Origin of the sequence: Plantibacter sp. ME-Dv--P-095, from assembly GCF_030209365.1 — a bacterium.
GTDB lineage: Bacteria > Actinomycetota > Actinomycetes > Actinomycetales > Microbacteriaceae > Plantibacter.
The window spans coordinates 285,211-341,703 of sequence record NZ_JARVSB010000009.1 but is presented as its reverse complement, the minus strand read 5'-3'; the positions used below and the strand labels follow the sequence as shown (position 1 = coordinate 341,703).

General features: G+C 70.4%; 52 protein-coding genes (2 of these 52 cut by a window edge). 28 read left to right on the top strand and 24 right to left on the bottom strand.

What is annotated here, in order from left to right:
- Positions 1 to 1,064: the 5' portion of a DUF2142 domain-containing protein gene (locus tag QRN26_RS13735; protein ID WP_285037221.1), read on the bottom strand. Its footprint begins 598 nt before the window's first position; the window shows 1,064 of its 1,662 coding nt (coding positions 1-1,064); its start codon is at positions 1,062 to 1,064; its stop codon lies beyond the left edge, outside the window.
- Between the two features lie 208 nt (positions 1,065 to 1,272).
- Here QRN26_RS13735 and QRN26_RS13730 point away from each other — a divergent pair, with 208 nt between their 5' ends.
- From QRN26_RS13730 to QRN26_RS13720, 3 genes are read left to right on the top strand one after another with little or no spacing between them, the layout of a single operon-like run.
- The gene (locus tag QRN26_RS13730; RefSeq protein ID WP_285037220.1) at positions 1,273 to 2,541 is read left to right on the top strand and encodes an acyltransferase family protein; all 1,269 of its coding nucleotides are present in this window, start codon (positions 1,273 to 1,275) and stop codon (positions 2,539 to 2,541) included.
- A complete protein-coding gene (locus QRN26_RS13725) occupies positions 2,538 to 3,623 on the top strand; it encodes an NAD-dependent epimerase/dehydratase family protein (protein WP_056012771.1) in 1,086 nt (361 codons plus the stop codon). The genes QRN26_RS13730 and QRN26_RS13725 overlap by 4 nt, the downstream gene beginning before the upstream one ends.
- A gap of 4 nt (positions 3,624 to 3,627) precedes the next feature.
- Positions 3,628 to 4,908, top strand: coding sequence for a hypothetical protein (locus QRN26_RS13720; protein WP_285037219.1), 1,281 nt, complete (start codon positions 3,628 to 3,630; stop codon positions 4,906 to 4,908).
- 24 nt (positions 4,909 to 4,932) lie between these two features.
- Here QRN26_RS13720 and QRN26_RS13715 read toward each other — a convergent pair whose 3' ends face one another.
- From QRN26_RS13715 to QRN26_RS13705, 3 genes are read right to left on the bottom strand one after another with little or no spacing between them, the layout of a single operon-like run.
- The gene (locus QRN26_RS13715; RefSeq protein WP_285037218.1) at positions 4,933 to 5,331 is read right to left on the bottom strand and encodes a DUF2304 domain-containing protein; all 399 of its coding nucleotides are present in this window, start codon (positions 5,329 to 5,331) and stop codon (positions 4,933 to 4,935) included.
- Complete coding sequence (locus QRN26_RS13710; RefSeq protein ID WP_056012766.1) at positions 5,328 to 6,065, bottom strand: glycosyltransferase family 2 protein; 738 nt, start codon at positions 6,063 to 6,065, stop codon at positions 5,328 to 5,330. The genes QRN26_RS13715 and QRN26_RS13710 overlap by 4 nt, the downstream gene beginning before the upstream one ends.
- Before the next feature lie 51 nt (positions 6,066 to 6,116).
- The gene (locus QRN26_RS13705) at positions 6,117 to 7,004 is read right to left on the bottom strand and encodes a glycosyltransferase family 2 protein (RefSeq protein ID WP_285037217.1); all 888 of its coding nucleotides are present in this window, start codon (positions 7,002 to 7,004) and stop codon (positions 6,117 to 6,119) included.
- A 90-nt stretch (positions 7,005 to 7,094) separates the two neighbouring features.
- On the opposite strand from QRN26_RS13705, the gene gmd reads away from it, so the two are divergent.
- From gmd to QRN26_RS13680, 5 genes are all read left to right on the top strand, one after another.
- Positions 7,095 to 8,126 (top strand): GDP-mannose 4,6-dehydratase, encoded by a 1,032-nt coding sequence (gene gmd / locus QRN26_RS13700; protein ID WP_056781665.1) that lies wholly within the window; start codon positions 7,095 to 7,097, stop codon positions 8,124 to 8,126.
- Positions 8,127 to 8,131: 5 nt separating this feature from the next.
- Complete coding sequence (locus tag QRN26_RS13695; protein ID WP_285037216.1) at positions 8,132 to 9,067, top strand: NAD-dependent epimerase/dehydratase family protein; 936 nt, start codon at positions 8,132 to 8,134, stop codon at positions 9,065 to 9,067.
- Positions 9,064 to 10,251, top strand: a complete 1,188-nt coding sequence (locus tag QRN26_RS13690) for a DegT/DnrJ/EryC1/StrS family aminotransferase (protein WP_285037214.1) — start codon at positions 9,064 to 9,066, stop codon at positions 10,249 to 10,251. The genes QRN26_RS13695 and QRN26_RS13690 overlap by 4 nt, the downstream gene beginning before the upstream one ends.
- 87 nt (positions 10,252 to 10,338) lie before the next feature.
- Positions 10,339 to 11,181 carry an HAD family hydrolase gene (locus QRN26_RS13685; RefSeq protein ID WP_502927551.1) on the top strand — a complete coding sequence of 281 codons (843 nt, stop codon included), beginning with the start codon at positions 10,339 to 10,341 and terminating at the stop codon, positions 11,179 to 11,181.
- On the top strand, positions 11,178 to 13,697 hold the full coding sequence (locus QRN26_RS13680; protein WP_285037213.1) for a glycoside hydrolase family 65 protein: 2,520 nt from the start codon (positions 11,178 to 11,180) through the stop codon (positions 13,695 to 13,697). The genes QRN26_RS13685 and QRN26_RS13680 overlap by 4 nt, the downstream gene beginning before the upstream one ends.
- A 61-nt stretch (positions 13,698 to 13,758) precedes the next feature.
- On the opposite strand, the gene QRN26_RS13675 is transcribed toward QRN26_RS13680, so the two are convergent.
- Positions 13,759 to 14,853: a glycosyltransferase family 4 protein gene (locus tag QRN26_RS13675; protein ID WP_285037212.1), complete on the bottom strand. Its 1,095-nt coding sequence runs from the start codon at positions 14,851 to 14,853 to the stop codon at positions 13,759 to 13,761.
- A 73-nt stretch (positions 14,854 to 14,926) separates the two neighbouring features.
- Here QRN26_RS13675 and QRN26_RS13670 point away from each other — a divergent pair, with 73 nt between their 5' ends.
- Entirely contained in the window at positions 14,927 to 15,916 is a 990-nt protein-coding gene (locus tag QRN26_RS13670; protein WP_285037211.1) for a glycosyltransferase family 2 protein, read from the top strand.
- Between the two features lie 34 nt (positions 15,917 to 15,950).
- On the opposite strand, the gene QRN26_RS13665 is transcribed toward QRN26_RS13670, so the two are convergent.
- Together QRN26_RS13665 and QRN26_RS13660 are read right to left on the bottom strand one after the other, a co-directional pair.
- Complete coding sequence (locus QRN26_RS13665) at positions 15,951 to 17,231, bottom strand: lipopolysaccharide biosynthesis protein (protein ID WP_285037210.1); 1,281 nt, start codon at positions 17,229 to 17,231, stop codon at positions 15,951 to 15,953.
- Positions 17,232 to 17,238: 7 nt separating this feature from the next.
- Positions 17,239 to 18,084, bottom strand: coding sequence for a glycosyltransferase family 2 protein (locus QRN26_RS13660; RefSeq protein ID WP_285037209.1), 846 nt, complete (start codon positions 18,082 to 18,084; stop codon positions 17,239 to 17,241).
- A 77-nt stretch (positions 18,085 to 18,161) separates the two neighbouring features.
- Between QRN26_RS13660 and QRN26_RS13655 the strand changes: the two genes are divergently transcribed.
- On the top strand, positions 18,162 to 18,713 hold the full coding sequence (locus QRN26_RS13655; protein ID WP_285037208.1) for an acyltransferase: 552 nt from the start codon (positions 18,162 to 18,164) through the stop codon (positions 18,711 to 18,713).
- Positions 18,714 to 18,755: 42 nt separating this feature from the next.
- On the opposite strand, the gene QRN26_RS13650 is transcribed toward QRN26_RS13655, so the two are convergent.
- Entirely contained in the window at positions 18,756 to 19,601 is an 846-nt protein-coding gene (locus tag QRN26_RS13650; RefSeq protein ID WP_285037207.1) for a glycosyltransferase family 2 protein, read from the bottom strand.
- 73 nt (positions 19,602 to 19,674) lie between these two features.
- The gene (locus QRN26_RS13645; RefSeq protein WP_285037206.1) at positions 19,675 to 20,277 is read right to left on the bottom strand and encodes an acyltransferase; all 603 of its coding nucleotides are present in this window, start codon (positions 20,275 to 20,277) and stop codon (positions 19,675 to 19,677) included.
- A 133-nt stretch (positions 20,278 to 20,410) separates the two neighbouring features.
- Between QRN26_RS13645 and QRN26_RS13640 the strand changes: the two genes are divergently transcribed.
- Both QRN26_RS13640 and QRN26_RS13635 read left to right on the top strand, forming a co-directional pair.
- Positions 20,411 to 21,478: a glycosyltransferase gene (locus QRN26_RS13640; protein WP_285037205.1), complete on the top strand. Its 1,068-nt coding sequence runs from the start codon at positions 20,411 to 20,413 to the stop codon at positions 21,476 to 21,478.
- On the top strand, positions 21,478 to 22,581 hold the full coding sequence (locus QRN26_RS13635) for a glycosyltransferase family 4 protein (RefSeq protein WP_285037204.1): 1,104 nt from the start codon (positions 21,478 to 21,480) through the stop codon (positions 22,579 to 22,581). Before QRN26_RS13640 ends, QRN26_RS13635 begins: the two co-directional genes overlap by 1 nt.
- An 87-nt stretch (positions 22,582 to 22,668) precedes the next feature.
- Here the strand turns inward: QRN26_RS13635 and QRN26_RS13630 are convergent, their stop codons facing one another.
- Both QRN26_RS13630 and QRN26_RS13625 read right to left on the bottom strand, forming a co-directional pair.
- Positions 22,669 to 23,805: a hypothetical protein gene (locus QRN26_RS13630; protein ID WP_056781685.1), complete on the bottom strand. Its 1,137-nt coding sequence runs from the start codon at positions 23,803 to 23,805 to the stop codon at positions 22,669 to 22,671.
- Positions 23,806 to 23,808: 3 nt separating this feature from the next.
- Positions 23,809 to 24,729: a polysaccharide pyruvyl transferase family protein gene (locus QRN26_RS13625; RefSeq protein ID WP_056781687.1), complete on the bottom strand. Its 921-nt coding sequence runs from the start codon at positions 24,727 to 24,729 to the stop codon at positions 23,809 to 23,811.
- A 192-nt stretch (positions 24,730 to 24,921) separates the two neighbouring features.
- On the opposite strand from QRN26_RS13625, the gene QRN26_RS13620 reads away from it, so the two are divergent.
- On the top strand, positions 24,922 to 26,367 hold the full coding sequence (locus tag QRN26_RS13620) for a sugar transferase (protein WP_056781688.1): 1,446 nt from the start codon (positions 24,922 to 24,924) through the stop codon (positions 26,365 to 26,367).
- 10 nt (positions 26,368 to 26,377) lie between these two features.
- Here the strand turns inward: QRN26_RS13620 and QRN26_RS13615 are convergent, their stop codons facing one another.
- The 3 genes from QRN26_RS13615 to QRN26_RS13605 are packed head-to-tail and all read right to left on the bottom strand — an operon-like array spanning position 26,378 to position 30,325.
- On the bottom strand, positions 26,378 to 27,655 hold the full coding sequence (locus QRN26_RS13615) for an O-antigen ligase family protein (protein WP_157580020.1): 1,278 nt from the start codon (positions 27,653 to 27,655) through the stop codon (positions 26,378 to 26,380).
- Positions 27,656 to 27,662: 7 nt separating this feature from the next.
- Positions 27,663 to 29,090, bottom strand: coding sequence for an O-antigen ligase family protein (locus QRN26_RS13610; RefSeq protein ID WP_285037203.1), 1,428 nt, complete (start codon positions 29,088 to 29,090; stop codon positions 27,663 to 27,665).
- Between the two features lie 56 nt (positions 29,091 to 29,146).
- Positions 29,147 to 30,325, bottom strand: coding sequence for an acyl-CoA dehydrogenase family protein (locus QRN26_RS13605; protein WP_056781692.1), 1,179 nt, complete (start codon positions 30,323 to 30,325; stop codon positions 29,147 to 29,149).
- Positions 30,326 to 30,520: 195 nt separating this feature from the next.
- Here QRN26_RS13605 and manA point away from each other — a divergent pair, with 195 nt between their 5' ends.
- A complete protein-coding gene (gene manA, locus QRN26_RS13600; protein ID WP_285037202.1) occupies positions 30,521 to 31,720 on the top strand; it encodes a mannose-6-phosphate isomerase, class I in 1,200 nt (399 codons plus the stop codon).
- Between the two features lie 31 nt (positions 31,721 to 31,751).
- Here manA and QRN26_RS13595 read toward each other — a convergent pair whose 3' ends face one another.
- Entirely contained in the window at positions 31,752 to 32,732 is a 981-nt protein-coding gene (locus QRN26_RS13595; RefSeq protein ID WP_285037201.1) for a GlxA family transcriptional regulator, read from the bottom strand.
- A gap of 93 nt (positions 32,733 to 32,825) precedes the next feature.
- Here QRN26_RS13595 and QRN26_RS13590 point away from each other — a divergent pair, with 93 nt between their 5' ends.
- The 5 genes from QRN26_RS13590 (at position 32,826) to QRN26_RS13570 (ending at position 39,341) form a co-directional block, all read left to right on the top strand.
- The gene (locus tag QRN26_RS13590; RefSeq protein ID WP_285037200.1) at positions 32,826 to 32,969 is read left to right on the top strand and encodes a hypothetical protein; all 144 of its coding nucleotides are present in this window, start codon (positions 32,826 to 32,828) and stop codon (positions 32,967 to 32,969) included.
- A 54-nt stretch (positions 32,970 to 33,023) separates the two neighbouring features.
- Positions 33,024 to 33,986 carry a UDP-glucose 4-epimerase GalE gene (gene galE / locus QRN26_RS13585; protein WP_056781695.1) on the top strand — a complete coding sequence of 321 codons (963 nt, stop codon included), beginning with the start codon at positions 33,024 to 33,026 and terminating at the stop codon, positions 33,984 to 33,986.
- A 176-nt stretch (positions 33,987 to 34,162) separates the two neighbouring features.
- Entirely contained in the window at positions 34,163 to 34,492 is a 330-nt protein-coding gene (locus QRN26_RS13580; protein WP_082456139.1) for a WhiB family transcriptional regulator, read from the top strand.
- A 111-nt stretch (positions 34,493 to 34,603) separates the two neighbouring features.
- Positions 34,604 to 37,918, top strand: coding sequence for a glycosyltransferase (locus tag QRN26_RS13575; protein WP_285037199.1), 3,315 nt, complete (start codon positions 34,604 to 34,606; stop codon positions 37,916 to 37,918).
- Positions 37,908 to 39,341, top strand: coding sequence for a DUF5719 family protein (locus QRN26_RS13570; protein WP_056781699.1), 1,434 nt, complete (start codon positions 37,908 to 37,910; stop codon positions 39,339 to 39,341). Before QRN26_RS13575 ends, QRN26_RS13570 begins: the two co-directional genes overlap by 11 nt.
- 14 nt (positions 39,342 to 39,355) lie before the next feature.
- Here the strand turns inward: QRN26_RS13570 and QRN26_RS13565 are convergent, their stop codons facing one another.
- Positions 39,356 to 39,793 carry a metallopeptidase family protein gene (locus QRN26_RS13565; protein ID WP_056781701.1) on the bottom strand — a complete coding sequence of 146 codons (438 nt, stop codon included), beginning with the start codon at positions 39,791 to 39,793 and terminating at the stop codon, positions 39,356 to 39,358.
- 107 nt (positions 39,794 to 39,900) lie between these two features.
- On the opposite strand from QRN26_RS13565, the gene QRN26_RS13560 reads away from it, so the two are divergent.
- On the top strand, positions 39,901 to 40,110 hold the full coding sequence (locus tag QRN26_RS13560; RefSeq protein WP_369796492.1) for a DUF3499 family protein: 210 nt from the start codon (positions 39,901 to 39,903) through the stop codon (positions 40,108 to 40,110).
- 59 nt (positions 40,111 to 40,169) lie between these two features.
- Entirely contained in the window at positions 40,170 to 41,660 is a 1,491-nt protein-coding gene (ahcY, locus tag QRN26_RS13555) for an adenosylhomocysteinase (protein ID WP_056012687.1), read from the top strand.
- A gap of 22 nt (positions 41,661 to 41,682) precedes the next feature.
- Here the strand turns inward: ahcY and QRN26_RS13550 are convergent, their stop codons facing one another.
- Positions 41,683 to 42,543 (bottom strand): RDD family protein, encoded by an 861-nt coding sequence (locus QRN26_RS13550; protein ID WP_056012684.1) that lies wholly within the window; start codon positions 42,541 to 42,543, stop codon positions 41,683 to 41,685.
- Positions 42,544 to 42,610: 67 nt separating this feature from the next.
- On the opposite strand from QRN26_RS13550, the gene QRN26_RS13545 reads away from it, so the two are divergent.
- On the top strand, positions 42,611 to 43,606 hold the full coding sequence (locus QRN26_RS13545) for a stage II sporulation protein M (protein ID WP_056013428.1): 996 nt from the start codon (positions 42,611 to 42,613) through the stop codon (positions 43,604 to 43,606).
- Positions 43,607 to 43,609: 3 nt separating this feature from the next.
- Here QRN26_RS13545 and QRN26_RS13540 read toward each other — a convergent pair whose 3' ends face one another.
- On the bottom strand, positions 43,610 to 44,005 hold the full coding sequence (locus tag QRN26_RS13540) for a DUF5997 family protein (RefSeq protein ID WP_285037198.1): 396 nt from the start codon (positions 44,003 to 44,005) through the stop codon (positions 43,610 to 43,612).
- A gap of 99 nt (positions 44,006 to 44,104) precedes the next feature.
- Between QRN26_RS13540 and QRN26_RS13535 the strand changes: the two genes are divergently transcribed.
- Positions 44,105 to 44,971, top strand: coding sequence for a LysR family substrate-binding domain-containing protein (locus QRN26_RS13535; RefSeq protein ID WP_056012679.1), 867 nt, complete (start codon positions 44,105 to 44,107; stop codon positions 44,969 to 44,971).
- Positions 44,972 to 45,021: 50 nt separating this feature from the next.
- Here QRN26_RS13535 and QRN26_RS13530 read toward each other — a convergent pair whose 3' ends face one another.
- The 5 genes from QRN26_RS13530 to QRN26_RS13510 are packed head-to-tail and all read right to left on the bottom strand — an operon-like array spanning position 45,022 to position 50,607.
- Complete coding sequence (locus QRN26_RS13530; protein WP_285037197.1) at positions 45,022 to 46,329, bottom strand: DUF58 domain-containing protein; 1,308 nt, start codon at positions 46,327 to 46,329, stop codon at positions 45,022 to 45,024.
- On the bottom strand, positions 46,330 to 47,319 hold the full coding sequence (locus QRN26_RS13525; protein ID WP_056781708.1) for an AAA family ATPase: 990 nt from the start codon (positions 47,317 to 47,319) through the stop codon (positions 46,330 to 46,332).
- Complete coding sequence (locus tag QRN26_RS13520; RefSeq protein ID WP_285037196.1) at positions 47,316 to 48,533, bottom strand: DUF4350 domain-containing protein; 1,218 nt, start codon at positions 48,531 to 48,533, stop codon at positions 47,316 to 47,318. Before QRN26_RS13520 ends, QRN26_RS13525 begins: the two co-directional genes overlap by 4 nt.
- Complete coding sequence (locus QRN26_RS13515; RefSeq protein ID WP_056012667.1) at positions 48,530 to 49,198, bottom strand: DUF4129 domain-containing protein; 669 nt, start codon at positions 49,196 to 49,198, stop codon at positions 48,530 to 48,532. The genes QRN26_RS13520 and QRN26_RS13515 overlap by 4 nt, the downstream gene beginning before the upstream one ends.
- Entirely contained in the window at positions 49,195 to 50,607 is a 1,413-nt protein-coding gene (locus tag QRN26_RS13510; protein ID WP_285037195.1) for a DUF7847 domain-containing protein, read from the bottom strand. The genes QRN26_RS13515 and QRN26_RS13510 overlap by 4 nt, the downstream gene beginning before the upstream one ends.
- A 193-nt stretch (positions 50,608 to 50,800) precedes the next feature.
- Between QRN26_RS13510 and mtrA the strand changes: the two genes are divergently transcribed.
- The 5 genes from mtrA to hpf all read left to right on the top strand — a co-directional run bounded on the left by mtrA (position 50,801) and on the right by hpf (position 56,487).
- Complete coding sequence (mtrA, locus tag QRN26_RS13505; RefSeq protein ID WP_056012662.1) at positions 50,801 to 51,484, top strand: MtrAB system response regulator MtrA; 684 nt, start codon at positions 50,801 to 50,803, stop codon at positions 51,482 to 51,484.
- Positions 51,485 to 51,490: 6 nt separating this feature from the next.
- Positions 51,491 to 53,182 carry an MtrAB system histidine kinase MtrB gene (gene mtrB / locus QRN26_RS13500; RefSeq protein ID WP_056012659.1) on the top strand — a complete coding sequence of 564 codons (1,692 nt, stop codon included), beginning with the start codon at positions 51,491 to 51,493 and terminating at the stop codon, positions 53,180 to 53,182.
- On the top strand, positions 53,175 to 54,908 hold the full coding sequence (locus tag QRN26_RS13495; protein WP_285037194.1) for an LpqB family beta-propeller domain-containing protein: 1,734 nt from the start codon (positions 53,175 to 53,177) through the stop codon (positions 54,906 to 54,908). Before mtrB ends, QRN26_RS13495 begins: the two co-directional genes overlap by 8 nt.
- A gap of 95 nt (positions 54,909 to 55,003) precedes the next feature.
- Positions 55,004 to 55,702: a ComF family protein gene (locus tag QRN26_RS13490; RefSeq protein WP_285037193.1), complete on the top strand. Its 699-nt coding sequence runs from the start codon at positions 55,004 to 55,006 to the stop codon at positions 55,700 to 55,702.
- 140 nt (positions 55,703 to 55,842) lie between these two features.
- Entirely contained in the window at positions 55,843 to 56,487 is a 645-nt protein-coding gene (gene hpf, locus QRN26_RS13485; protein ID WP_056012652.1) for a ribosome hibernation-promoting factor, HPF/YfiA family, read from the top strand.
- Here hpf and QRN26_RS13480 read toward each other — a convergent pair.
- On the bottom strand, positions 56,462 to 56,493 hold the 3' end of the coding sequence (locus QRN26_RS13480; protein ID WP_285037192.1) for a PadR family transcriptional regulator. The gene runs 589 nt beyond the window's last position; only the last 32 of its 621 coding nucleotides appear in the window; its start codon lies off the right edge, out of view — the gene reads right to left on this strand; it ends in the stop codon at positions 56,462 to 56,464. The genes hpf and QRN26_RS13480 overlap by 26 nt on opposite strands.

Here is a 56,493-nt window from a genome sequence, read left to right as displayed (position 1 = left end):
GTCGTCCAAGCGGCCAGGGTGAGCGACGGTGAGCTCGTGTCGACCCATCCGAAGAAGCCGATCATCCCGAACATGAAGTCGAACGTCTGCAGTTCGGTGAAGAAGAACACGAACGCGAGACTGACGGGGCTCACGGCGCTGGCCGGTGACGGAGCAGCGAGCGTCGGCGGGGTGAGGTACCAGAGGACCGTCACGCCGCCGACGAGGGCGATGGCCACGATGAGCACCCAGGCGGTCGGAGACCGGAGGACCCGGAGCACCTGTTCGCGCCGGCCGAGGAGCAGGGCGACGACCGCGATAACCAACAGCCAGAGCAGGGAGATGCTCCGCGTCGTCAGGAGTGCCGACGCGGCGACCAGGGCGAGTCCCGCCTGCTCCACCAGTCGACGCCCACGCAGCGATCCCCGGAAGGTGGCGAGCAGGGTGGCGAAGAGGGCACCGGCCGACGCCACCTCGAGACCGTTCGGATTGATCGATCCGGCGAGGTACACGACCATCGGCGTGATGCCGACGACAGCCCCGACGACAGCCCACCGGAAGCGGGGGAGCAGGGTCAGCTGCATGAACATGACGGCGAGCGAGGCGGCACAGAGCAGGGCGCTCACCATCCGCATGCCGTAGAACGCGGCGTCGCCGTCGAGCAACAGCGACGGCCATCCCACGAGGGCGTAGAAGGCGGGACTGTTGAGGCCGGCGGACGACCCGGTCTGCACGAGGGTCTGATCGGTGTCCCGGAGCGGGGTCTGGCAGTCCGCGGTCACCTCGGCGTCGAACGCGAAGCACAGGAGGTCGTGGGCGTTGGCGATGTTCTCGGGCACCGTCGCAGCGGTGAGGGTCGGGTTCTTCGACCACGGGACGGCGACGACCTCGCCCCTGGCGACCGCGGCGGCGCGGATGGCGTGCGAGGGCTCGTCCGGGACCGAGCCGATGGGGGAGGCGAGAGCCCACAGCGCCATCGGCAGCAGGAGGGCGACGAAGGCGACGAGGAAGGTCAGCCAGCGCCGACGTTGCCACGAGGTCTCGGTCGACTCGAGATCGGTCGGGGCCTGGAAGGTCGGGGCCATTGCGGTCGTTCCTATCGGTGGCGTGTGAGCATGCTGCGACTCATCGGGCCGAGTCGAGACCGCTCGCAATCCTACCGGGGGCGCCGCCCGGACCCGCTGACGACGGGCCGTTGTTCGCCGCAGCAGGAGGGCTGCCGGGGTATTCTGGCCTGCAGGCCGCGGATCGTGCGCCCGCGCCCGCCTGGGCGGCTCCGACCGAATGGATGGCATGACTTCGACGACGAACGTCCCGTTCGATCAGCCGGGGCGCCGCAGCGACCGCCGTGGCTTCCTGCGCGGCGACCGCGTCTCCCTCTCGGAAGGGCTGAACGGGCATCGGAACGCCCTGGGCGTCCTCCGCCTGATCCTCGCGTCGATGGTCATCTTCTCCCACGCGTTCCCCACCGGCGGATGGGGAGAGGACCCGTCGAAGGGATGGACCAACGGGCAGGAGACCATCGGCGGATTCGCCGTCATCGGCTTCTTCGCGATCAGCGGTTACCTCATCGCGAAGAGCGGTGCTTCGGCGGACATCCTGCAGTTCCTCTGGCGCCGGGGCCTGAGGATCTTCCCCGCGTTCTGGGCGGTCCTCTGCGTCGGCGCATTGATCGTCGGACCCATCGCGTGGCGGATGTCCGGCAACGGCCTCCGCGACTACATCGGCTCTGGTCCGATCATGTACATCTTCCAGAACGCCGACCTCAGCATCCGCCAGTGGGGTGTGTACGACGTGTTCCAGACGACGACCCCGTACGGCCGGACGGTCGGGTACAGCGTCTTCAACGGCTCGCTGTGGACGCTCGCGCTCGAATGGGGCTGCTACCTGCTCGTCGCCGCACTCCTCGTCCTCGGTGTGCTCCGACACCGGCGGTGGGTCGTGCCCGCGCTCGCCGGTGCGTTCTGGGTCCTGTCGATCGTCAACAGTCTGGCACCGCAGATCGTCGGGATGGTCGCCCCGGCGCTCGCCGATCCGAACAAGATCAAGCTGACGCTCGTGTTCCTCATCGGGGCGTCGTTCGCCGTCTACTCCAAGCGGATCCCCCTCAACGACCTGCTCGGCGTCGCCGCGGGCGTCGTGGTCGTCGTGACCCTGCTGACCGTCGGTTGGGTGCAGATCGGGTACCCCGCGTTCGCCTACTTCGTGCTCTGGCTCGCCGCCCGACTCCCGAAGCGGGTGCAGTGGATCGGCGCCAAGAACGACTACTCCTACGGGATGTACGTCTACGGCTTCCTCGTGCAGCAGTTCACGGCGTTCCTCGGGTGGAACACACTCGGGTACTGGCCGTGGGTCGGCCTCACCATCCTCGTCACCGCGGGGTGCGCCTGGTTGAGCTGGCACGGGATCGAGAAGCGGGCCATGGCCCTGAAGGACTGGGGTCCCGGTCGGGGGATCGGCTGGCTCGCCCCACGAGGCGGGTCCGCGGCCGTCGAGCCCGGCCCGGGTCGTCCAGTAGCATCGAATGTCGAATCGCCTACAGCTAAGGACACCACGTCGTGACTGCTTCAACCCTCGGAACCGTCCTGGTGACGGGAGGCGCCGGCTTCATCGGCTGCGCGCTCTCGCACAAGCTGGCTGCGGCCGCCGACCGCTGGGTCGTCATCGACAAGCTCCACCCGCAGGTCCACCCGAGCGCCGAGCGCCCGGCCGACCTCCACGAGGCCGCGGAGCTCGTCGTCGGCGACGTCACCGACGCCGCCGCCTGGGACGCGCTGCTCGCGGACGTCGCCCCCGACGTGATCGTGCACCTCGCCGCCGAGACCGGCACGGCGCAGTCGCTCCACGCGGCCACGAGCCACGCCCACGCGAACGTCGTCGGCACCACGGAGATGCTCGACGCCCTCGGGCGTGCCGGGCAGGTGCCCGCGCACTTCGTCCTGTCCTCCAGTCGTGCCGTGTACGGCGAAGGCCAGTGGCAGCGGACGGACGGCACCGTCTTCGAGCCCGGCCAGCGGACGCACGCCCAGTTCGAGCGTGGCGAGTGGGACTTCCCGGAGGCGACCCCGCTGCCCAGCCGGGCTGCGGTCACCATGCCTGCCCCGACGAGCGTCTACGGGGCGACCAAGCTCGCACAGGAGCACATCCTCGCCGCGTGGACCGCCGCGCACGACGCGAAGCTCACCATCCTCCGGCTGCAGAACGTCTACGGTCCGGGGCAGTCGCTCATCAACTCCTACACGGGCATCGTGTCGCTGTTCTCGCAGCTGGCGATGGACGGTGGAACGATCCAGGTGTACGAGGACGGCCGGATCGTCCGCGACTTCGTGTTCATCGACGACATCGCCGAGTCGTTCCGCGCCGTCATCACGGCCGGACCCTCCGCCGACGTGTCCCGCTTCGACATCGGCTCCGGTGTCGGCACCACCATCCTCGAACTCGCGCAGGCGATCGCGGCGTACCACGGCGCACCGGCACCGGTGGTCAACGGCATGTACCGCGACGGCGACGTCCGACACGCCGAGTGCAGCATCGAGGACTCGCTCGCAGGCCTCGACTGGGCTCCCGCGTGGGACGTCACGCGCGGGGTCGCCGCCCTCCAGGAGTGGATCGCCGCCGAGCGTGGCTCCGACGTCCGGGGATAACGGCTTGCCCGAGGAGGTCGCGCGCCGACGACCGAACGGCGCCGTCCTGATCCTGCTGGCGACCGCGATCGGCGGCGGTGCGGGGTACGTGCTCCAGGTCCTGACCGGTGTCGCCCTCGGCACGGCGGCCTACGCCTCCTTCGCCGTCTTCTGGTCGGCGCTCTACCTGCTGGTGAGCGCGCTGTCCGGCGTGCAGCAGGAGGTCGCCCGCGCAGCGCACCCGCTCGACCCCGCCGCCGACGTGACAGGCCGTCGTGCCCCCGTCGTCCGCGACTTCACCGTGATCGCCGCCGCGCTCGTCGCCGTGGTGCTGGCAGCGTCGGCCTGGATCTGGGTGGGGGCGGTCTTCCCGACGAACGGCTGGTCGCTCGTCCTGCCGCTCATCGTCGGCGTCTCGGCCTACCTCGTCGTCGCGGCCGTCTCCGGCGTCCTGTACGGACTGTCGTTCTGGGCCGCTGCGGCCGCCATGACCATCGTCGACGGCCTGCTGCGGTTCGGGATCGTCGGCCTCATGCTGCTCGTGACCTCGGACACCGCGGTGCTGGCCTGGGGCGTGGCTGCACCGTTCGTCATCACTCCGGTCGTGGTCTGGATCGCCGTCCGGCGCGGAGTGGTCGGCCGCTTCGGGATCGACGTGGGGCCGCGGGAGCTCGGCTGGAACGTCCTCCGAACGGTGGTGGCCGCCGCTGCGACCGGGGTCATGGTCAGCGGCCTGCCCCTGATGATCCAGGCGACGGGGGACACGGTGTCCGCCGACGCGTTCGGCTCCCTCACCTACGCCATCACGCTCACCAGGGCACCCGTCGTGATCGTGGTGCTGGCGTTGCAGAGCTACCTCGTCGTGGTCTTCCGATCGCATGCGGCCGCCGTCCTCGGCTGGGTCGCCCGCCTGTCCGCCCTGGTGGTGGTGGGGGCCGGTCTCCTCGCCCTGCTCGCCTGGTGGCTCGGGCCCTGGGCGCTGTCCGTCCTGTTCGGCCGACCGGACGTCCTCGCGGGCGGTACGATCGCGCTCCTCGTCGCCACGGCCGGGCTCGTGGGCGTCCTCTGCGTCACCGGAGCGGCCACCCTGTCGCGCGCCCAGCACGGTGCCTTCACCGGTGGGTGGATCGTGGCGGCGGTCGTGACCGTCGGGGTGCTCCTCCTCCCGATCGGCTTGCACGAGCGCACGATCCTGGCACTCACCGTCGGTCCCTCGGCCGGCCTGTTGGTCCAGGGTGCCGCGCTGCTCGGTCGCCGTCCGACCGTCGCGCAGCCGGAGTCGCCGGAGCGCCCGCCGCGCTCGTGAGCGCCTGACCGGCCTCGGCCCGGATCAGCCCCGGCCGTCGGTCGGTGCGTCGCCGCCGCGGAACTCGGCGAGCCGCTGTTCGAGCGCCCGGATCCGGAGGTCCTGCAGGGCACTCTCCTCGGCGAGCGTCCTGCTGCGGTTCTCGAGGGTGGTGAGCTCCGAGCTGTGCTGGATGCTCACGAGGAAGAGGATGAGGATGCTCACGAAGAAGACGAGGTTCGTCGGGATCTCCACGCCGATGACCCCGGCAGCCCAGACGAGGACCTGCGGGAACACCCCGATGATGAGGGCGAGGAGTCCGGCGATCAGCCACCAGATCGCGTGCCGCTCGCGGAGTTGGCGTCGCCGCAGCATCTCGATGACGAGACCGAGGGTGAAGAGCGCGGCGACGATGCCGAGGAGGTAGGTGCCGAGGGGGATCACGCGGTCACCACCCCGTCGTGCAGCGCGACGGGCGGTCGGATCAGCGCGAAGACGAGCGCGAGTCCGGCGCGGGCGAGATAGCGCGCGGCCTTGAAGGGATTGTGCGACGGGGTTCCGCCGGCGCGTGGGCGCATCGCGACGGGCACCTGTCGGATGACGCAGCCCGAGCGCGCGGCGATGACGAGGGACTCGATCGTGTCGCCGAGGTATTCGGCCGGGTAGTGCTCGGCGAAGAGCCGGACGGCTCGTGGGCCGGTCGCCCGGAATCCGCTCGTCGTGTCGGTGAGTTTCGTCCTGGCCACACCGCTGAGGACGCCGGACAGCACGACCATCGCCCATCGGCGCGGGCCGCGCACGGCGTAGTCGCCCTCCCCGGCGAAGCGGGCACCGAGCACGAGGTCGGCGCTCTGGAGCTCCTCCACCAGCCGGACCACGCCGGAGGGGTCGTGCTGGCCGTCGGAATCGACCTGGACGACGTTCCGGTACCCGTGGGCAAGGGCGTACTTGAAACCGGCGCGCATGGCCCCACCGACACCGAGGTTGAAGGGCAGCTCGGCGACGATCGCACCGGCGGCCCTGGCTTCCGCCGTCGTCGCGTCGGTCGAGCCGTCGTTGACGACCAGCACGGCGACGCCGGGCAGCTTCGCGTGGACCTCGCGGACCACGGCGGCGACCGAGGCCTCCTCGTTGAGCGCGGGCATGACGATGAGGGTGCCGTCGAGGGAGATCGTCATGTGCGGAATCCTAGCAATCGGAGGGTGCGGCGTCCGGGAGGTGGGGCCGCGTCAGACGCGCGCGAACACGTGCTCGAGGAGCGCGCGGCGTCCACTCGCGTTGCGGGCACGGAGGGCGGCGGGCAGTTCGCTGAGGGCGTTGGCGCGGGAGGTCCAGTGGTTGGCGGCAGCTCGGGCGGCGCGGTTCCAGCCCCTGGCCGAGAGGTCTCGTCTTGCCTCGCCGAAGAGGGTCCGCTCCTGCCGGAACTTCGACCCGTCGGGGCCGGTGACGGCGGACACGCTCTGCGAGTGCCGACGGTAGGAGAAGCAGACCTCGTCGTCGAGGACGAGGCTGCCGCCGTCCTTCGTGATCTCGAGGAGCATGGCGAGGTCCTGCACGACGTCGAGGTCGAGCCGGAACTCGTGCTTCCGGAGCGCCTCGACCCGCCAGACGAGCGAGGGGAAGTACGTCCAGTTCCCGCGCAGCAGGCTCGTCGCGAGCGGCTCGCCCCGGTATTCACGGGCACCGGTGCCGGAGAAGCGGTACATCGCCTTGATCCGATCGGCCAGCGGCGTGGAGGGCCCACCGTGCTCGTCGATGACGGCCACCCCCGGCTGGATGATCGACGCGTCGGGGAAGGCCGCGATGAGCTCGCGCACACGGCGGACGTAGTTCGGCTGCATCACGTCGTCGCACCCCATGATGACGGAGAACTCACCGGTCATCAGGGAGACGCACTTGCGGTAGTTCTTCGACGGTCGGAGGTTCACCTCGTTGCGCAGGTAGGTGATGCGCGGATCGCCGAGGGCGACGGCCCATTCACCGGGCGCGAGGTCCGGGTAGACGTCGTCGACGATCGTCAGCGTCCAGTCGGGGTCGGACTGCGCGAGGACGCTCTCCACCGCCGACCGGAAGTGGTCGAAGCGGCCGTAGAAGGGCATCATGATGTCGAGCGTCACTCCGGTAAGCTAGCAACGATTCTCGGGCAGTGCGGAATTCTTCGACGATCTCCCGGCCCGAACAGACGCATCGATCCAGAGCGGAACCCCATGACTGAGACCCCCGTGAAGAAAGCCGTCATCACCGGTATCACCGGCCAGGACGGCAGCTACCTCGCCGAGCTGCTGCTCGCGAAGGGCTACGAGGTGCACGGCTTCGTGCGCCGTGCGTCGACCTTCAACACGGGTCGCATCGACCACATCTACGACCCCGAGGCGACCCACGACGGTTCGCCCCGCCTGCAGCTGCACTTCGCCGACCTGGCCGACGGCTCACGCCTCGCCACCCTCCTGGCGGAGATCCAGCCGGACGAGGTCTACAACCTCGCCGCCCAGTCGCACGTGCGGGTGAGCTTCGACGAGCCCGAGTACACCGGCGACACGACCGGCATCGGCACCGTGCGTCTGCTCGAGGCCATCCGACAGGTCGGCCTGCACTGCCGCTTCTACCAGGCGTCGAGCTCGGAGATGTTCGGGGCGACCCCGCCGCCGCAGAACGAGGAGACGCCGTTCTACCCGCGCTCGCCCTACGGCGTCGCGAAGGTCTACTCGTACTGGATCACGCGCAACTACCGCGAGGCCTACGGCATGTTCGCCGTCAACGGCATCCTCTTCAACCACGAGTCGCCCCGCCGCGGCGGGACCTTCGTGACCCGGAAGATCACGCGCGCCGCCGCACGGATCGCCGCCGGCCAGCAGGACTTCCTCTACATGGGCAATCTCGACGCCGTCCGCGACTGGGGATACGCGCCGGACTACGTCGAGGGCATGTGGCGGATGCTGCAGGCGGACGAGCCGGCCGACTTCGTGCTCGCCACGAACACGGCGTACACGGTCAAGGACTTCCTGCAGTTCTCCTTCGAACGCCTCGACCTCGACTGGGAGAAGTACGTCAAGTTCGACGAGCGCTACCTCCGACCCACCGAGGTCGACGCCCTGATCGGCGACTACGCCAAGGCGGAGTCGATCCTCGGATGGACCCCGAAGGTGCTGCCGCCTCGCCTCGCCCAGATCATGGTCGACTCCGACGTCGCCGAGCTCGCCGCGTCCGGCAAGCCGTACATCGACACCGCGGAGGTCTAGGCGCGGTGCGCGTCCTCCTCACCGGTGGCGCCGGCATGCTCGGCTCGAGCATCGCCGAGGTTTGGCCGACGCTCCGCCCGGACGACGAGCTCGTCGTGGCGACCCGTGCGGACGCCGACCTCACGGACCGGGCGGCGGTCGCGGCGCTCATCGAGCGGACGAGACCGGACGCGATCGTGCACACGGCGGCCAAGGTCGCCGGCATCCAGGCGAAGCTCCAGCGCCCCACCGACTTCCTCCTCGACAACCTGCTGATCGACACCTCGGTCATCAGTGGCGCCATCGCCGCGGGTGTCCCTGAACTGCTGTACGTGTCGAGTGCCGCCATCTACCCGGAGGGACTGCCGCAGCCGATCGGCGAGGATGCGCTCCTCCGCGGCACCCTCGAGGGCGCCAACGAGGGCTACGCGCTCGCGAAGATCGCCGGAACGAAGCTGTGCGAGTACGCGAGTCGTCAGTACGGTTTCGCCTATCGGGCCGCTGTGCCGAGCAATCTGTACGGTCCGGGCGACGACTACACGCACGGGCAGGCGCATCTCATCGCGGCCGCCCTCGGCAAGGTCCACGCCGCCGTCACGAGCGGCAGCGACGAGGTCGAGGTGTGGGGCGACGGCACCGCCCGTCGCGAGTTCACCTACACGCCGGACCTCGCCGCCTGGCTCGTCGGCCAACTCGGTTCACTCGCCGCATGGCCGGTCACGCTGAACCTCGGGCCCGGCGTCGACCACAGCATCACCGAGTACTACGAGGCCGCCGGCCGCGCGGCCGGGTTCACGGGCCGGTTCCGCTACGACGCCTCCAAGCCCTCCGGCGTGCATCAGCGCCTCCTCGACTCGGCCGCGGCCCGCGCGCTCGACTGGAACCCCACCACCCCGCTCGCAGCCGGCGTCGCCGCGAGCTACCACGCCTATCTCGAAGCTCAGGAGCCCCAGACATCATGACCGACGACACCTTCGACTCCGGTTTCCCCCTCGCCACCTCCTCCTGGGACGCGGCCGAGTACGCCGCCATCCAGCGCGTCGTCGACAGCGGGCGCTTCACGATGGGGCCGCTCGTCGCCCAGTTCGAGCGCGACTTCGCCAGTGCCTTCGGCGCCGGGTTCGGTGTCATGGTCAACTCCGGATCGAGCGCGAACCTCCTCGCGATCGCCGCCGCCGTCCTCGACGAGCGCGTCGACCTCCAGGCCGGCGACGAGGTGCTCGTCCCCGCGGTGTCGTGGGCCACGACCTACTACCCGCTCCAGCAGTACGGGCTCATCCCGAGCTTCGTCGACATCGACGTCGACACGCTCAACATGGACCTCAGCCTCGCCGAAGCGTCGATCACCCCGCGCACCAAGGCCATCTTCGCGGTCAACCTGCTCGGCAACCCCAACGACTTCGCCGCGCTCACGGCACTCGCCGAGCGACACGGGCTGCTGCTCATCGAGGACAACTGCGAATCCCTCGGCGCGAAGGACGACGGCCGCTTCGCCGGCACCGTCGGTTCGATGGGGACGTTCAGCGCCTTCTTCTCCCACCACATCTCCACGATGGAGGGCGGGATGATCCTGACCGACGACGAGGCCACGGCGCAGATGCTCATCTCCCTCCGCGCCCACGGCTGGACGCGTGGTCTCCCCGAGCACAACGCGGTCCACGACAAGTCCGGCGACGAGTGGGACGACCTCTTCCGCTTCGTCCTGCCCGGGTACAACGTCCGTCCACTGGAGATGTCGGGTGCCATCGGGATCGAGCAGATCCAGAAGGTCCCGTCGCTCATCGCGGGCCGCCGTGAGAACGCCGCGTACTGGACGGAGCGGTTCGCCGACCTCGACTCCGTGCGCATCCAGCGGGAGCAGGGCGAGAGCAGCTGGTTCGGCTTCTCCCTCGTCCTCGAGGGGTCCCTCGCCGGTCGCCGTTCGGAACTCGTGCGGGCCTTCGCGGCAGCGGGGATCGAGTCGCGTCCCATCGTCGCCGGGAACTTCACGAAGAACCCGGTCATGAAGTACCTCGACGCCAAGGTGCCCGCCGAGCTCCCCGCGGCGGACAAGATCCACGACGACGGACTCTTCGTGGGCAACCACCACTTCCCGGTCCACGCGGGTATCGACCGCGTGTACGACACGGTGGCCAAACTCTCCTAGGCTGGGTCTGCGCGGTCGTCCCACCGGTCCGCAGCAGCTTCCGTTCCACCGTCCACCTCTTCCCCCGACCGACGAGGACTGTGCACCGTGACCCAGCCGATCGACGCGCCCACGAACGACATCCTGAGCCTTCCCGAGGCGGCCGCGCGGCTGCTCTCCGTGAAAGCGGTGCTGTTCGATCTCGACGGCGTCATCACCCCGACCGCCGAGATCCACATGCACGCGTGGGCGAAGCTCTTCTCCGCGGAGCTCGCCGCGCGCGGGATCGCCGAGCCCTACACGGACGCCGACTACTTCCAGTACATCGACGGCAAGCCGCGCTACGACGGGGTGCGGGCGATGCTCGCCTCCCGCGGCATCGTGCTCCCGGAGGGGTCGCCGACGGACGCTCCGGAGCTCGAGACCGTCTGCGGCCTCGGCAACCGGAAGAACTCGGTGTTCACGGCCGTCCTCGAGGAGGACGGGATCGCCCCCTATCCCGGGTCCGTCGCCTTCCTCGACGCCGTCGAGCGCGCGGGGCTCCAGGTGGCGGTCGTGTCCAGTTCCAAGAACGCGGAGGTCGTGCTCCGGGCTGCCGGGTTGCGCGACCGCTTCGGGGTGGTCATGGACGGCGTCGTCGCCGCGCACGAGGGGATCGCGGGGAAGCCTGCGCCCGACACCTACGTCGAGGCCGGTCGTCTCCTCGGGTGCTCGCCCGCCGAATGCGTCGTCGTCGAGGACGCGCACTCCGGCGTCCAGGCCGGTCGCAGCGGCGACTTCGGGCTCGTGCTCGGGGTCGACCGCGGGATCGGACATCAGGCCCTGATCGACGCCGGTGCGGACGTCGTGGTCGACGACCTCGACGAGCTCGTCGCCCCGCTGCTGGCGGCCGCATCGACCACACCCCAGACCCCCACGGCCCCCCACGACCCCTCCGAGGACCAGGTATGAACCACATCACCAGCGACCCGCTCGACCGCCACCGGTTCCCGCTCGACGACTGGGCGCTCGTCGAGACGCACGTCGACGCGGACGACGAGGGCACGACCGAGACCCTGTTCGCGCTCGGCAATGGCTACCTCGGCTTCCGCGGCAACGTCGAGGAGGGCCGCGACGGCCACGTCCACGGCACGTTCATCAACGGATTCCACGAGACCTGGCCGATCCGCCACGCGGAGGAGGCGTTCGGCTTCGCCCGCGTCGGTCAGACGATCGTCAACGCGCCCGACACGAAGGTCGTCCGCCTCTACGTCGACGACGAGCCGCTGATCCTGAACGACGCCGACCTCCTGAGCTTCGAACGCCGCCTCGACTTCAAGACGGGTGTCCTCAGCCGTGAACTCGAGTGGCGGACGCCCTCCGGCAAGCGGGTGCACATCCGTTCCCGGCGCATGGTCTCCTTCACGGACCGCCACCTCGCGGTCCTCGACTACGAGGTCACGCTCCTCGACGCCGACGCCTCACTCGTGCTCTCCAGCCAGATCATCAACCGGCAGGACCGCCAGGACGACTACCTCACGAACGCCCCGGAGCCCGGCATGGGCGACCCGCGCAAGGCCGAATCCCTCACCGAGCGTGTGCTCCAGCCTCGGTACAAGCTCATCGACGGCCCGCGTGCGATGCTCGGCTACCAGACGACGAACTCCGGCATGACGATCGTCGCGGGTGCCGACCACACCATCGAGACCGACAACGAGTACGAGGTCTCGACGCACATCGAGGCCGACCTCGCGAAGCACGTCTACACGATCCGCGGCCGCGCCGGTGTCCCGACGAAGCTCACGAAGATCATCAGCTACCACACCTCGAACGCCGTCCCGCCGAAGGAGCTCGCCGACCGCTGCGCACGCACGCTCGACCGCTCGGGCGAGAACGGCATCGAGTCCGCCATCCGCAACCAGGAGCTCTGGCTCGAGGACTTCTGGGCGCGCTCGGACGTCGAGGTCCACGGGCAGCCGGCCGTCCAGCAGGCGACCCGGTGGAACCTCTTCCAGCTGGCTCAGGCGACCGCACGCACCGACGGTGGCGGCGTCGCGGCCAAGGGCGTCTCCGGCTCGGGATACGGCGGCCACTACTTCTGGGACACCGAGATCTACGTCCTCCCGTTCCTCAGCTACACCGCACCGCTCGTGGCCAGGAACGCCCTGCGGTTCCGCCAGAACATGTTGGACGCCGCCCGCTCCCGCGCCACCGAGCTCAACCAGCACGGCGCGCTGTTCCCCTGGCGGACGATCAACGGGCTCGAGTCGTCCGCGTACTACGCCGCCGGTACGGCGCAGTACCACATCGACGCCGACATCTCCTATGCCCTTCGGCAGTACGTCGCGGCGACCGGCGACGAGGACTTCCTCGCCAGGGGCGCCGTCGACATCTTCGTCGAGACGGCGCGCATGTGGGCCGACCTCGGCTTCTGGCGGGCCAACGGCAAGGACTCGTTCCACATCTACGGGGTCACGGGCCCGGACGAGTACACGACGGTGGTGAACGACAACCTCTACACGAACGTGATGGCGCGGTCGAACCTGCTGTCGGCGGTCGAAGCCGTCGAGCGCCTGCGGGCCGACGACCCGGCGTCCTTCGGTCGCCTCGTCTCGCGGCTGTCGCTGGACGACGCCGAGATCGCCGAGTGGCAGCGCGCCGCCGAGCACATGCACATCCCGTTCGACAAGCGGCTCGGCATCCACCCGCAGGACGCCCAGTTCCTCGAGAAGGAACTGTGGGACCTCGACCACACGCCGCCGGAGCACCTGCCGCTGCTGCTGCACTTCCACCCGCTCGTCATCTACCGGTTCCAGGTGCTCAAGCAGGCGGACGTGGTGCTGGCGCTGCTCCTGCAGGGCGACCACTTCACCGACGAGGAGAAGCTCGCCGACTTCGACTACTACGACCCGCTGACCACGGGCGACTCGACCCTGTCGGCGGTCGTGCAGTCGATCATCGCCGCGGAGGTCGGGTATCAGCGACTCGCGCTGAAGTACTTCTGGTCGGCGCTCTTCGTCGACCTCGCGAACCTGCACCGCAACACCCCGGACGGCGTGCACGTCGCGTCGACCGGTGGCGTGTGGAGTGCACTCGTGCTGGGCTTCGCCGGCATGCGCGACCACGGCGGCGTCATCTCGTTCTCGCCGCGGCTCCCGGTGGACTGGCAGGGGATCACCTTCCGCCTCACCGTCAAGGAGACGCGGGTGCGGATCTCCGTCCGTCGCACCGAGATGCGCTTCACCGTCGAGGAGGGCGACTCCGCGTCGTTCGTCGTCGCCGGCGGCGACGTCCTCGTCGAGGCCGGCACCACGGTGACGGTCCCGCTCGACAACCAGGGCCCGCACCTCGTCGGCGAGCCGAGCGCCAGCGACATCGAGGGCAGCCGTCGCGCCGACGGATCGCTCATCACCGTGTCGATGCCGACGATCGCGCTCGGCCCCGCGGACACCGAGTCCATCCCGATCATCCAGCCGCAGTCCGAGTAACCGATGACCGGCTCGGTGGACGACCGCTTCGGCGGGTCCGTCCGCCGGGCCGGTCGCGGCGTTACGCCCGGAGTGCCGCGCGGAAGGTCTCCAGGGTCTCGGTGGCGGTGCGCTCCCAGGAGAACCGCTTCGCCTGCTCGAGTCCGGCCTCGGCCAGCCGCTGCATCTCGTCGGGCCGGGTCACCGCGGTGCGCATGACGCCGGCGATGCTGTCGAGGGAGTTCGGGTCGAGGTAGAGCGCGGCGTCGCCGCAGACCTCGTGGTAGACGGGGATGTCGCTCATCATCACCGGGAGACCGACCATCATCGACTCGAGCGCCGGAAGACTGAACCCGTCGACGAACGAGGGCATCGCCATGATCGTCGCGCGCCGGTAGAGCTCGCCGAGCTCCTCGCTCGTGAGCCAGCCCCGCAGCTCGACCCAGTCCTGCATGCCGGTCTCCTCCACGACGGCCTGCAAGGGGTCCTCCCCGTGGCTTCCGGTGATCACGAGGTGCGGGCGTTCGTGTTCGGCGAGGAGCGGCAGCGCGCGGATCAGGCTCGCCCAGTTCTTGTGCGGGCGTCGGTTGCCCGTCGCGAGGACGTAGGGGCGTTCCTGGTCGGGCTCGCGGTCGCCGTCGATGGTGGGCATCGTGCCGGCGAGCGGCACCAGGTCGATACGCTCCCGGGGCACGCGGAGGTACTTCTCGATCTCCGCGCGGGACACCTCGCTGATGGTGAGGACCCGGGTGGCGTTCCTCGAGGTGAGCCGTTCCATGACCTTGACCGGGGCGGTGTACAGCGGCGTGGTCATGAGTTCGGGATTGCTCCAGTAGAGCATGTCGTGCATGGTGACGACCGACGGCATCGACGACCGGGCGGGGCCGAGCGTCGCGGGGGAGTGCATGAGGTCCGCGCCGTGTCGTCGTGCCTGGCGGGCCACCTGGAACAGTTCGCCGAACGCCCAGACGAAGCGGTTCTCCCCGCTGATGCCCGTGTCCACCATCTCGCCGGGGAACCAGGAGTGGTCGAGCCGGTAGCCCTCCGAGCTGATGAGCCCCACGAACTCGAATTCGCTCCCCTGCCGACCGATCTCGCGGTACAGCTCGCGGGCGTAGGTCTCCATACCGCCCTTCGTGCCGGTGTAGGACAGGAGGTCGACGGCTACGCGGGGCATAAGGCACGAGGATAGCAGCGGGACGAGCGGGATAGGCTGGTGGGCGGTCCGGTGAGCGGTGAGGAGCGGGTCCATGCCACAAGCGCCAGTCGACGAGCGGGTCTCCGTGGCGCTCTGCACCTACAACGGCGAGGCGTACCTCGCGGAACAACTGGCCGGCATCACCGCGCAGACGGTGCTCCCACGCGAGATCGTGGTCAGCGACGACGGGTCGACCGACGGGACGCCCGCGATCGTCGAGCGGTTCGCCGCGGTGTCGCCGATCCCCGTCAGATTCCTGCGGAACCCTGAGGCGCTCGGCGTCACGCGGAACTTCGAGGGCGCCATCCGGGCGACCGTCGGTGAGCTCGTGGTCCTCTCCGATCAGGACGACGTCTGGCGGGCCGACCGGGTCGAGCGGGCGCTCGCGGCCTTCGACGCCCGCCCGGAACTCCAGCTGGTGTGCTCCGACGCCCGGCTCGTCGGTGCGGACGGGTCGCCGCTCGGGACGACGCTCTTCGCGTCGCTGTCCATCGGTTCCGAGGAGCGGCAGCGCATCCGCTCCGGCGATGCGTTCGACGTCCTCCTCCGGCGCAACCTCGTGACCGGCGCGACGGTGATGTTCCGTCGGGAGGTCTTCGACGCGGCGGCTCCGTTCCCGTCGCCCTGGGTCCACGACGAGTGGCTGGCCATCGTCGCCGCGTCGCGGGGTCCGATCGAACTGCTGGACGAGCCGCTCGTCGACTACCGCCAGCACGGCGCGAATCAGATCGGTGTCGTCGAGCCGACGCTGCGGTACAAGGTCTCGCGTCTCCTGCAACCCGGGCGGCAGCGGAACCGCGACATCGCGGATCGCATGGTCGGCCTCGCCGCCTGGCTCGCCACCGCAGGGGGATCAGCGCCGCTCGCCGATCCGGGGGCCGTCGGGGCGAAGGCCGCCTTCGAAGGCTTCCGTGCCGATCTGCCGTCGGCCAGGTGGCGACGGATCCTGCCCGTGCTGCTCCGCGCGCCACGCGGCGAGTACCAGCGGTACGCGAGTCAGGGCGTGTTGGACATCGCGCGCGACCTGCTCCAGCCTGCCTGAGTGCGGCGCCTCCGGGTGGCTGTCGGCCTCGTCGTCAGGCGCCCGTGAGCAGCAGGAGGGCAGCACCGACGAGCACCACACCGAGGGCGAGGAGACCGCCTCGCCACGGAGCCCGGTGGCGCGCGGCGACGAGGAGGAGGCCCATCACGACGAGCTCTCGAGCGTTCACGAGCCACGCCGCGAGTTCGAGGTCGTGCACGGCGACGACGCCGATGGGCAGCGACAGCAGTACGCCGATCGCCTTGATCGGACTCGCCCAGCGCATCCGGCTCTCCGCCTGGAGGATGGCCGTGACCGTCCACGCGACCACGGACGGGGCGACCGCCAACGCGAGGACGGGGACGAGGGCGAGGGCCGGATCCCAGGCTTCGGCGAGGAACGGGGCGACGAGGAGCTGTGCGCCGACCGTCGTCAGGACCGCCGCCAGGACGGATACGGCGAGGGAGCGGCGGAGCGAGCGCTCGGCGAGCCCGACGAGCTCGGAACCGCGTCCGCTGCGCGCCGCCCCGACGAGGACCGGACGGATGACGTTGATCGTGGCCAGTGCCGCGGCGTCGCCCACGCTGCGCGACAGGGACATGGCGAAGGCGTACTGTCCCAGCCTGGCGTCGCCCGCCAACGCGCCGATCGAGACGCGGTCGGTCTGCCCCTGGCCCCAACCGAGGAGCGCGAACAGTGCGGTGTGCAGGTAGTCGCGGAACACGGTCGTGGTCGCTGTGCCCGGCCTGGCGTCGTCGGTCCCGGTGGGCGCAGCGCGTGCAGCGTGCCGACGGTTGAGGAGGGCGAACCCGGCCTCGGCGAGCGTGGCCTGGATCGCGCTCGCGAGCAGGGACTGCGTCATCACCAGGATCGGCACGCTGCAGAGGAGTGAAGCGGTCGACGACCAGGCCTGGGAGGACGCGATGCGCTTCCACCGTCCGGCCCGTTGCAGCCGGACCAGCGCGTCGAGACCGATCGCCGAACAGCTCGGCACGAGGACGAAGGGCGTCAGCGCGATCGCCTGCCATCGGTCGGGGCCGGTCTGGGTCAGGGACAGGGCGACGACGGTCGCGGCCAGGAGCCCACCGCCGACCCCGGCGGACCACCCGCGGAATCGTCGGACGAAGCGGTCCCCGCCCTCGGTTCCGGCGTGCACGACGGCGGTCTGCCGCGCGGCCGTGTCGCCGACGGTCTGCACGAGGGTGAGTGCCAGGACCATCCAGGCGTACATGCCGACGACGGACGGCGCGACGATCGCCGCCAGGACGAGCATGATCAGTGCAGAGGCCACCCGGGGGAGGATGCGCTCGAGGATGGACCAGGCGAGGTGGATCATCGCCGGCTCACAGGTAGAGCGTCCGGCTGTGCAGACTCTCCGCGACCCGGCCGGCTCGGGAGGCCAGACGCTCGACGGCTCGTCGTCGCCGGAGGCTCGACGGTGTGCTCGTGAGGAGCAGGAGGACACCGGAGCCGACGGCGGCGGGCAGTGACCACCAGCGTGATCGTGGCATGCCCGCGGAGCGGTGGCTCGCGTACAGCCGCACGTTCGCGCGGCCATAGGCGAAGAACTGTTTCGCGACCGAGCGGAGCTCGCCACGGAGGGCGTAGTCGACGACCGCGTCCGGAACGGCCACCGTCTCCGCACCGAGCCGCGCCGCCCGCCAGAAGAAGTCGGTCTCATCGCCGCCACCGGCGAACGACTCGTCGAACCCGCCCACCAGCTCGTACACCCGCCGGGTGAATCCGCAATTGGCTCCGATGGGCCAGGGGATGTCCCACAGGGCGCGGTAGACGCCCGAGTCGTGTGCGACCAGTCGTCCGTCCGGGAGGCGTCGGTCGACCGCCCCGCCCACGCACTCGGCACCGGCGGTGAGGGCCCGGGCATGTGCGGCGAGCCACCCGGGCCGGACGACGTCGTCCGCGTCGCAGAGCAGCACCGCCCACCCGCGTGATGCCGCGACGCCGGTGTTCCTGGCGTGGTTGATGCCCGGCCGGCCACCGGCGTCGACGAGTCGGATGCGGGCGTCGCGGTGACGGTAGTCCCGGACGAGCGCCGCCGTCGAGTCGGTCGAGCCGTTGTCTGCGACGACGACCTCGAACACCTCGTCGCTCTCCTGAGCGAGGAGGGCGTCGAGCTGCGCGCCGAGCGTCTGGGCGCCGTTCCGGCAGGGGATGACGATGGACAACACGATGGGCTCCGATCGGGATGGATACTCGTATGCTAGTATTCTAATGTCTTATTCACAAGTTTGAGCGGGGAGCACAAATGTTGAGAAAGCCACTCGGGCTGATCGTCGGGTCCGCCGAGGTGGTCGTCCTACGACTGGCCTCCGGCGTTCCCAATAACGCCGTCCGTCTGGCGGCACTGCGGTCCTGGGGTGCGGTGATCGGTGCCGGATGCGCGATCCACCACGGACTCCAGGTTCGGGGTGCCCGTCGCCTCTCGCTCGGAGCCGACTGCTTCATCGCGGAGGACGTCACGCTCGATGCCCGCGGTGGGCTCACCGTGGGCTCCCACGTGAGCATCAACAGCGGCGCGCAGATCTGGACCGCCCAGCACGACAGTGCCTCGCCGGTGTTCGCATACGAGTCGGCTCCGGTGCGCATCGGTGACCGAGCGTGGATCAACGCGCGGTCCATCATCCTGCCCGGTGTGTCCATCGGTGAGGGCGCGGTCGTCGCCGCCGGTGCGGTCGTCACGAAGGACGTACCGGCCTGGACCATGGTGGGCGGGGTGCCGGCGAAGCCCCTCGCCGATCGTCCTCGCGTCGACGCCTATCGCCTCGACGCCCGTCGGAACAAGGTCTGGTGGTGGTGACCACCCCGCGCGTCGGCCGCGCGGCGTGGTGATCCGCCGTCGTCAGAGGTACCACGTCCTCGATCGCAGGCTCTCCGTGAGCCGCCCGGCGCGGGAGGCGAGGCGCTCGACGCTGCGGCGCCGACGAGCGCTCCGAGGTCCTGAGGTGACCAGCCCTGCGACCGCCACGACGATGACGATCGGGAGTTCCCAGCCGATCGACCGCGGCATGCCCCGAGCGCGATGCCGGAGGAACAGTCGCACCGTGCCCCTGCCGTAGCCGAAGAACTGGCGTGCGACGCTCCCGAGGCCGTCGCGGAGGCGGTACTCCACGAGGGCGCCGGGTGCGGCTGTCGTCAGATGGCCCGCCTCGGCGGCCCGCCAGAAGAAGTCCGTCTCGTCGCCGCCTCCGCGCAGCGTCTCGTCGAATCCGCCGATGTGGTCGAACACGGACCGCCGGAACCCGCAATTCGCTCCCGGTGGCCAGGGATGGAAGTCGTGCACCGTACTGACTGCCTCGGACCGCCCGACGATCGTGCCGTCCGGCAGGGTTCGAACGAGCGGTCCTCCGGTGCAGTCGGCTCCGGCTTCGAACGCCCGGGCGTGGGCGTCGAGCCAGCCGGGTTGCACGACGTCGTCGGCGTCGCACAGGAGGACGACGGACCCGTGGGACGCGCGGACACCGATGTTCCGGGCGTGATTGATGCCCGGGCGAAGGCCTGCCTCGACGAGGTGGACGCGTGCGTCGCGATCCCGGTATCGCCGCACGAGTTCCGCGGTGTCGTCGGTCGAGCCGTTGTCGGCGACGATGACCTCGATGTCGGAGGCGTGCCGCTGTGCGAGCAGGGCGTCGAGTTGGTGGGCGAGGGTGTCTGCACCGTTACGGCAGGGGATGACGATCGAGTACACGGGCCTCCGGGGGACTGGGCGGGGACCCAACTCTTCCATCTGGACCGGATGAATACAAGATGAGATATATCTCTCAGACGGATGATGTGCCGAAGCGCCGATAGCCCTCGGGGACGGAGAAGCGATCGATGACGGTCGCCGATGGCCCGGCGACGAGCGAGCCGGCGGGCACGGATCGCGTCACGACGGCACCTGCTCCGATGACCGCCCCGCGGCCGATGGTGACGCCGCTCAGGATCGTCGCGCCGGCGGCGATCCACACGTCGTCCTCGATGACGACCGGGTCCGTCTTCGTGGCCTGGCCGGGTCGGACGGGGTGGAATCCGGTGTCGTAGATGCGGACGCCGTCCCCGATCGCCACGCGGTCGCCGATCCGGACGGAGTGCTCCGCGTGGATCACCGTCCCCTGGTTGATGAAGACGCGGTCTCCGAGGATCAGTTCTCCGGCCGGTCCCGTGGACAGCGCCGACCGCGCGGTGACCGAGCGCATCTTGAGTCGACGTCCGGCGCGGAACGTTCCGATGATGCGAAGGGACGGGGCGCGACCTTCGAAGATCGCGAGCGTCGGCATCGTCCCGGCCAGCAGCCAGAGGAGGAGCGCTGCACGGAGGAGCCCCGCACCGTTGGCGGCGAGCTGCCGGGTGCTTGCGGCGAGGCGGCGGAACGGTGCGGGCACGAGGCTCCCCTTGGGTGATGGTGAAGAATGAACGGTTCATATATTAGATGGATCTGTAAGTGTCCGCAACAGCTGAAATGTCATATACTGAATTCGCCGTCGGTGCGACGGTCCCGAACCCGAGAGATCCGCTATGACCACGACCGTCCTGCACGTGACCGACTGCTACGCCGGCGGTATTCCCGTCGCCATCGAGGCCTACGTCCGCAACTCCCCGCCGGAGGTCGAGCATCATCTCCTCTTCGCGGCGCCCGACGGCGCGCCCGCCGACGTCCCCGTGGCGGGTACCTTCCGCTCGGTTCGTCGGATGGCGGGAGGGCACCTGCCGGCGCTCGTCGCGATCCGTCGGGCGCGCCGGGCCCTCCGGCCGGACATCGTCCACGCACACTCGAGCTTTGCGGGTGCGTACGCGCGACTCGCCCTGCGGAATTCCGCTCGGACGCGGATCGTGTACACCCCGCACTGCTACGCGTTCGAGCGGACGGACATCTCCGCGCTCGGTCGCAGCGTCTATCGCGGCGTGGAGTGGCTGTTGTCCTTCAACGTCGAGACGATCGCCGCATGCTCGGAGGGCGAGGCGGCCCGGTCCGATCGCCGTGGTCCGTTCGGGCCCCGGGTCGTCCTCGTGCCGAACGTGCTCGAGCGCGCCGAGCGGAACGCGCACCGCCCCGAGGTCGAGGCGCACCGTCCGCTTCGCGTCACGAGTCTCGGACGCCTTGCACCGCAGAAGGATCCCGCGCGCTTCGCGTCCGCGGCGGCGTCGATCCGCGAACGCGGCCTGGCGGTCGAGCCGGTGTGGATGGGCGGAGGGCCGGACGACGAGGCCGACCGCCTCCGCCGCGCGGGTGTCCAGGTCACCGGCTGGATCCCGCACCCCGAGGTCTCCTCCCGACTCGCCCAGAGCGACGTCTATCTGCACACCGCTGCCTGGGAGGGCTTCCCGCTCGCCGTGCTCGAAGCCGTCCAAGCCGGCGTCCCGACCCTCGTACGACGGATCGACGCCTTCGGCGACCTCCCGGACGCCCTCACCATCGAGGGCGGGCTCGAGACGATGATCGTCAGCCGACACGCCGGACCCGAGGCGTTCGCCGCCTGGGCTGCCGCGAACAGGGCCGGCTGGACGGAGCGGTTGCGCGATCACACCCCCGCCCACCAGCAGCTCGCCCTCGCCGACGCCTACCGCGTCCCGCAGGTCGCTTGATGCGCATCGCCGTCGTCCACTGGGGACGCACCGGTGCAGGGCCGCTCTTCGCCCAGGAGCTCGCACAGGCGCTCCAAGAGGATGGCGCCTCGATCGTCGTCTCCTACTCGCTCGACGCGGAGATCGCGGAACGGTTCACCGGACTCGGCGTGCCTGCATTCGGGGTCCGCACCTATCGCGACCGACGTGGCGCGCTCCTCGGTCTCCCGCGTCTCCTGGTCGCGACGGTCGGGCTCGACCGCTTCCTCCGGCGGCATCGGGTCGACGTCGTGGTGATCGCGATGGAACATCTCTGGCAGGGTGTGGTCGCCCCGGTGTTCCGGCTCGGCCGACGGCGTACCTTGCTCTGCGTCCACGATGCGACGATGCACCCCGGCGACCACTCGGGGATCGAGCATCTGCTGCGTCGCGTGGAACGCGGCGTCGCGGACGGGGCCGTCGTGTTCTCGAACGCCGTCGCCGCACAACTGGCCTCGCTCGGCGCCTTCCCGACCGACCGGATCCACGAGACCGTCCACGCCGCGTACCGCGTCGACCCCGGCCGCGCCGCCCGAACGGTCGGGTCCTCCGAGGTCCCGGTCGTCGGGTTCTTCGGCCGACTCTCCGCGTACAAGGGTCTCGACCTCGGCATCCGGGCCATCGCGGAACTCCGGTCGCGTGGGATCCGGGTCCGGTTCCGCGTCGTGGGATCCGGGGCCGACGAATCGGTCGCCGCACTGCGGCATGAGGACGACGAGGTCCAGAACCGCTGGGTCGCGCAGGATGAGATCGAAGGCGTCGTCGGCGGGTTCGACCTGGCCCTCCTGCCCTACACCGAGGCGAGCCAGTCCGGCGTCCTCGCGTACACCATGGCGCTCGGCGTCCCCGCCGTCGTGACCCCGGTCGGTGGACTCGCCGAGCAGGCGACCGCCTCCGGTTCAGCGATCGTCGCGACCAACGTGACGCCGACCGCGCTCGCGGACGCGATGGCGTCGGTGCTCACCGACGAGGAGTTCGCGAGGGCGCTCTCCGAGGCCGGAAGGGCGGCGGCATCGGGTTCGATGTCGTGGGCTCGTGTCGCGGCGGATGTCCGTCAGGCCGCCACGGTGGTCAGCCGCCGCTGAGCGCCGGTCCGTCGGCAGCCTGGCCGGACGGACGACCCGACGGAACGGCCCGCTCGCGCGTCATGCGTGAGCGGGCCGTTCGTGTGGTCACCCGAGACTCGGCGGCCTCGCCGAGCCTCCTGGCCTGAGGCTCAGGAGGAGGCACACGGCGACGACGAGCATCGGGGTGAGGTGGCGGAGGAACGAGCCGTAGTCGGGCTCGAAGATCGACTGCACGATGAGGAAGGCGAGCAGCGAGGCGAGCAGGCGGTTCTGGAACGGCGTCAGTGCCGGCGAGCCGGCGTCAGCACGACGGCGGGCGGATCGGATCGCGACGAGGAGGGACACCCAGATCACGATGAGCAGGACCGCGACGATGAGATAGATCGCGCCGCCCCGGAACAGTAGGGGGATCGGCACGATGAAGGAGCCGAAGGTCAGCACGCTGTTGACGAAGCCGAAGACCGGGCCCGTGCCTGGGACGAACTGGGTGATCAGGGTGTTCACGGACGCATTGCTCCGGTATTCGTTCACCGTGTGACGGAAGTGGTCGAGGTCGACACCGACGAACTGCGGGAAGACGACGGCGAGTACGGCGTAGAGCATGAGGATCACCACGAGGGTGGTCACCCAGCCGCGCCGCAGACGCAGCACGAGTCGAAGGGCGACGAAGACGCCGGCGACGAGGAACCAGTAGGTGCGGAAGGCCTCCGCATACAGCAGCATCGCGAGGATCGGCGCAAGCTCGCTCAGGATCCGGCTCCCACGGCAGAGGACGATGACGAGCACGACGCCCATCGTCAGGAGGTCCTTCGTGTAGGCACCGTGATAGATCGCGGCGAGGGCGACGCAGCTGACGATGATCCCCCAGTCCAGCCAGCCGGCTGACGACACCTGGGTCTTCCGAAGCGCCAGCGTGAGCGCGAGCAGGTAGCTCAGCACCCCGAGCATGGCGGCGAGCGCCGGCAGCTCGGCGAGTCCGAGCCATCGGTAGACCGCCGCGATGAGCTGGAACGACGCGTCCGCGTCGGCGAAGGTGCCCCGATTGACATTGATGATGGTGCCCTCGTCGTTCGAGAAGTGCGAGGGGAGCCCGGGGCGGTCGGCCGCCACCCAGGCGAGCGCGATGAGGGAGGCGACCACGAACACCCCGCCGCCGATGAGGCTGTGCTCGTCGGTCGGTCTGGGGGTCGCGTCGGGGGACCGGGGCTCCGCGCTGGCACGTGTCTCGATAGGCGTGCGCATGGGTCAGCCGGTGAAGGACCGCACGAAGGTGAGCGGGGGTTGGAGGTCACCGAACCACGTCTCCGCGTAGTTCGAGAGCTTCCGGTTGTTGTTGTCGATCGCGATGACCGGGCGTCCCATCTGGAGTGCGATGAGCATGGCGTGCAGGCGATCGGTCACGACCGTCTCGCCGCTGGCGATGGTCCGGACGGCCGCGGCGAATCGGCGTTCGGCCCGTCGCATCCACGCCTCCTGGCTGCTCTCCAGGAGCGGCTTCAGCATCGGGTACTTCGCCGCCCGCCACCCGAGCCACTCGTGGGCCCGCAGGTCCACGGGGTCCGCGCGCCAGTCGGTGCTCCTGGAGCCGACCGGTCTCCCTGCGGTCTCGTCGTCCGTCCGCGCGATCACGATCCTGCCCTGCGTCGGTTCCGGGGCGACGATGGCGCCCAGGAGGTGGACGGCGTCGGGGGAGAGCGTGAGGTCGTCGACGTGGTCGCGGACGAGGTCGAAGGAGGCCTGGTCGCGCACGGCCACCCGGAGTCGGCGGCGGGAGGCGAACCGTCGGACGAACGCCTCCTGGTCGGACGGTTCCGGGAAGACGACCGACTGGGGGGCTTGGATGAGGAGCGTTTCACGCGGGAGGTGCTCGGCGAGGTCGTACCGCGACTCGTTGAGGACGGGGTACAGGCCTCCGAGGTTGCCGCCGCCCTGGATGAGGACGGGGATGGCGGAGTCGCGCACGCGCCTCGGCATGGTGCCGACGCTCGAGGTGGTCCGCACGTCGATGCGGTGATCCCGCCAGAACTTCGCCTGCGCCAACGCGATGGCAGAGTCTCCGGCGTTCTTGTGGTCGGGGAACTGGGTGAAGTGCAGCTCGGTGACGCCTCGGTGCAGGTGGACGAACGCTGCCTCGGCGCGGCTGCGCATGGTCTCGAGATAGGACATGTTGCTCCATTCGGGTGGGGTTCGGGAGAGGGGAGGATCGAAGACTGGAACACCGCACTCCACATCTTGTATGCTAATATACTGCACGGATCGGTCCACGACAAGGTCGGCGGTCCCGCCGAGCGCCGCAGGCTGCTCGCCCCTCCCGTCAACCGACGCGAACCCGACCGCGCGTCAGGAAGCCCACCCGTCATGCCGTTCATCGCAGCCCGCCGATCCTGGGAGCGCCGGTTCTCCCGCGCCGTCCTCCTCCTCGACCTCCTCGCGGTGTGCGCCGCCCTCGGCGCGACACAACTGCTCTGGTGGGACACCTACTGGACGGGGGCGGTCGAGGTGGCCGGTCCGCTCGGCCACCTCGTGGTCGGGTACCCCGCGATCACCCTCGCGCTCGCGCTCGCCTGGTGGTTGCCACTGACGGACGCCCGGTCCAGACACCCGCGCGTCCTCGCGGGAGGATGGTCGCCGTACCGGCGGGTGATCCTCGTGACCACGACGGTCTTCGGCGGCTTCGCGATGAGCTCCTACCTGTTGAAGCTCGAGATCGGGCGCAGCTTCCTCCTGACCGCGCTGCCGCTCGGCGTCGTGCTGCTCGTGACGATCCGCTGGGCCGCGCGACGGCGCCTCCGTGCGCGACGGCGCAGCAGTGCGTTCGTCTACCGGACGCTGCTCGTCGGCGATCGCGACCACGCCGTGCACGTCGCCGAGCGAATGCGCCGTGGCGAGTGGGCAGGACATCGCGTGGTCGGCGTCGTGACGCCGGGCATCGTCGACGACGAACGCATCGCCGACGCGCCCGTCCTCGCCGGGCGTGCCTCGATCCTCGAGGCCGCCGTCGACGTCCAGGCCGACACGGTGATCGTCGCCGGTTCGGAGGAGCTCACACCTGCCGCGTTGCGTCGCCTCGGCTGGGAGCTCAGCGAGCGGGGCGTGCGGCTCATTATCGCCCCGACGCTCACCGGGGTCGCACCGATGCGACTGCACCTCCAGCCGGTGGACGGCATCCCGCTGCTTCACGTCGACTACCCCGAGATCACCGGCGCGAAGGCTGCGGCCAAGCGGACGTTCGACGTCGTCGGCTCGGCGGGTCTCCTCCTGCTGCTCTCGCCCGTCCTGCTCGCCGTCGCGATCGCGGTCATGACGACGAGCCGGGGCGGCGTGCTCTACCGCCAGGAGCGCATCGGCCTCCGCGGCCGCCCCTTCCAGATCCTCAAATTCCGCTCGATGGCCTCCGGCGCCGACACCGGTGCCGCCTTGGCGGCGCAGCAGCGTGCCGATGAGCTGCTCACCAAGCCGGAGCACAACCCGCTGGTGACCCCCGTCGGCCGCATCCTCCGGAAGTACTCGCTCGACGAACTGCCGCAGCTGTTGAACGTGCTCGGCGGTTCGATGAGCCTGGTCGGGCCGCGACCGCACCGCGACTGGGAGGTCGAGCGGTACGACCTGCTCGCCCGTCGGCGTCTCCTCGTCAAACCCGGCATGAGCGGCCTCTGGCAGGTCAGCGGGCGGTCCAGCCTCTCCTGGGACGACTCGGTCGATCTCGACCTGTACTACGTCGAGAACTGGTCGGCGGCCACCGACATCGGGATCCTGGCCAGGACGGTCCGCGCGGTCGTCGCCCCGGGGGCGGACGCGCGGTGACGGCCGGCGGTCACCGCTCGGGCAGCTTGTGGCGCCAACTGAGCCCGCCGGCACCGAGGACCGCGCAGACCACGAGGAGGAGCCAACCGCCGCTCGTGAGGAGGCTGCTCTCAGCGGCCCCGGACGCGAGCAGGGTCACGACGATGAGCGCAGCCCACACGTGCACGACACTCCGACGGTTGGTGGCCACGAACCAGGTCCGGACGAGCGCCAGACCGCCGAGGAGGAGGAAGAGGACGAGCCCGATCAGTCCGAGTTGCAGGGAGACGTCCAGGTAGGCGTTCAGCGCCGAGTCATTCACCCGGCCGAGACTCGCGTCGATGAGTCGGTAGGGGACCGCGTCCGCCACCCAGCCACCGGTCCAACCCCACCCGTTGAGTTCACTCGCGGCCGGTCGCCGCATCGTCTCCTGCCACAGGGCGTACCGCTGCTCGATCTCGAGCCCCAGTCCGAAGAGCCGGAACACCTCGGCACGGTTGAAGTAGCCGACGACCGCCACCAGTGCCAGCACCGCGAGCAGGACGAACTGCCACATCCGACGGAGTTCCGGTCGAAGCTGCCGGAAGACGTAGAGGACGGCGGTGGCGATCCCGAGGGTACCGGCGAGCAGCGCGATACTCGGCGAGCGCGTCCCGAGGATCAGGCCGGCCGCGAGCGCGATCGATCCGATCGTCACCCCGTGACGCACCGACCTGGTCCGCCACTCGACGACGAAGGTGACGAGCCCGATCAGTGCCGCGATCCCGAGCGCGCTCCGCGAACCGAACACGCCCTCGAGCGGTCCGCCGAGGGCGAGGTTGCCGCTGATCCCGAGGAACGGGAGCGGCGTGTCGATGAGGACCCCGCTCAGCACTTCGAGCGCGAGCGAGGCACCGAGTAGCGCTCGGAACGCGGTCCCCGTCGCACGCACGATCTGGATCGTGTCCCGGGTGAGGGCGATCACGATCGCGACGAACGCCCAGGCGAGTTGCTCGCCGATCGCCGGCCAGGTCGCGAGTGGCGTGGCGCTCCAGGCGATCGAGAGCGCGCTCCACGCGAGGAAGAGCAGGACCGAGATGGGCAGCAGCCCACGCCACTCGATGATGGGCAGCCGCGCCAGCAGGATCCCGGTGCCGATGGCCGCGAGACCGGCGAGCATGGCACTGAAGCCGGCGCCGCCGATGAGGCTCGTGACGAGGTGTTCGCCGAAGGCGGTCCCGATGGCGATGGTCGCGAAGGCGGCGGCGACCGGCGCGGAGGACAGGACGCGCGCCGCGGCGGAGAACGTGTCGAAGTCGGCCGGTCTCACGCCGCGCTCACCGGCTGAGGTGGTCGCGTCGGGGCGTGGATGCTCGCTCGGCCGGGCCACCGGTGTCGGTCACGGGCCAGGCCGGCTCCTGCTTGGTCTTGACGACGAGGAGGACGAGGAGGACCCACCCGGACTCGATGAGCAGTCGGCTTTCGGCGACGGACTGGACGACGAGCGAGACCGCGATGAGGACGGGTGCCAGCGAGAGTGCCGTGTACGGTCGGTGCGCGTCCAGGTCCACTCGCGGCCGGTCGACGGCGAGGAACCAGGTGCGGGTCAACATCGACAGGACGACCGCGGCGAACAGGACGAGGCCGACGACCCCGAGCTGGAACCACACGTCGAGCCACGCGTTGTGGGCCTGCAGCTGCCGGACGCCGCGCCGGATGACGAGATCGGTGAAGAGCGGCTCCCACGGTGCCCAGGGGCTCGAGAACCCCCAACCGACGACCGGCCGTTGTTCGATGAGGCGCCAGACCGTGGCCCAGATGTCGAGACGACCGGTGAGGTCGGGGCTCTTCCCGAGGAGGCCGAGCAGCTGCGTGCGGAAGGCGACCGCCACCACGGCCCCGACGACGGCGACACCGGCGATGGCGAGGTACACGGGCGTGCGGGCTGCTGGGCCACTCGCGCGCCGGATGGCGAGGGCCGACGCCAGGACGACAGCGGTGACCACCGCCGCGAGCAGGATCGTGGTCGAGAAGCTCAGCAGGAACATGGCCACCGAGAGCGCCAGTCGGAGGATCAGTGTCCATCGCCGCTCCGGGCCGGCGATGCCCGCCGCCGCATGCTGCTCGCGACGCGCCGCCAACCGGACGCCGAACACGATGATCCCGAGGAGGGCGACGACGGCGAGCAGGTTGGCGTTCCCGGAGATGCCCTGGATGCGCCCACCGGAGAAGAGGAGCTCACGCGACCAGTAGTCGAGCAGCGGCGGGTCGGCCGAGTCACCCGCGTAGAAGTTCGGGAGCAGCGGGTGACGGAGGACCGCAGCCACGAACAGCTCGAAGAGGAGGGACAGGGCGAGCAGCCAGGTCACGGCGCGCCCGAGGACCCGGAGGACCTCCGGCCAGGTGAAGCAGGTGGCGAGGGTCAGCCCGAGGATCGTGCAGAGGGCCGCGCCGAGGAGCGTCGCAGCGGTGCCGCTCGGATAGGCGGACCAGGCCAGGGACAGGACCGCCAACGCCCCGTAGCCGACGAGCGACCAGGGGATCCTGGTGCGCTGCCACCTGGGACGGACGACGACCATGCAGGCGAGCGCCGCACCACCGGCCAGGAGGGCGACCGCCGTGTAGCCCCAGATCGTGAACAGGTTCGTCCAGAACGTCCCGGCCAGCACCGCGAACGTCGCGAACACGGCCACGTGTCGGACGACGATCGCACGCGTGGTCAGCGTCGCCGGCGGGCGGGGCGGGGCGGGTTCGGTCGGCAGCATCGTGCCCCCAGGGTAGCGGCTGCCGCCAGGACCGACGCCCTGCCCCGGACGGTCGATCAGACGAACGCCGCGGTGCCGGTGATGGCCCGTCCCACGATGAGGGCGTTCATCTCGCGCGTGCCCTCGTAGCTGTAGAGCGCTTCGGCGTCCGCGAAGAACCGGGCGGCGTGGTAGTCGAGCACGATGCCGTTCCCGCCCATGATCTCGCGAGCCCAGGCGACGGTCTCGCGCATGCGGGCCGTGCAGAAGGCCTTCGCGAGGGCCGAGTGCTCGTCGCGTTGCGTGCCCTCGTCGAGCATCTGCGAGACGCGGACGCACATCGCCATCGACGCGGTGATGTTGCCGAGGCACTTCGAGAGGAGGTCCTGGATCAGCTGGTGGCCGGCGATGGGCTTGCCGAACTGCACCCGCTCCTTCGCGTAGGCGACCGCCGCCTCGTAGGCGCCGACGGCGACGCCGACGCTCGACCAGGCCACGCCGGCGCGCGTGAGACGGAGGACCTTCGCGGTGTCGCGGAAGGAGTTCGCGTGTTGGAGCCGGAGGCGTTCCGGCACCCGCACCTCGTCGAGGGTGATGTCGGCGTTCTGCACCATGCGCAGACTGATCTTCCCCTCGATCTTCGTCGCGGAGTATCCGGGGGAGTCGGTGGGGACGATGAACCCCTTCACCTGGCCGTCGGCCGTGTCCTTCGCCCAGATGATGGTGATGTCGCTGAAGGTCGCGTTGCCGATCCACCGCTTCGAGCCCGAGAGGATCCAGTCGTCGCCGTCACGGGTGGCCGTGGTCCGGAGCCCCTGCGCGCTGTCCGAGCCGGACTGGGGTTCCGTGAGCCCGAACGCCCCGAGCACCTCACCCGACGCGAGCTTGGGCAGCCACTCGTCCTGCTGCTCCTGCGAGCCGCATTCGCTGATCGATCCCATCGTGAGTCCGTCCTGCACCCCGACGAAGGTTGAGATGGACGCGTCGATCCTGGACAGTTCCATCGACGCGAGGCCGCGGAACACGGCGCTGTTCTCGAACGGGGTCGTCTGGGGCCAGGCCCATCGGGCGACGTCGAGCTCGAGCAGCGGGGCGATGAGGTGCTTCGGGAACTCCGCCCGCTCCCAGTACTCGTTCACGATCGGCTTCGCCTCGGTCTCGGCCCAGGCGCGGAGCCGGGCGATGGCCTCCTGCTCGGGGGCCGTCAGGAGGCTCTCGAAGCCGTAGAAGTCGCTGGCGAGGGGTTCGAAGATCATGGTCCGTTGCTCCATTGCGTCCGCTGGCGCCGGATCGGCGTCTCCGCAAGCCTAAGCAGGTGTGCTCGGCATCGACAGCGGCTTGGTAGTTTGGTCCATGGTGCCGGGCGACCGCGTCGCGCGGCTTGTAGGACGACGCCAAGCGGCCCCAGGGTCCGGCTGGCGCGTCATCTCGTCCGTCGAAAGGGCCCCACCATGTTCGTGCCGCTCCGTGCCACTCCTCGTGACTACGCGTGGGGGTCGCCGACCGCGATCGCGGAGCTGCTCGGGTCCGAGCCCTCAGGACGTCCGGAGGCGGAACTCTGGCTCGGTGCACACCCCGGGGCCCCGACGCCGATCGCGGATCCGTCGACGGTGGGAGGACACGCCGACCTCGAGCGCTGGCTCGCCGCGGATCCCACCGCGCTCGGCGGACGAGGCTCGCTGCCGTTCCTCCTCAAGGTCCTCGCGGCGGCCCATCCGCTCTCGTTGCAGGCCCACCCCGATCTCGGGAGGGCCGCCGCGGGGTTCGCCGCCGAGAACGCGCGAGGCGTGCCGATCGACGCCCCGCACCGCAACTACAAGGACGCCCTCCACAAGCCGGAGCTCATCGTCGCGCTCCGGGACGGCTTCGAGGCGCTCTGCGGGTTCCGCGAGCTGGCCGCGACCGACGCCCTGCTCATCGAGCTGGTGGCCTCGGCGCCCGACCCGGCTGCTGCGGCGCGCATCAACATGCTCCGGGGCATGGTGGCCGCCCCCGACGGGCTCCGCGACACCGTCCGGATCCTGCTCGAACAGCTCCCCGGCGGGCTGCTCGACGCCCTCGTCGTGTCCGCCGCGGCTCCCGGTTCTGGTGCGTTCGACGCGGAGCGTGCCCTGGTCGGACGACTCGCGGAGGAGTATCCCGGCGATCCCGGCATCGCGGTCGCGCTGCTGCTCAACCTCGTCACGTTGCGAGCGGGGGAGGCGCTCTACCTCCCGGCTGGCAACATCCACGCCTACCTCCGCGGCATCGGTGTCGAGCTCATGGCCGCGAGCGACAACGTCCTGCGAGGCGGGCTCACCCCCAAGCACGTGGACGTGCCCGAACTCCTGGAGGTCCTGGAGTTCGAGCCTCGGCCGGTGCCGTGGCTCACCCCGACGGACCTGGGCGGGGGGCTCAGCCTCTTCGTTCCGGACGTGCCGGATTTCGAGCTGCTGCGGGTGGACCTGAGCGATGGGCCGGCCGAGCAGGAGTCGTCGTTCCGACTCCCTGGGCCCGGGATCGCGATCGTCACCGACGGCTCGGTGACGATCGACGGAGCGACCTCGTCCATCGAGCTCGGTCGAGGTGGCTACGCCTTCATCACGCCCGACGAGGCGGAGCTGCGCTTCTCCGGGACGGGGACCCTCTTCCTGGCGACCACCCAGGGCTGACCGCCCGGCCGATTGGTCCGATCCACGCGGCTCAGGCGCTCTCCCGGACCCCGAACCTGCGCCGGTAGGCGGCGGGCGTGGTGCCGAGGACGCGGTCGAAGTGGTGACGGAGGACGGCCGCGGTGCCGAACCCGGTGTCCGCGGCGATCCGTTCGACACCGTGGTCGGTGCGTTCGAGCATCTCCTGGGCTCGGAACAGGCGTTGCCGGTTCAGCCAGGCGGCAGGCGTGCTGCCGAGCTCCGAGCGGAAGCGGCGAGCGAAGGTCCGCTCCGACATGTGTGCCTGCCGTGCGAGACGCCCGATGGGCAGGTCCTCGGCGAGGTGGTCGAGCATCCAGTCGACGACCGGTGCCAAGGACTCGCACTGCTGTGCCGCGACGGGGGAGAGGACGTACTGCGCCTGCCCGCCGTCGCGCTGCGGCGGGACGACCATTCGGCGGGCGATGACGTTCGCGCTCGCCGCGCCGTACTCCTGTCGTACGAGGTGCAGACACGCGTCGATGCCGGCAGCGGTTCCTGCGCCCGTGATGACCTTGCGGTCCTCGACGAACAGCACGTCGGGGTCGACGGTGGTGCCCGGGAACATCGTCTGCTGCTCGCTCGTGTACATCCAGTGGGTGGTGCTCCGGCGACCGTCGAGCAGTCCTGCGTGACCGAGGACGAACGATCCACTGCACACGCTGAGGACCCAGGCACCCCGCGCCTCCGCCGCTCGCAGGACGTCGAGGTAGGCCTCGTCGACCGGTCCGCCGCGCGATCCACCACGACCGGTGATCACCACGAGGTCCGCCTCGGCCGCGAAAGACAGGTCGTCGTCGACGATCATGTCGAAGCCGCGCGCACCGTCGTCGCTCAGATTCATCCGGACCGGACCGGGGTCCTTCGTGACGATGCGGAGGTCGAATGCAGGGCCGCCCTGGTCCGATCGGTCGATGCCGAAGACCTCGCAGACGACGCTGAACTCGAACGGCTGCAGCGCCGGGATGGCGAGCAGGGCGACCTTCGACAGCATGGGACCTCCGGGTGATCGTTTTGGCAGAAATGTGCTGCTGTACGCCCATCCTGCCACTGGTGGCAGTTTTTCACCATTCATAGAGTTCCAGACATGTCCATCATCGCACTCGTCGTCGGCCTCATCATCGTCCTCGTCGCGGTCGTCGCCTCCGCGGCGACCCTCCGTGCCGTCCTGACCGACGGCTATCGCCGTGTCCCCACACGCGCCGCCGTCCGACGCACGCGCCTCCAGTAGTCTGGTCACTCCGTCTGCAGCACGGCAGATGGAGGACTCCCTGGAGGAAGCATCGTGACGTGGCTGGTGACGGGCGGGGCCGGGTACATCGGCGCCCACGTGGTTCGAGCGTTCCAGGCCGAGGGGATCGACGTGGTCGTCCTCGACGACCTCTCCAGCGGGCACGAGCGCTTCATCCCGGCGGACGTGCCGTTCGTCCGCGGCACCCTGCTCGACGGCTCGGTGCTGGAGCGGGCGTTCTCGGAGTTCGAGCTCAGCGGTGTGGTCCACGTCGCCGGATACAAATACGCGGGCGTCTCCGTGCAGCGCCCGCTGCACACCTACGCCCAGAACGTCACGGCGACCGCGATGCTGCTCGGAGCCATGGAGGAGCACGGCGTGGAGCGCATCGTCTTCTCCTCGAGTGCTGCGGTGTACGGGACCACGGACGTCGACCTCGTCACGGAGGACACGCCCAAGGCCCCGGAGTCGCCCTACGGGGAGTCGAAGCTCATCGGCGAGTGGCTGCTCAGTGACCAGGGCGTCGCGACCGGGCTGCGTCACACCTCGCTGCGCTACTTCAACGTCGTCGGTTCCGGGACGGACGAGGTCTACGACACCAGTCCGCACAACCTGTTCCCCCTCGTGTTCGACGCGCTCCTCGCCGGTCGTACGCCGCGGATCAACGGGGACGACTACCCGACCCCCGACGGCACCTGCGTCCGCGACTACCTGCACGTGGCCGACCTCGCCGCCGCCCATGTCGCCGCGGCGAAGCGCCTCGACGCCGGCGAGCCCCTCGAGCCGGCCTACAACCTCGGCAGCGGGGACGGGTCGAGCGTCGGGGAGATCATGACCGCCATGGCCGAGGTCACGGGCATCGACTTCACGCCCGAGATCATGCCGCGTCGCGCCGGCGATCCCGCACGGATCGTCGCGTCGGGAGCGCTCGCCGCTCGCGATCTGGACTGGCGGATGCGTCACGACCTCCGGCAGATGGTGGAGAGCGCGTGGCGGGCGCGCCGCGCCGCCTCCTGACCTCGATCGGGGGCGCGATCGTTCCCGTCACCCAGTTCAGGTGACACGCGGCGCGTCGCGAACCCTCACCTCGTGATTGAGGCTTTACGATGTGCGACTTGACTCGACCATAACTACAAGGGTGTAATTATGTATCGCGCCGCGTGGCGCAGGGTACGAGCAGTTGGGGAGACGGTATGGCAATTCCTGAGTATCGTGCCGGGGTACCCGACGACTGGTTCGTCGATCCGGTCAATCTGGGAGTGCCCGGCGTCCGTCAGCCGGCTGCCGACGGCGAGGACGACACCCAGCTCTCCTGGCAGACGGACGCACTCTGCGCCCAGACCGACCCTGAGGCCTTCTTCCCGGAGAAGGGCGGCTCCACGCGCGACGCCAAGCGGATCTGCACGAGCTGCGACGTCAAGTCACAGTGCCTCGAGTACGCGCTGGCCAACGACGAGCGCTTCGGCATCTGGGGCGGCCTCTCCGAGCGCGAGCGTCGCAAGCTCCGCAAGCGCGCCGTCTGACCGGTCGACCGACCCACTTCACCCGCCCGTCCGCCACGCGCAGCCCGCCCGATCCGGGGCGCGCCCGTCCGGTTCCCGGCCTTCCGCGCTCGCCCGCTTAGTCTGATTCCGATGTCTCCCCGAGTAACGGCGATCCTCGTGGTGCGTGACGGCTCAGCGTCGCTCGCACGCACGCTCGACGCCCTCAGTGCCCAGACCCGTCCGGCGGACGGGATCATCGCCGTCGCCACCCGCAGCAGCGAAGCGACGATCGCCGAACTCAGCCGGGTCCCCGGGATGAAGCTCGTGACCTCGTCCGAGGACCTCAGCTTCGCGCAGGCCGTCGCGGCCGGCGTCCGGGTCACCGACCAGCCCGAGGACGCCGAGCAGATGCTCTGGCTGCTCTCCGAGGACACCGCGCCGGAACCCACGGCGCTCGCCGCACTGCTCGGCGCCCTCGAGGTCTCACCGTCGGTCGGCGTCGCCGGTCCGAAGATCCTCGACTGGGACGACGCCTCCTTCCTCCGTCGCTACGGCGAGACCATCACCTCGCTCGGTGCCGCGGTCCCGGTGGTCGAGGACGAACTCGACCAGGCCCAGCACGACACGATGAACGACGTCATGGCCGTCGGCCCTGCCGGCATGCTCGTGCGCCATCAGCTGTGGGACCAGTTGGGCGGCTTCGACCAGGCGCTCGTCGCCGACGACGCGCTCGACTTCTGCATCAGGACCCGTCTCGCCGGCTTCCTGGTCGCGGTCGTGCCGACGGCGCGCGTCGCCTCGGCGGGGGAGGGCATCGCCGGACCCTCCTGGTCGAACCGGCTGGGAGCCCGCCGTCGCCGACACCGCCAGGCCCGCGCAGCCCAGCTGCACCGCCGACTCGTCTACGCGCCGGGGATCATGGTCCCCGTGCACTGGCTCAGCCTGGTGCCGCTCGCCATCCTGCGGGTCATCGGCCACTTCGTGAAGAAGCAGCCCGAGCTCGTGCTCGGCGAGCTTTCCGCGGCCTTCGCGGTCGCCTTCTCGGGGACCAAGGTCCAGAACGCGCGTCGCCAGCTCGCGAAGAACCGGACCCTCGGGTGGTCCAGCATCGCCGGCCTGCGCATGCGTCTCGACGAGGTGCGGCGGAAACGCGCCCTCGCGAGGGAGGCGACGCAGATCGGGTTCATCGGTGAGGAGCGCGACCTCCGCTTCTTCTCCGGCGGAGGCGCCTGGGTCGTCCTCGCCGCCGCCGTCCTCGGTGCCGCGATCCTCGCCCCGCTCCTCGGCGCCTCGTTCATCACCGGTGGTGGGCTCCTGCCCCTGTCGTCGACGGTGGGCGAGCTCTGGCAGCACATCGGGTTCGGCTGGCGTGACGTCGGACTCGGGTTCGTCGGCGCCGCCGACCCGTTCAACGCCGTCCTGGCGGTCCTCGGGTCCATCACGTTCTGGGAGCCGTCGTTCTCCCTCGTCCTGCTCTTCCTGCTCGCCCTCCCACTCTCGGCGCTCGGCGCCTGGTTCGCGGCGACGCGTCTCACCGAGCGCGCAGGCCCCCGTGCCGTCGCCGCATTGCTGTGGACCCTCGCGCCGACGCTGCTGACCGCGCTGGCGGACGGACGTCCGGCGGCGGTCATCGTGCACGTGCTGCTGCCCTGGCTCTTCTACGCCGGCGTGGTGGCCGCACGTTCCTGGGCCGCTGCGGGTACGAGCGCCTTCCTGTTCGCCGCGATCGTCGCGAGCGCCCCGTCGTTGGCTCCGGCCCTCCTCGTCATCTGGGTCGTCGCGATGGTCTTCGCGGGCCGGGGCATCGCGAGGGTCGCGCTCGTCCCGATCCCCGCCGCCGCGCTCTTCGCCCCCCTCGTCTGGCAGCAGGGTGTCCACCGCGGCAACTGGCTCGGGCTCCTCTCCGATCCGGGCGTGGTGACGCCGGCGACGGCAGCCTCCGGCTGGCAGTTGTCCCTCGGCTTCCCCGGCGGCAGCCTGGGCGGCTGGAGTCAGGTCGCCGCATCGCTCGGCCTGCCCGGCATGACCCCGGTCATCGTGATTCCGGCGCTCTTCGCGCCGCTCGCGATCGTCGCCCTCCTCGCCCTGTTCCTGCCCGGTTCCCGGCGCGCGGTCCCGCTCCTCATCGCGGCCTTCCTCGGGCTCGTCTCGGCCGTGTTCGCGACGCACCTGTTCCTCACCTCCACGGCCGGGACCGCCGTCCCGGTCTGGGCCGGTGCTGCGATCAGCCTCTACTGGCTCGGCATCGTCGGCGCGGCCACGCTCGGACTCGACCGGATCCCGCGTTTCCGCGCGGTTCCGGGGCTCGTGATGGTGCTCGCAGCCGTGGTGGTGGCGGTCCCGCTCGCCCTCGCCCAGCCGCTCGGCACGTCCGTCGTCCGTGAGAGTTCGGGTCGCCAGCTGCCGGCGTACGTCACGGCGGCGACACAGACCGATCCGCGTCTCGGGACCCTCGTGATCACCCCGGGCGACGACGGGACCATCACCGCGGTCGTCATCCGCGGCCAGGGGGAGACGCTCGACGGGCGATCCACGATCGTCCAGAGCTCACCCGGCGTGTCCACCGACGACCGGATCGTCGCAGAGCTGGCCGGCAACCTCGCGTCGCAGAGCGGGCTCGACCCGACGGAGACGCTCGTCGAACACGGCATCGCCTTCGTCCTCCTCGCTCCGACCGTCGAGGGCGCCGAGCAGACGGTCGCCGGACAGACCGCCGGACGGGCGGCGAGCGCGCTCGACGCCAACGCCGCGTTGGTCGCGGTCGGCGAGACCACGAGCGGGACGCTCTGGCGGACGGTCGCCGATGTCGGTTCCGGCCCCGAGGTGCCGGAGACGAACGTGCTCGGCATGCTCATCGGTGTCGGGTTGGGTGTGGTCTTCCTCATCACCCTGCTCCTCAGCATCCCGAACGGCGCGTCCCGCGACGGGTATCGCGCGGGTTCGCGGAAGCCGGCGAAGCTCAAGGGTCGCTCGGCTCGGAAGGCTGCGGCCGCCGGTTCCGCCGTCGCCGTCCTCGACGACGGCGCAGCCGGATCGTACGACGACGAGGAACCGACCGGCGATCTCGACGACGAGTCCTCCACGGACGCACCGGCGAGCTCAGGACAGGGTTCCTCCGGTGTGGCGAAGCCACGCTGGTGGCGTCGCGGAGCCGCACCCGTCACGGCACCCGCTCCGACGCCGACCTCCGAGATCGACGCGGACCCCGACGTCCCGGTCGACGACGCCCCGGATGCGGTGACGAGCGCTGATGAGCCCGCTGCGGCACCGACGACTGATGCGCCCAGCAGCCACGCGGAGCCCGTCGACGGCGAGCCCGTCGAAGACGAGCCGGTCGAGGCCTCGGAGACCACCGACGGGCGAGACGACCCCGCGACGGAGCCGAATGGCCCGAGCGACGCGTCCCCCACCGCAGACACCACCCGCCGGGACGTCCCGGGAACGGAGCAGCCGCATGCCCAGTAAGCGCGGAGTCGCCATCACCTCAGGGCGCATCGTGACCGGGCTGGTCGGGATCGGGATCGCCGCGGTCACGATCGCCGCCGCCGGACAGCTGACGCTGCCGACCGTCGAGATCGCGCCTCGCGACATCCGGGTCACGCCTGTCGCCGGCGACCAGTCCCTCGTGTGCCCCGGACCGCTGCTCGCCCTCGCGCAGGACGCCACCGCGGCGACCGCCGCCGGATCCTTCGGGCCGGCGAGCGTCGACTTCGGCGCGAAGGGGGTCACCCCGACCACCCGTGACCTCGGTGCCCCCGACAACACGAGCGGCGCGGCGGACGGCGGACCGGCCGTCATCACCGTGCCCGGTGCGACCGACGGGAGCGCCACCCCCGTCAGCGGAGCGCAGTCCCAGATCGCGGCCGAGGCGGACGTGGCCGGCCTCGCCGCAGCCACGTGCACGCCGGCGTCGGCGGAGAGCTGGCTCGTCGGCGGTTCGAGCGACATCGGCCGCACCACCCTCATCCTCCTCGGCAATCCCTCCGCCGTCGACGCGAACGTCACCCTCGAGGTCTTCGGGGCCGCCGGACGCATCGACGCCCCAGGGGCCGCCGGGATCGTCGTGGCCTCGGGCACACAGCGGGTCGTCGCGCTCACCGGGCTCGCACCGAACGAACCGACGCCGGTCGTCCGCGTGACCAGCGAGGGTGGCCAGGTCGCCGCAGCGCTGCAGCAGAGCACCGTCCGGGTCCTGACACCCGGTGGTGTCGAGGTCCAGGGACCGACCGCCGCGCCGGCCACCGACCTCGTCGTCCCGGGCCTCGTCGTCTCGGCTCCGGCAGCGCCCGGCGCGAGTTCCGACACCGCATCGGTGGACGACCGGGCCACGGCCCTCAGACTCTTCGCTCCGGGCGCCGAAGCGGCGGACGTCGTGATCACGGCCACGCGCGAGAACAGCAAGGACGAGCCGATCGTGGTCGACGCGACCATCCAGCCGGGTGTGCCGGGCGAGATCGCCCTGGCCGGGTTGCCCGCGGGTGAGTTCTCGCTCGAGATCACCTCGACCGAGCCCGTCGTCGCGGCGGCCCGCTCCAACTCGCGGAGCGGCGCGCTCGAGGACTTCGCCTGGTTCGGGGCGACGCCCGTCCTCGACGACGAAGCGGCCTTCACCGTCCCCACCGGCCCGGGGCAGAAACTGCACGTCTTCAACCCGACCGGGTCGGAGGCGGCCGTCACCCTGACGGACGCCGACGGCACCGAGACCTCGGCCAAGGTCGCCGCCGGCGCCGGTGCGACGATCGGGGTCGCCGCGGGCCAGAGCTACGTGCTCGCAGGCGCCGACGGTCTCCACGCCTCGATCAGCCTCGCGGCGCCCGGCCGGTTGACTTCGTCACCCGTCGTGCCGCCGAACCCGCTGGCGGCCCCGATCAGCGTCTACCCGCGCTGAGCGTCGCCCGCGACTCAGAGGAAGCGGTAGCGGTCGGGACCGAGGTCCCAGGGGTCCTTGCCGAGCAGCTCGGCGACGGCCCGGAAGACGCAGCTCTCGACCATCATGCGCTGGTGGAGTTCGTCGTTCCGGTGGAGTTTGCTCATGCGCTGGATGGGGAGGCGGTAGAGGATGACCCGGCGGCGGGCGCGGTCCACGAACCAGCGGTCCACGCCGTCCGTGCCGGAGTTCTGCGCGGGCATCGCGCCGACCTCGAAGCGCACGTCCGCGAGTTCCGCAGGCCACGCGCCGCGCAGGTAGTCGGCGGTCGTCGCGACCGTCAGGTCGAACTGGTCGATCCGGGTGTCGATCGGCGGGACGTCAGGCCCGACGACGCTCGAACGTCCGTTGCGGCCGTGACGCGAGCGGCGCCGCGAGAGCGCACCTCGCGTCTCCTCGTCAGCGTCCGCCATGCGTCCAGTCTAGGCGTGGTCCAGCGGGGCGGCCCGACCCGGGAGGACGGCGAGCCGGAGCGTCCGATCCGCACCCGGGCGTTACGCTGGAGCAAATGGTAGACAGGATGTGTTCCAAGGTCGGGTGCTCACGCGAGCCCGTCGCGACGCTGACCTACGACTACCGGGACTCGATGGCGGTGCTCGGCCCGCTCAGCATCGAGAAGAGCCCGCACAGCTACGACCTGTGCTCCATCCACGCCGAACGGCTGAGCGTGCCGCAGGGCTGGCGCGTCGTGAAGCACAGCGTGCTCGGCGACGTCGGCTACGGTTCCTGACCGGTCGACGGCGTCGACATGAAGGGCCGCGAGTGCCGGCGGTCTGCGAGAATGGCTGCATGAGTTCTTCCGCACCGACCGCCCCCACGACCACCCTCCCGTACAAGGTGGCCGATCTGTCGCTCGCCGAGGCCGGCCGCCACCAGCTCCGCCTCGCCGAGAACGAGATGCCCGGCCTCATGGCCCTCCGCGAGGAGTTCGGCGCGAGCCAGCCCCTCGCCGGAGCCCGGATCGCCGGCTCGCTGCACATGACCGTGCAGACCGCCGTGCTCATCGAGACGCTCGTGGCGCTCGGCGCCCAGGTCCGTTGGGCGAGCTGCAACATCTTCTCCACCCAGGACGAGGCCGCAGCGGCCGTCGCGGTCGGACCGCACGGCACCGTCGACGCGCCGTCGGGCGTGCCGGTGTTCGCCTGGAAGGGCGAGACCCTCGAGGAGTACTGGTGGTGCACCGAGCAGATCTTCGACTGGTCGACGGAGGCCGCCGCGGCAGGAGCCGACTGGACCGGACCGAACCTCATCCTCGACGACGGTGGCGACGCGAGCATGCTCGTCCACCAGGGTCGCCGGTTCGAGCTCGCCGGCGCCGTCCCTGAGACGACGGCGACCGACAGCCACGAGTACAGCATCGTGCTCGACGTCCTGCGTCGCTCACTCGCCGGGAGCACCGATCGATGGACGAAGGTGGCCGCCGACATCCTCGGCGTGACCGAGGAGACCACCACCGGCGTGCACCGCTTGTACGAGCTGGCGAAGCAGGGGGAATTGCTCTTCCCCGCGATCAACGTCAACGACTCGGTCACGAAGAGCAAGTTCGACAACAAGTACGGCATCCGCCACTCCCTGCCCGACGGTCTGAACCGCGCGACCGACGTGCTCATCGGCGGCAAGGTCGTCTTCGTCGCCGGGTACGGCGACGTCGGCAAGGGTGCGGCCGAAGCCCTCCGCGGGCAGGGCGCGCGCGTCATCGTCTCCGAGGTCGACCCGATCTGCGCGTTGCAGGCCGCGATGGACGGCTACCAGGTCGCGACGCTCGAGAGCGTCGCCTCCGAGGTCGACATCATCGTCACCTGCACGGGCAACTTCAACGTCGTCACCCTCGACCACATCCTGGCGCTCAAGCACCTCGCGATCGTCTCGAACGTCGGACACTTCGACAACGAGATCGACATGGCCTCGCTCGAGGCGCTCGAGGGCGCCGAGAAGATCGAGATCAAGCCGCAGGTCCACGAGTGGCGTCTGCCGACGGGCCGCAGCGTCCTCGTGCTGAGCGAGGGTCGCCTGATGAACCTCGGCAACGCGACGGGTCACCCGTCCTTCGTCATGAGCAACTCCTTCACCAACCAGGTGCTCGCGCAGCTCGAGCTCTGGACCCGGATCGAGGAGTACCCGATCGGCGTGTACGTGCTCCCGAAGCACCTCGACGAGAAGGTGGCGCGACTGCACCTGGACGCACTCGGCGTCCAGCTGACGACGCTGACGGGTGAGCAGGCCGACTACATCGGCGTGTCCGTCGAGGGCCCCTACAAGGTCGACCACTACCGCTACTGAGCGGCCTCGCCGGTTCCCCGCCTCAGCGGTCGGGGAACCGGTGCGGCTGTCCGCTCAGCACCGGCTGCAGCAGGGCCAGCCGCTGGCGGGCGGCGAGTTGGGCCTGGTACTCCCGCTCCCGACGCACGACCGAGACACCGACCAGGAACGCCTCGGGCGGCGCGATCGGGAGCGGCGAGACGTACCGCGACACCTCTGCGGCGAGTTCGGCCGCGAGTCGGGTCCGGGTCGCCGGGGTCAGGGCGCCCGCCTGCTTGAGGAACTGTGTCACCCGACGGGCGAGTGGATCGGGCAACCGGGCGACGTCCGCTCCCGCGGCCCACGGCGCGAGCTGAGCCGGGATCATCGCCACCGGCTCGACCACCCTCGGCATCCGTTCGCGTTGGCTGTACGTCCCGGCGAGGACGTCACCGAGCCGCTTCGAGCGGGCACTGAGCAGGCCGGAGAGTGCGGCGATCCCGCCGGCGGTCAGGTAGATCTCGAAGTACCCGGTCAGGGCGCGGATGAACGCGTGCCGGAACCCGGGCGCTCCGCCGTCGTCACGGACGATGCGGGCGCCGACGGCGAGTTTGCCCAGGGAACGACCTCGGGTGGCGATCTCGACGGCGGCGGGCAGGACGACGAGGCAGAGGACCGTCAGCCCGAGCACGATCGCGGTGAACATCGCCGTGTCCATGGCGACGCCGGAGAGGAGCCACGAGAACATCGCCAGCATGAGGCCGACGAAGACGAGGATCGACACCGCGTAGTCGATGAGTGCGCCGGCGGCCCGCAGGATGAACCCGGTGGGCCGGACGTCCAGAGCGACCGCCTCACCGGTGATCAGCTCGGTGCCGTCGTCCACCGACGACTCGTGCAGGGGGACCCGGGCCGGTTCGGACATGTGGACCATTCAAGCAGATGCGTGGAGCACCGGTCACGGAGCGTCCCCACCGCGTAGCATGGCTCCGATGGACCTCGACGCCTACTCCGCAGCCCACCGTCAGGAATGGGACCGCCTCGACGCGCTCGGCAAGCAGCGCTTCTTCAGCGGACCGGAGGCGGACGAACTCATCGACCGCTACCAGGCCGGGGCGACGCAGCTCTCCGCCATCAAGACGACGGCCGGGTCGACGCTCGTCGGCGACCGCCTGTCCGTGTCGCTGTCGCGGGCACGACTGCGGTTCACCGGGGCGAGCGCCAACGTGCTGTCGAGCGTTCCGCGCTTCTTCGTCCTGGCGCTGCCCGCCGCGCTCTACCGGGTCCGCTGGGTGACCCTCGCCGTCGCCGTCGCGACCGTCGTCATCGCGACCCTCTACGCCGTGTGGATCGCGGGCAACCCGCAGGTCCTGGCGAACCTCGGCACGGACGCGCAGCTCAAGCAGTACGTCGAGGACGATTTCGTCGCCTACTACTCCAACAACCCGGCGGCCAGTTTCGCCGGTCAGGTGTGGACGAACAACGCCTGGATCGCCGCGCAATGCGTGGCGTTCGGGATCAGCGGGGTGTGGGTGCCGTACATCATCGTCACCAACGCACAGGGTGTCGGCCAGGCCGCCGGGCTCATGTTCGCCTACGGCAAGGGCGACGTCTTCTTCGAGTACATCCTCCCGCACGGCATGCTGGAGCTCACCGCGGTGTTCGTCGCCGCAGCGGCCGGCTTGCGGATCTTCTGGGCCTGGGTCGCTCCGGGACCGCGGACGCGGGGGCAGGCGCTCGCCGAGGAGGGCAGGTCCCTGTTCACGATCGCCATCGGGCTCGTGATCGTCCTGTTCGTCTCCGGGCTGGTCGAAGGGTTCGTGACCCCAGCTCCCTGGCCGTGGGCCGTGAAGATGCTCATCGGCGGGGGAGCGCTCGCGGCATTCCTGCTCTACATGTGCTGGTTGGGCGGGATCGCCTACCGCTCGGGTGAGCGCGGCGACCTGGCCGAGTTCGAAGCCGGCGCGAAGCGCATCGTCGCCGGCTGAGCCTTATTCGCCGGCTTCGGACCGTGCGCGACGCTCGGCGTTCCGGGCGTTGACCCGGGCGTTCTCGGCGTTGACCTCGGCGTGCACCGCACGCTCCTGCACGAGCCAGGCCGGCAGGGTGCGGAGGAGTTCTTGGATCTGCTCGGTCGTCAGTGCCTCGGTGATCTCAGCGCGAGCGAGACCCGACGTCGACACGCCCAGCTTGCGAGCGACGACGTCCCGCGGGTGCGGGCCGTTCTTCCGGAGTTCGACCAACCAGTCGGCCGGGTGTGCCTGCAGCTCGAGGAAGGCGGACCGCGTGATGGGCTCCTCCTGGAACGATGCCGGCGTCGCCGGCAGGTAGACCCCGAGCTTCTTCGCCGCGGTTGCCGGTTTCATGATCTGTTCGCTCGCGCACATCCGCTCAGCGTACCTCCCCGGAGCGCCGGCCCCCAACCGATCGCTCCGTCCCCCCGACCGCCCTGCAGTAGTGTGGCAAGCCGAGCAGTGGAGGCTTCGATGGACAGGCAGGACGACCAGGGCGACGATTCCCACGTCGACATCGATGCCGACGGTGTCGATCGGGACGCCGAAGCCGTGACGCCGGCGTTGACCGTCGCGTTCGCCCGGGGCGTCAATCCCGGGAAGTGGGCCCGCATCTGGAACGAGCGGCGGCCGGACGACGAACTCCGCCTGGTCCGCGTCGACCTCGACGAGCAGCGGGAGGTCCTCCGGTCGGGTGCGGCGGACGTCGCGCTCGTGCGTGTGCCCATCGACACCGAGGGCCTCAATACGATCGCGCTGTTCGAGGAGCTCCCCGTCGTCGTGTTCGCGAAGGGTGCAGCGCTCGGTGAGCATGACGAGGTCGAGACCGCCGCACTCGCCGAGGAGCAGCTGATCATGGCACCCCTCGTGCTCGGGTGGGCGGACCAGGCGGACGCTCTCGGGTTCGCGGAACCGGCCACGCCGCTCACCTCGGATCCGGAAGCGGCGATCGAGCTCGCGGCCTCCGAGGTCGGCATCGTCGTCGTCCCGCAGTCGGTGGCCAGGCTCCACCAGCGGAAGGACGTGGAGTACCGCCCGATCGTCGACCTGCCGCCCGTGCCGGTGCTGCTCGCGTGGCGTCGGGACCGCGAGGACGAGGCGCTCGAGGAGTTCATCGGCATCGTCCGAGGTCGGACGGCGAACAGCTCACGCCGGAGCGCTCCGGCCGAGACGCCGGCCACGCCTCCTCCACCACCGAGCGGGAAGCGCCGGAAGGCACCGAAGGCCGGCTCGACACCGGGCACCGCAGCCGGGACGAGCCGCGGCGCCCAACTCGCTGCGCGGAAGGCCAAACAGGAGGCACTCGCCCGCGAGCGCCGCAAGAAGCGCAAGGGCCGCTAGCTCGAGGTGGTTCCGCGCCGACGACGCGTGATCCGTCGGGCGAGGTCGGCCTAGAGCCGACCCGACGCTTTCAGGGCGATGTAGGCGTCGGCCAGAGCGGGGGGCAAGGTCTCCGGTGATCCGGTGACCACATCCGCCCCGAGCTGCCTGATGGCCGCCGACACCCGCTCGATGTCGAGGAGGGCGCGTTCGGCGGAGGCCGCCCGGTAGACGCTTTCGCGGCTGCCGCGGTCGCGTGTCGCCTCGATCGTCGCCGGGTCGACGACACTCGTCACGACGACGGTGTGGCGCTGCGTGAGCTGGGGGAGCACCGCGAGCAACCCTCGCGCCGCGCCTGGAGCGTCGATCGACGTCTGGAGGACGACGAGTGCACGCTGGTTCGTGATCTGCCTCACCTGGCCGGGGATCGCTTCCCAGTCGGTCTCGATGAGCTCCGGGTCGACGAGCGCCATCGCGTCGACCATCCGCGACAACAACTCGGGCCCGGTTGCACCCTGCACCCGACCCCGCACACGGCGGTCGTAGGCGAGGTAGTCGATGCGGTCGCCGGCCCTCGTCGCCAACGCCGCCAGCAGCAACGCCGCCTCGAACGCGGTGTCGATGCGCGGCTCGTCGACGATGCGCGCCGCGGACGTCCGTCCGGTGTCGGTCACGATGACCACGCGGCGGTCGCGTTCGGGCCGCCAGGTGCGGATCATGACGTCGCCACGCCTGGCGGTCGCCCGCCAATCGATCGATCGCACGTCGTCGCCGCGCACGTACTCGCGCAGTGAGTCGAACTCGGTGCCCTGACCGCGCACCATGACACTCGTCGCACCGTCGAGTTCCCGCAGGCGCGCGATGCGGCTCGGGAGGTGCTTCCGAGACGCGAACGCCGGGAGCACGCGGAGGTGTCCCGGGCTGTTGAGCGTCGCCTGCCGGGCGAGGAGACCGAACGGCCCGAACGAGCGCACCGTCACCTGCGACACCCGGCGCTCGCCGCGGCGGAAGGGCGTGAGCACGAGGCTGACGCTCCGCCGCTCGCCGGGCGGGAGGTCGACACGGAGGCGGGCGGTCGGCGCCCCGGCCGACGGCTGCCAGGCGTCCCGGACGAGGGCGCGCACCCGACGGCCACCGCGGTTGGTCAGCAGGAGGGTGCTCGTCGCCGATTCGCCGAGCCGGATCCGCGACGGGAGTGCGCGTTGCAGGATGATCTCGCGCGGCGACCCGGCGAGGACGAGATCGAGGACGCCGAGGACGGCGACCAGACCGAGCCATCCGGCGAACGCCCAGGCCGCGTCGCCCGTGAGCACACCGACCGCCACGATCGGCACGATGCCGAACGCGACGAGCGCGACGAACCTCCCGGTGACGGCCATCTAGATGGGGACCTGGACCTGCTGCATGATCGACCGCAGGATGGCGTCCACCGAGACGCCTTCGAGCTCCGCCTCCGGTCGCAACTGCATCCGGTGGCGCCAGACGGGCAGGACCATGGTCTGGACGTGGTCCGGGGTGATCGACTGATACCCGCTCAACCAGGCCCAGGCCTTCGCGGACGCCAGCAGCGCCGTCGTCCCTCGGGGACTGACGCCGAGCCGGACGGAGGGGCTGCGTCGTGTCGCGCGGGCGAGGTCGACGACGTAGGCGAGGACGTCGGCGCTGGCACCGACCCGCCCGACCTCCACCTGTGCGGCACGGAGCTCGGCGGCTCCCATCACGGGGGTGACGCCCGCGGCGGCCAGGTCCCGGGGACTGAACCCGGCGGCGTGGCGGCGGAGCACCTCGACTTCGACGTCCCGTTCCGGAACGTCGAGCACGAGCTTCAGGAGGAACCGGTCGAGCTGTGCCTCCGGGAGCGTGTAGGTGCCCTCGTATTCGATCGGGTTCTGCGTGGCGGCGACGATGAACGGGTCGGGGAGCGGCAGCGAGCGGCCGTCGACGCTGACCTGGCGTTCCTCCATGGCCTCGAGCAGCGCGGACTGGGTCTTCGGGGGCGTCCGGTTGATCTCGTCGGCCAAGAGGATGTTCGTGAAGACGGGGCCCTCGCGGAACTCGAACTCGCCGGTCTTCGCGTCGTAGACGAGCGATCCGGTGACATCGCCCGGCATCAGGTCGGGGGTGAACTGCACCCGCTTGGTGTCGAGGCTGAGGGCGTGACTGAGCGATCGGACGAGCAGCGTCTTGGCGACACCCGGCACACCTTCGAGGAGCGCGTGTCCCTTCGCGAGCAGCGCGATCACGAGGCCGGTGACGGCGGCGTCCTGTCCCACGACGGCCTTGCCGACCTCGACGCGCACCTGGGCGAGTGCTCGGCGGAGGTCGTCGGGGCTCGGGGTGGTGGTTCCGGGCGCTGGGGCGTCGGTCATGGATGGTTCCTTCCGGTGAGGTCCGTGGCGCGCGCGACGGCGGCTTCGAGATCGAGCAGGTGATCGGACAGGCTGACGAGGTCGGCGTCACTCGTCGGTTCGGCGTCGAGGAGGACGGCGCGGACGTGTCTGGGGTCGAGGCCGGCGATGCCCGCGACCGTGTCGGCGACCTCGACGACCGAGGCGTGACGGGAGAGCCCCGTGGCGACGGCGAGTCGGGAGACGGTGCCGATGCGGAGCGCGTCGAGTGCACGCCGTCGGTTCGCGGAGCGCTGGTAGAGCCGCGCACGCCCCTCCATCGTCTCGCTCGCCCGGACCGCCACCGGCAGGTCCTCGATGACGAGTGGGCCGAACCGGCGTCCGCGCCAGATCATGGCGAGGATCGCGGTGATGACGACGGTGCCCGTGACCCCGGCGACCCAGCTCGGGGTCAGTTCGTCGAGGCTCGGCGGGCCCGTGACGGGCACGTCGGCGAGGCTCGGGAGGTACCAGACCAGCTGCTCGGTGCCACCGAGCAGGCCGAGGGCCAGCGCCGCGTTCCCGGCTCGGTCGACGGCGTCGTTCGTGAGCGCGTCCGCGGAGCCGAGCAGCACCCGTTCGCCGTCGTCCTGCGTGATCACCGCGCTCCCGCCGGAATCCGCGGTGAAGCACCCCTCGGTGTCGGCGTCCGTCGTCGTGTACAGAGTCCAACCGCCGGTGACCGATTCGGCGCGGTCGGCGGTGTCGTCTGCGCAGTCCGCTCGGAGGACTTCGGAGGCGTCGACGCTGCCGGCGAACGACACCCCGGGGAAGAGGACGCGGAGCACCGACGCGCGCGGCGTGACCACCACGAGTCGAGCGTCGGCGTCGCTCAGCCGCCCGAGCTGCGCTGCGTCCAGCAGACCGGTCGGATCGAAGTACAGCACCGTGCTCTCCGAGTCCTCGACGGCTTGGAGCGTCGCGTCGAGGGTCGTCGTTTCACTCACAGTGACCCCCTCCTGGCGGAGGACCTGGGCGAGCGCCCGACCACCGTTCGGGGTCTGGTTGCCGGGGCTCAGCAGGGCGGCGTCGATGGAGGCGCCGCGCGTCGCGAACATGAGCACGAGCGCGACACCGATCGCGAACACCGCCGCGACGATCCAGAACCGGCTCCGTCGCAGTCTCGTGCGGAGCCGCGGCGTGGCGACGTCGGGTTCGGGCTGCTGCTCGGCAGCGGGCTTCGTCGTGAGGGTCACCGCAGGACGCCCTCCGGCTCGGCGAGGAAGGCGGGGGCCGCCGTGGCGAGTCGGGCGTCCAAGGCCTCGAGCTCGCGGTACTGCTCCTCGGTGCCGGTCGCAGCGAGGTACCGGACGGCGTCGAAGACGTCCGCCGCCCGCTCGAGCGCGCGTCCCTCGGCGGGGAACGCCGCCGCCGCCCGGGCCGCGAAGCCGTGTGCCGTGGTGCCGGGGGACACCACCACGATCGTCCGCTCGGAGAGCCCACGGGCGATGGCTCGGTAGAGCTCCTGGAGTGCGACGGTCCAGTCGCCGGCGCCGGCCGCCGTCCTCGCATCGCGGCGCAGCTGATCGGCGGTGCGGTCGTCGCGCTCGCCGAACAGGTCCAGCTGCCGGGTGCTCCGCCGGTTGATGCGCGGCACGCCCCACACGATGAACGCGATCACGATGCCGACGACGACCACCGTCATCGCGATGATCGGGAACAGCCCGGTGAACGGTCCGTCTCCTGGCACCCGGAGGGAGTTGACCCAATCCCAGAAGGCCTTCGAGATGATGTCCCACAGGGACGGTTGCGCCGTCTGGTACTCGGGTTTCGACAGCTCGCGTTGCAGGAGGTCACGTGCGCCTGGAGCGTCCGGGACGAGCGGGACGTCGAGTCGCGAGGTGAGGACCAACGGGTTCATCGGGGTGCTTTACCCCCGGCGGCTGCGAGGTCGAAGGGGTTGTCGACCGCCTCGCGGCCTCCGGACCGGGCCTCCACGAACCGGGCCAGATCGAGGTCGAGGCCCTCCTTCCGCATGCGCAGGTCGATGTAGATCACGGCGGAGGTGGCGCTGATGACGACGACGGTGATCGCGCCGATGATGACGGAGACGAGCAGAGACAGGCCCTGAGCGGCGATGGTGGCCACGATCATCGTCGCTTCGGAGTCGACACCGACGAGGATCACGGGCACGAAACTCGCGAGCAGACTGATGGGCGTCGCGACGACCTGCGAGGCGACGCTGACGACGGAGGAGACGAGGAACTGGACGCCGAACGTCCGCCAGAAGTAGCCGTCGGTCAGGCGCCACGAGCGCGCCAGCGCGGGGAACACCCGACTGTTCTCCAGGACGATGATGCTCGGTGTGAGGGAGAACTTCGTCCCCAACCAGGCCGATGCGACGACCAGTACCAGGAGCGCCGCGATCGCCATGACCACGGTCAGGACCACGCCGGCTCTGCCGCCGAGTCCGGTGAGGACGAAGCCGAGGCCGACCGCGACGGCGATGAAGACGGTCACGACGCCGATGAGGAGGAAGGTGTAGCCGATGAGCGGGAGGAAGCGCTTCTTGGTGCGACGCCAGAGGACCCCGAGCGGCAGCTTCTCGCCGAGGGTGCCGCGGGCGACCTCCTGGGCGATGATGCCCTGCAGGATCGCGCTCCCGGCGATCGAGACCGCGATCGGGATGAGCGAGGAGAGGATGATCGCCGTGATCCCGCCGGCACCGATGGTGTCCTCTTCGCCGGGGGCCGCCTGCGACAGCCGACTGAACGAGAGCCAGGCGACGAGGCCCACGATGACGAGGGAGAGGACCGCGGTGAGGCCCTGGAAGAGCAGTGCGCTCCCGAACGTCGCCTTCGGGTTCCGGCGCAGGACGAGGAAGGGGGCGCCGAAGAGGTCGCTGAACGACAGCGGGCGGAGCGGGATGAGTCCCGGCTTGGGCGGGGGTGCCCAGCCCTGCTGGGGACCGGGGGCCCACTGCGCGGCGTTCGCGTAGGGGTTCGCGTCGTAGCCGGCGCTCGGGGCAGCCTGAGGCGCGCCGTAGCCGGGCTGGTGAGAGGGGGCGGACGGCTGGGTGTACGGAGGCTGTTGTCCGTACGGAGCCTGTTGTCCGTAACCCGGCTGTTGGCCATACCCCTGCTGCTGCCCATACCCCGGCTGTTGGCCGTAGGCCTGCTGCTGGCCGTATCCGGGCTGCTGCTGCGGGTATCCGGAGGGTTGCGGGTACCCGGGCTGCTGCGGTGTCTGTCGGGGTGGCGGCGGTGCCGACTCCTCCGGTCGCCGTGGTTCCTCGGGGTTCGTCCATGGGCGCTGACTCTGATCGCCCATCTCGCCCCCGGCTCGCTGTCCACCGTCCATCAGCAGCACCCCCTCGCCGTCTCGAACCCCTCCATGTTGTCACACCGGGCCGGTCCGCGACCGGACCTTCGGCGGTTCCGGGGGACAGTTCGACTACGCTGAGGCGAGACGTAAGGACACCGGTCAGGCAGCGCGGCCGGCCGGTCACACCCGAGACGGAGCTATGAACGCACGCATCCTCGTCGTCGACGACGACACCGCACTCGCCGAGATGATCGGCATCGTCCTGCGCACCGAGGGTTTCGAACCGTCGTTCTGCGCGGACGGCAGCGGCGCGCTCCAGGCGTTCCGCGACACGAAGCCCGACCTCGTCCTGCTCGACCTCATGCTGCCCGGTATCGACGGGATCGAGGTCTGTCGCCTCATCCGGCAGGAGTCCGGCGTCCCCGTGATCATGCTGACCGCGAAGTCCGACACTGCGGACGTGGTCAAAGGCCTCGAATCCGGAGCCGACGACTACATGGTCAAGCCCTTCAACCCGAAGGAGCTCGTGGCCAGGATCCGCACGCGGTTGCGCGCCCCGGCCGCCGACCTCGCCGAGACGCTCCGCATCGGCGACCTCACCGTCGACGTCGCCGGCCACGAGGTCCGTCGGGCCGACGGGGTCATCGGCCTCACCCCGCTGGAGTTCGACCTCCTGCTCGCCCTCGCGAGCAAGCCGCAGCAGGTCTTCACCCGCGAGATGCTGCTCGAGCAGGTGTGGGGGTACCACTACAAGGCCGACACCCGGCTGGTGAACGTGCACGTGCAACGGCTCCGCGCCAAGGTCGAGGAAGACCCGGACAACCCCAAGATCGTCATGACGGTCCGCGGCGTCGGGTACCGCGCCGGCGCCGTCACCGGCTGATCCGACATGGCCTCCCGACTCGCCGGCTGGGCGGCCGACTGGCGTCTCTGGCGGACGTGGCCGCAGCAACTGCGCTCGCAGTGGCGGCGCTCGCTGCAGTTCCGGACCGTCGCCATCACCGTCGGGCTGTCAGGACTCGCCATCCTCCTGACCGGCGCCTACCTCTCCTTCAGCATCGGGAACGACCTCTTCCAGTCCCGGCTGCAGCAGGCGCTCGCCGGTTCCAGTCGTGCCATCGCCTCGGCGCAGAGCATCCTCGACGCCTCGGACGCCAGCGAGCGGGTCGCCCTGCAGCAGCTGATGGGCACGGTGCGGACCGACCTCCAGACCACGTCCGGCAGCAGCCTGATCGCGGCCTACCGCGCTCCTGGCCAGGACTTCAGCCAGGTGACGCCGCCGGGCTTCGAGTCACCGGGGCTCGCCGGCGGTGTGATCTCGGACGAGCTCACGGAAGCGGTCCGAGCCGATCCGGACACGCTCCAGTGGCAGTCGGTCACCCTCACCACCGCGGACGGCTCGTCGACCGCCGGCATCGTCGTCGGGTCGGAGGTGTCGATGCCGACCGCGGGGTCGTACGAGATCTATCTCGGGTACGACCTGAACGAGTCGGAGCAGACGCTCGGGTTCGTCCAACGCACCCTGTTCCTCGCCGGTGTCGGCCTGATGATCCTCGTCGGCGGCGCCGCGTGGTTCATCGTCCGGTTCGTCGCGACGCCCATCCGCTCCGCCGCCGAGACGAGCCAACGCCTCGCCGGTGGTGACCTCGACGTGCGTATGCCGGAGAAGGGCGAGGACGAGCTCGCGACGCTCGCCAGGTCCTTCAACGGCATGGCCGCGAGCATGCAGAAACAGATCAAGGAACTGGCCGAGCTCTCGCTCGTGCAGCAGCGGTTCGTCTCGGACGTCTCGCATGAGCTGCGCACGCCGCTCACGACGATCCGGCTCGCCGGCGACGTGCTCTACGACCAGCGGGACTCCTTCCCCCCGGCGACGGAGCGGACGGCGGAGCTCCTGCACGATCAGGTGGGCCGGTTCGAGATCCTGCTCGCCGACCTGCTCGAGATCAGCCGGTACGACGCGGGGAGCATCGAGCTCGACCTGGAACCGACGAGCCTCGTCCATCTCGCCGAGGAGGTCGTGGACGAGCTGCGACCCCTCGCGGAGCCGACCGGGTCGGATCTCCGCATCGTCGCGCCCGGCGGATACTCGGCGGTCCCGATGGACCCGCGCCGCATTCGTCGGATCGTGCGCAACCTCATCGGCAACGCCATCGAGCACGGCGAAGGGAAACCGATCGTGGTGTCGGTCGACAGCAACGAGTCCTCGGTCGCCATCGCCGTCCGGGACTACGGCCAGGGGATGACCCCTGAGGCGACGGAGCGGGTCTTCGACCGCTTCTGGCGCGCGGACCCGTCGCGCAAACGGACCATCGGTGGAACGGGCCTCGGGCTCGCCATCTCGCTCGAGGACGCGATCCTCCACGAGGGCTGGCTGGAGGTCTGGTCGGAGCCGGCGGGCGGTTCGTCCTTCCGCCTCACGATCCCACGCGAGCCGGGGACGGACATCGTCCGATCGCCGATCAGCCTGCCCCCGGACGACGCGATCGAGTCCATCGTCGACGAGCTGACCGCCCCGACGACGCGCTCGCTCCAGACGGTGACCTCGCCCGACGACGATGAGGAGGATCCACGTGCCTGACCGCTCCGCACGACCTGGGCGCCGACGATCCGTCGCGCGCCGCTTCGCCGCCGCCGCCCTCCCGGTACTGCTCGTCGTCGTCCTCTCCGCCTGCGTCGGCATCCCGCGCGGCGGTTCGGTGCAGGACGGCGGCACCGTCGGGGGGAGCGATGGCGATGTGGACGTCAACTTCATCGCGCCAGGCCCGACGGAGGGCGCGACCCAGGAGCAGATCCTGCGCGGTTTCGTCGACGCGGCCGCGAGCCCCCAGAACAACTACGAGATCGCTCGCGAGTTCCTCGCGCCGGAGCTCAGGTCCGACTGGGATCCCGACGCGGGCGTGACGATCGACCAGGGTGGGCGGACCTTCGCGCCCGTCGCGGATGCGGTGCAGTTGACGGTCAGCCCCGTGGCCGCGGTGGACGACCGCGGCGAGTACCGCGAATCGGCGAACTCCTCGCCGCTCAGCTGGACGTACGGGTTCATCCAGGTGCGCGGGGAGTGGCGTATCGCGTCCGCTCCACCCGGCATCGTGCTCGAGGCTTCGACCTTCGCCGACGTCTTCGCGGCGTACTCGCTGAGCTACTTCGACCCGAGCTACAGCCGACTCGTGCCGGACCAGCGGTGGTTCCCGTCCAGAGCCTCCACAGCCACGAGGATCGTCGGGGCGTTGCTCGACGGGCCCGCGGAGTGGTTGAAGGGCGCGGTCGCGACGGCGTTCCCCGAGGGGACGTCACTCACGAGCGACGCGGTCCCGGTCGAGGCGGGTACCGCCCGCGTGGACCTGACCAAACCGGCCCTGCAGGCCGACGCCGTCACCCTCCAGCGGATGCAGCTCCAGCTGACGAGCAGTCTCGTGCAGCTGTCCGGCAGTGTGGGCGGTGTCGCGGCGGTCTCGAACGTCGCGATCACCGTGGTCGGCAACTCCACCCAGACGGTGTCGCCGCTGACCCTCACCGCGCCGCGCGTCGATCCCAGGGCGCTCGTGCAGCGCGGCGACGAGTTCGGCTTCGCCTCAGGTGACGGGATCGAGACGGTGCCGGGGATCTCGACGGCGGTCGTCGCGGCCGGAGCGGACGCCGCGGTGCTCTCGGCCGACCACGACCAGGCGGCGGTGCGGTCCGCGGCGGGCGTCACGGTCGTCCAGGCGGACGGCGACGTCCGGCTCGTCGACGACCGGCCGGGGCTGCTGCCGCCGACGATGGACCCGTTCGGCTTCACCTGGACCGTCCCGGCCTCCGCGCCCACGGCTCTGCTCGCGCACGATGCCGCCGGCGGCACGGTCCAGGTCACCACGAGCTGGACGGGAGCGTCCACGATCGACTCGATCCAGATCTCCAGGGAGGGGACCCGTCTGGTCGCCCTCCTCAGGGACGGCACCCAGTCCCGGCTCGTGGCCGCAGCGATCATCCGGGGCGACCGGAACGCGCCGCTGCGACTCGGCGACCCGGTCGAGCTCCGCGTGATGTCCTCGGAGGCGAAGACCGTCACCTGGGTCGACGACATCACCGTCGCCGTGCTGCTCGACGGCGACGGTCAGACGACGATCCTCACGCAGCAGATCGGTGGGCGCTCGGCGCCGGTGCCGCCGTTGGCGAACGTGACGACGCTCGTCGGCGGGAACGGGCTCACCCAGCTGCGGGCCCTCACGAGCGACGGTCGGCTCCTGCTCCCACGGGGATCGAGCTGGCAGGAAGCGGGCGGCGACGTCCGGTTCATCGCGACGCAGCTGGGTTCGCCCGACTGAGCGACCGCGCTCCACACCCTGCCGCCACACCCTCCGGCGTGCTTCCTCGGTCGATCCTGCTCCGCGACGGCGCAGTGGCGCAGGATCATCGGAGGATGACCTTCACCTTCGACCGACAGGCGGCTGTCGTCGCGACCCGAGCGGCCTGTCTCGACGCCTGGTCGCTGCTCGTGCCCGTGGTGTGCGCCGGTTGCGGGTCTCCCGACCGAGGCCTCTGCGACCCGTGTCGTGCCCGTCTGTGTGCACCGGTTGGACCCGGGTCAGACGCCGGGGTGCGCTGGTCCTGCCCGGGCGGCATCCCGGGGCTCGCCGCGCGTCGATACGACGCGCTGGTCGGCGCGGTCCTGCTCGCGTACAAGGAGGACGCACGGGTCGGGCTCGTCCGGCCCCTGGCCGCAGCGTTGGAACCCGCGTTCCGGCTCGCCATGGTCGAGGCGGCGCGGGCTTCGGACGGCGTCGCCCCGGAGATCGCGACCATCCCGGCCAGACGACGCGCTGCGCGGGAGCGGGGCTTCCACCCGGTGGAGCGGATCGTCCGTCGTCTCGGTGCCCGCCCGCGCCGACCGCTCCGGTGGGCCAGGGAGCCGGCCGATCAACGCGACTTCGGCCGCGCGGAGCGGTTCGCGAACCTGGAGGGCGCGCTGGTCGCTCGTGAGACGCTCGCCGATCGTCGGTTCCTCCTCGTCGAGGACGTCGTCACCACCGGTGCCACCGTCGCGGAGGCGGTCCGCGCGGTCCACGCGGCGGGCGGGGTCGTCGCCGGTGTCGTCGCGCTCGCCCGGGTCGACGGGTGAACGATCGAGGTCCCGGACGGCCGTCGGGTGAACACACGCCGAACTCTGCTGATGACTTCCGCAGCATCGGGCACTACGGTGGCAGAACGGCGCGAAAGACCGCCCGAGACCGGGTGGTCAGCCGGATGAGGAGGTCGAACGTGGATATCAACATCGTCGGACTTGGACTCGGCATCACCGATCGGTTCCGCGAGTACGCGACCGAGAAGGCGGAGAAGGTCGCCCACCTGGTCGAGCAGGCGCAGTCGCTCGACATCAAGGTGTCCCGCCACAACGACGCCAACGGTCGCAAGGGTGAGGATCGCGTGGAGCTCACGCTCGTGGGACCCGGGCCGCTGGTCCGGGCGGAGTCGACCGGCTCCGACAAGTACGTCGCCTTCGACCTGGCGATCGCCCGCATGCTCGAGCGCGTCCGCCGGTCCAAGGACCGCAAACAGGAACACCGCGGCAAGCACCGGACGTCCCTGCACGCGGCGAGCAGCGAGGGCTTCAGCGGGGTCGACATCACCCCTGCGGCACCCGAGCTCATCGAGCAGGTCGCGACCGGGAGCGTCGCGACGCTGACCCGTGAGGACGAGGAACCCGAGGCCTACTCGCCCGTCGTGATCCGCACGAAGGAGTTCCCCGCCGAGTGGATGAGCCTCGAGGAGGCGGTGGACCGCATGGAACTCGTCGGTCACGACTTCTTCCTGTTCATCGACGCCGCCTCGGAGCGCGCGAGCGTCGTGTACCGCCGGAAGGGCTGGGACTACGGCGTGATCAGCCTCGAGGACGGCTCGAAGTAACGTCAG

Bases quoted from the DNA above. Each gene is read 5' to 3' on its own strand.
- QRN26_RS13560 (WP_369796492.1), top strand. From the start codon at position 39,901: ATGTGTTCCAAGGTCGGGTGCTCACGCGAGCCCGTCGCGACGCTGACC.
- mtrA (WP_056012662.1), top strand. From the start codon at position 50,801: ATGAACGCACGCATCCTCGTCGTCGACGACGACACCGCACTCGCCGAG.
- QRN26_RS13625 (WP_056781687.1), bottom strand. From the start codon at position 24,729: ATGTCCTATCTCGAGACCATGCGCAGCCGCGCCGAGGCAGCGTTCGTC.
- ahcY (WP_056012687.1), top strand. From the start codon at position 40,170: ATGAGTTCTTCCGCACCGACCGCCCCCACGACCACCCTCCCGTACAAG.
- QRN26_RS13620 (WP_056781688.1), top strand. From the start codon at position 24,922: ATGCCGTTCATCGCAGCCCGCCGATCCTGGGAGCGCCGGTTCTCCCGC.
- QRN26_RS13550 (WP_056012684.1), bottom strand. From the start codon at position 42,543: ATGTCCGAACCGGCCCGGGTCCCCCTGCACGAGTCGTCGGTGGACGAC.
- QRN26_RS13570 (WP_056781699.1), top strand. From the start codon at position 37,908: ATGCCCAGTAAGCGCGGAGTCGCCATCACCTCAGGGCGCATCGTGACC.
- QRN26_RS13630 (WP_056781685.1), bottom strand. From the start codon at position 23,805: ATGCGCACGCCTATCGAGACACGTGCCAGCGCGGAGCCCCGGTCCCCC.
- QRN26_RS13690 (WP_285037214.1), top strand. From the start codon at position 9,064: ATGACCGACGACACCTTCGACTCCGGTTTCCCCCTCGCCACCTCCTCC.
- QRN26_RS13565 (WP_056781701.1), bottom strand. From the start codon at position 39,793: ATGGCGGACGCTGACGAGGAGACGCGAGGTGCGCTCTCGCGGCGCCGC.
- QRN26_RS13640 (WP_285037205.1), top strand. From the start codon at position 20,411: ATGACCACGACCGTCCTGCACGTGACCGACTGCTACGCCGGCGGTATT.
- QRN26_RS13730 (WP_285037220.1), top strand. From the start codon at position 1,273: ATGACTTCGACGACGAACGTCCCGTTCGATCAGCCGGGGCGCCGCAGC.
- QRN26_RS13670 (WP_285037211.1), top strand. From the start codon at position 14,927: ATGCCACAAGCGCCAGTCGACGAGCGGGTCTCCGTGGCGCTCTGCACC.
- mtrB (WP_056012659.1), top strand. From the start codon at position 51,491: ATGGCCTCCCGACTCGCCGGCTGGGCGGCCGACTGGCGTCTCTGGCGG.
- QRN26_RS13575 (WP_285037199.1), top strand. From the start codon at position 34,604: ATGTCTCCCCGAGTAACGGCGATCCTCGTGGTGCGTGACGGCTCAGCG.
- QRN26_RS13540 (WP_285037198.1), bottom strand. From the start codon at position 44,005: ATGTGCGCGAGCGAACAGATCATGAAACCGGCAACCGCGGCGAAGAAG.
- QRN26_RS13595 (WP_285037201.1), bottom strand. From the start codon at position 32,732: ATGCTGTCGAAGGTCGCCCTGCTCGCCATCCCGGCGCTGCAGCCGTTC.
- QRN26_RS13525 (WP_056781708.1), bottom strand. From the start codon at position 47,319: ATGACCGACGCCCCAGCGCCCGGAACCACCACCCCGAGCCCCGACGAC.
- QRN26_RS13510 (WP_285037195.1), bottom strand. From the start codon at position 50,607: ATGGGCGATCAGAGTCAGCGCCCATGGACGAACCCCGAGGAACCACGG.
- QRN26_RS13515 (WP_056012667.1), bottom strand. From the start codon at position 49,198: ATGAACCCGTTGGTCCTCACCTCGCGACTCGACGTCCCGCTCGTCCCG.
- gmd (WP_056781665.1), top strand. From the start codon at position 7,095: ATGACTGAGACCCCCGTGAAGAAAGCCGTCATCACCGGTATCACCGGC.
- QRN26_RS13710 (WP_056012766.1), bottom strand. From the start codon at position 6,065: ATGACGATCTCCCTCGACGGCACCCTCATCGTCATGCCCGCGCTCAAC.
- QRN26_RS13655 (WP_285037208.1), top strand. From the start codon at position 18,162: ATGTTGAGAAAGCCACTCGGGCTGATCGTCGGGTCCGCCGAGGTGGTC.
- QRN26_RS13580 (WP_082456139.1), top strand. From the start codon at position 34,163: ATGGCAATTCCTGAGTATCGTGCCGGGGTACCCGACGACTGGTTCGTC.
- QRN26_RS13675 (WP_285037212.1), bottom strand. From the start codon at position 14,853: ATGCCCCGCGTAGCCGTCGACCTCCTGTCCTACACCGGCACGAAGGGC.
- QRN26_RS13535 (WP_056012679.1), top strand. From the start codon at position 44,105: ATGGACAGGCAGGACGACCAGGGCGACGATTCCCACGTCGACATCGAT.
- QRN26_RS13545 (WP_056013428.1), top strand. From the start codon at position 42,611: ATGGACCTCGACGCCTACTCCGCAGCCCACCGTCAGGAATGGGACCGC.
- QRN26_RS13530 (WP_285037197.1), bottom strand. From the start codon at position 46,329: ATGGCCGTCACCGGGAGGTTCGTCGCGCTCGTCGCGTTCGGCATCGTG.
- QRN26_RS13590 (WP_285037200.1), top strand. From the start codon at position 32,826: ATGTCCATCATCGCACTCGTCGTCGGCCTCATCATCGTCCTCGTCGCG.
- QRN26_RS13665 (WP_285037210.1), bottom strand. From the start codon at position 17,231: ATGATCCACCTCGCCTGGTCCATCCTCGAGCGCATCCTCCCCCGGGTG.
- manA (WP_285037202.1), top strand. From the start codon at position 30,521: ATGTTCGTGCCGCTCCGTGCCACTCCTCGTGACTACGCGTGGGGGTCG.
- QRN26_RS13610 (WP_285037203.1), bottom strand. From the start codon at position 29,090: ATGCTGCCGACCGAACCCGCCCCGCCCCGCCCGCCGGCGACGCTGACC.
- QRN26_RS13680 (WP_285037213.1), top strand. From the start codon at position 11,178: ATGAACCACATCACCAGCGACCCGCTCGACCGCCACCGGTTCCCGCTC.
- QRN26_RS13605 (WP_056781692.1), bottom strand. From the start codon at position 30,325: ATGATCTTCGAACCCCTCGCCAGCGACTTCTACGGCTTCGAGAGCCTC.
- QRN26_RS13635 (WP_285037204.1), top strand. From the start codon at position 21,478: ATGCGCATCGCCGTCGTCCACTGGGGACGCACCGGTGCAGGGCCGCTC.
- QRN26_RS13490 (WP_285037193.1), top strand. From the start codon at position 55,004: ATGACCTTCACCTTCGACCGACAGGCGGCTGTCGTCGCGACCCGAGCG.